General features: G+C 29.1%; 46 protein-coding genes, 1 tRNA gene, 2 rRNA genes and 1 other RNA gene (2 of these 50 only partly in view). 38 read left to right on the top strand and 12 right to left on the bottom strand.

The window, feature by feature from the left end; all coding sequences use genetic code 11:
- The 9 genes from tuf to rpoC form a co-directional block, all read left to right on the top strand.
- On the top strand, nucleotides 1–1,155 hold the 3' portion of the coding sequence (gene tuf / locus Bpudo544_RS02850) for an elongation factor Tu (protein WP_500825269.1). 30 nt of this gene lie to the left of the window's left edge; only the last 1,155 of its 1,185 coding nucleotides appear in the window; its start codon lies beyond the left edge, outside the window; the stop codon is at nucleotides 1,153–1,155.
- Between the two features lie 104 nt (nucleotides 1,156–1,259).
- The gene (gene secE / locus Bpudo544_RS02845) at nucleotides 1,260–1,631 is read left to right on the top strand and encodes a preprotein translocase subunit SecE (protein WP_500825268.1); all 372 of its coding nucleotides are present in this window, start codon (nucleotides 1,260–1,262) and stop codon (nucleotides 1,629–1,631) included.
- Nucleotides 1,631–2,185 (top strand): transcription termination/antitermination protein NusG, encoded by a 555-nt coding sequence (nusG, locus tag Bpudo544_RS02840; RefSeq protein ID WP_500825267.1) that lies wholly within the window; start codon nucleotides 1,631–1,633, stop codon nucleotides 2,183–2,185. Before secE ends, nusG begins: the two co-directional genes overlap by 1 nt.
- A gap of 136 nt (nucleotides 2,186–2,321) precedes the next feature.
- Nucleotides 2,322–2,768: a 50S ribosomal protein L11 gene (gene rplK, locus Bpudo544_RS02835; RefSeq protein WP_500825266.1), complete on the top strand. Its 447-nt coding sequence runs from the start codon at nucleotides 2,322–2,324 to the stop codon at nucleotides 2,766–2,768.
- A 5-nt stretch (nucleotides 2,769–2,773) separates the two neighbouring features.
- Entirely contained in the window at nucleotides 2,774–3,478 is a 705-nt protein-coding gene (gene rplA / locus Bpudo544_RS02830) for a 50S ribosomal protein L1 (protein ID WP_500825650.1), read from the top strand.
- Between the two features lie 228 nt (nucleotides 3,479–3,706).
- Nucleotides 3,707–4,213, top strand: a complete 507-nt coding sequence (gene rplJ, locus Bpudo544_RS02825) for a 50S ribosomal protein L10 (protein ID WP_500825265.1) — start codon at nucleotides 3,707–3,709, stop codon at nucleotides 4,211–4,213.
- A gap of 83 nt (nucleotides 4,214–4,296) precedes the next feature.
- Nucleotides 4,297–4,677, top strand: coding sequence for a 50S ribosomal protein L7/L12 (gene rplL / locus Bpudo544_RS02820; protein ID WP_500825264.1), 381 nt, complete (start codon nucleotides 4,297–4,299; stop codon nucleotides 4,675–4,677).
- Between the two features lie 214 nt (nucleotides 4,678–4,891).
- A complete protein-coding gene (gene rpoB / locus Bpudo544_RS02815; RefSeq protein ID WP_500825263.1) occupies nucleotides 4,892–8,923 on the top strand; it encodes a DNA-directed RNA polymerase subunit beta in 4,032 nt (1,343 codons plus the stop codon).
- 104 nt (nucleotides 8,924–9,027) lie between these two features.
- Entirely contained in the window at nucleotides 9,028–13,296 is a 4,269-nt protein-coding gene (gene rpoC, locus Bpudo544_RS02810; protein WP_500825262.1) for a DNA-directed RNA polymerase subunit beta', read from the top strand.
- Nucleotides 13,297–13,525: 229 nt separating this feature from the next.
- Here rpoC and purH read toward each other — a convergent pair whose 3' ends face one another.
- Nucleotides 13,526–15,208, bottom strand: a complete 1,683-nt coding sequence (gene purH, locus Bpudo544_RS02805) for a bifunctional phosphoribosylaminoimidazolecarboxamide formyltransferase/IMP cyclohydrolase (RefSeq protein WP_500825261.1) — start codon at nucleotides 15,206–15,208, stop codon at nucleotides 13,526–13,528.
- Nucleotides 15,209–15,709: 501 nt separating this feature from the next.
- On the opposite strand from purH, the gene Bpudo544_RS02800 reads away from it, so the two are divergent.
- The 3 genes from Bpudo544_RS02800 to Bpudo544_RS02790 all read left to right on the top strand — a co-directional run bounded on the left by Bpudo544_RS02800 (nucleotide 15,710) and on the right by Bpudo544_RS02790 (nucleotide 20,821).
- Nucleotides 15,710–17,331: ribosomal RNA gene (locus Bpudo544_RS02800) — 16S ribosomal RNA — on the top strand.
- Nucleotides 17,332–17,473: 142 nt separating this feature from the next.
- Nucleotides 17,474–17,546 (top strand) — tRNA-Glu (locus tag Bpudo544_RS02795).
- A gap of 256 nt (nucleotides 17,547–17,802) precedes the next feature.
- A 23S ribosomal RNA gene (locus Bpudo544_RS02790) occupies nucleotides 17,803–20,821 on the top strand.
- Together the 16S and 23S rRNA genes with 1 tRNA gene alongside form the textbook arrangement of a ribosomal RNA operon.
- A gap of 90 nt (nucleotides 20,822–20,911) precedes the next feature.
- Here Bpudo544_RS02790 and pssA read toward each other — a convergent pair.
- The 4 genes from pssA to smpB form a co-directional block, all read right to left on the bottom strand.
- Complete coding sequence (pssA, locus tag Bpudo544_RS02785; RefSeq protein ID WP_500825260.1) at nucleotides 20,912–22,291, bottom strand: CDP-diacylglycerol--serine O-phosphatidyltransferase; 1,380 nt, start codon at nucleotides 22,289–22,291, stop codon at nucleotides 20,912–20,914.
- 108 nt (nucleotides 22,292–22,399) lie between these two features.
- Nucleotides 22,400–22,729, bottom strand: a complete 330-nt coding sequence (locus Bpudo544_RS02780; RefSeq protein WP_500825259.1) for a DMT family transporter — start codon at nucleotides 22,727–22,729, stop codon at nucleotides 22,400–22,402.
- Between the two features lie 194 nt (nucleotides 22,730–22,923).
- Nucleotides 22,924–23,342: a transfer-messenger RNA gene (gene ssrA / locus Bpudo544_RS02775) on the bottom strand.
- Nucleotides 23,343–23,391: 49 nt separating this feature from the next.
- Nucleotides 23,392–23,850, bottom strand: coding sequence for an SsrA-binding protein SmpB (gene smpB, locus Bpudo544_RS02770; protein ID WP_500825258.1), 459 nt, complete (start codon nucleotides 23,848–23,850; stop codon nucleotides 23,392–23,394).
- 141 nt (nucleotides 23,851–23,991) lie between these two features.
- Between smpB and Bpudo544_RS02765 the strand changes: the two genes are divergently transcribed.
- Nucleotides 23,992–24,429, top strand: a complete 438-nt coding sequence (locus Bpudo544_RS02765; protein WP_500825257.1) for a type II toxin-antitoxin system RatA family toxin — start codon at nucleotides 23,992–23,994, stop codon at nucleotides 24,427–24,429.
- Between the two features lie 65 nt (nucleotides 24,430–24,494).
- On the opposite strand, the gene bamE is transcribed toward Bpudo544_RS02765, so the two are convergent.
- The gene (gene bamE / locus Bpudo544_RS02760; protein WP_500825256.1) at nucleotides 24,495–24,806 is read right to left on the bottom strand and encodes an outer membrane protein assembly factor BamE domain-containing protein; all 312 of its coding nucleotides are present in this window, start codon (nucleotides 24,804–24,806) and stop codon (nucleotides 24,495–24,497) included.
- Nucleotides 24,807–24,990: 184 nt separating this feature from the next.
- Nucleotides 24,991–25,866, bottom strand: a complete 876-nt coding sequence (nadK, locus tag Bpudo544_RS02755; RefSeq protein ID WP_500825255.1) for an NAD(+) kinase — start codon at nucleotides 25,864–25,866, stop codon at nucleotides 24,991–24,993.
- A 123-nt stretch (nucleotides 25,867–25,989) separates the two neighbouring features.
- On the opposite strand from nadK, the gene grpE reads away from it, so the two are divergent.
- On the top strand, nucleotides 25,990–26,580 hold the full coding sequence (grpE, locus tag Bpudo544_RS02750) for a nucleotide exchange factor GrpE (RefSeq protein WP_500825254.1): 591 nt from the start codon (nucleotides 25,990–25,992) through the stop codon (nucleotides 26,578–26,580).
- A 251-nt stretch (nucleotides 26,581–26,831) separates the two neighbouring features.
- Here the strand turns inward: grpE and ung are convergent, their stop codons facing one another.
- Complete coding sequence (gene ung / locus Bpudo544_RS02745) at nucleotides 26,832–27,500, bottom strand: uracil-DNA glycosylase (RefSeq protein ID WP_500825253.1); 669 nt, start codon at nucleotides 27,498–27,500, stop codon at nucleotides 26,832–26,834.
- Nucleotides 27,501–27,639: 139 nt separating this feature from the next.
- On the opposite strand from ung, the gene lepA reads away from it, so the two are divergent.
- The 7 genes from lepA (at nucleotide 27,640) to glyA (ending at nucleotide 34,642) form a co-directional block, all read left to right on the top strand.
- Nucleotides 27,640–29,430, top strand: coding sequence for a translation elongation factor 4 (lepA, locus tag Bpudo544_RS02740; protein WP_500825252.1), 1,791 nt, complete (start codon nucleotides 27,640–27,642; stop codon nucleotides 29,428–29,430).
- Nucleotides 29,431–29,468: 38 nt separating this feature from the next.
- Nucleotides 29,469–30,473, top strand: a complete 1,005-nt coding sequence (gene lepB / locus Bpudo544_RS02735) for a signal peptidase I (RefSeq protein ID WP_500825251.1) — start codon at nucleotides 29,469–29,471, stop codon at nucleotides 30,471–30,473.
- Between the two features lie 99 nt (nucleotides 30,474–30,572).
- Nucleotides 30,573–31,286, top strand: a complete 714-nt coding sequence (rnc, locus tag Bpudo544_RS02730; RefSeq protein WP_500825250.1) for a ribonuclease III — start codon at nucleotides 30,573–30,575, stop codon at nucleotides 31,284–31,286.
- 134 nt (nucleotides 31,287–31,420) lie between these two features.
- Nucleotides 31,421–32,206 (top strand): pyridoxine 5'-phosphate synthase, encoded by a 786-nt coding sequence (gene pdxJ / locus Bpudo544_RS02725; protein WP_500825249.1) that lies wholly within the window; start codon nucleotides 31,421–31,423, stop codon nucleotides 32,204–32,206.
- Nucleotides 32,163–32,543, top strand: coding sequence for a holo-ACP synthase (gene acpS, locus Bpudo544_RS02720; RefSeq protein ID WP_500825648.1), 381 nt, complete (start codon nucleotides 32,163–32,165; stop codon nucleotides 32,541–32,543). Before pdxJ ends, acpS begins: the two co-directional genes overlap by 44 nt.
- A 185-nt stretch (nucleotides 32,544–32,728) precedes the next feature.
- On the top strand, nucleotides 32,729–33,196 hold the full coding sequence (gene tadA / locus Bpudo544_RS02715; protein WP_500825248.1) for a tRNA adenosine(34) deaminase TadA: 468 nt from the start codon (nucleotides 32,729–32,731) through the stop codon (nucleotides 33,194–33,196).
- Nucleotides 33,197–33,355: 159 nt separating this feature from the next.
- Nucleotides 33,356–34,642: a serine hydroxymethyltransferase gene (gene glyA, locus Bpudo544_RS02710; RefSeq protein ID WP_500825247.1), complete on the top strand. Its 1,287-nt coding sequence runs from the start codon at nucleotides 33,356–33,358 to the stop codon at nucleotides 34,640–34,642.
- Nucleotides 34,643–34,654: 12 nt separating this feature from the next.
- Here glyA and Bpudo544_RS02705 read toward each other — a convergent pair whose 3' ends face one another.
- On the bottom strand, nucleotides 34,655–35,485 hold the full coding sequence (locus tag Bpudo544_RS02705) for an inositol monophosphatase family protein (protein ID WP_500825246.1): 831 nt from the start codon (nucleotides 35,483–35,485) through the stop codon (nucleotides 34,655–34,657).
- A gap of 348 nt (nucleotides 35,486–35,833) precedes the next feature.
- On the opposite strand from Bpudo544_RS02705, the gene Bpudo544_RS02700 reads away from it, so the two are divergent.
- The 6 genes from Bpudo544_RS02700 (at nucleotide 35,834) to der (ending at nucleotide 43,001) form a co-directional block, all read left to right on the top strand.
- A complete protein-coding gene (locus tag Bpudo544_RS02700) occupies nucleotides 35,834–37,030 on the top strand; it encodes an IscS subfamily cysteine desulfurase (RefSeq protein WP_500825245.1) in 1,197 nt (398 codons plus the stop codon).
- Between the two features lie 153 nt (nucleotides 37,031–37,183).
- Nucleotides 37,184–37,594, top strand: coding sequence for a nucleoside-diphosphate kinase (gene ndk / locus Bpudo544_RS02695; RefSeq protein ID WP_500825244.1), 411 nt, complete (start codon nucleotides 37,184–37,186; stop codon nucleotides 37,592–37,594).
- 92 nt (nucleotides 37,595–37,686) lie between these two features.
- Entirely contained in the window at nucleotides 37,687–38,781 is a 1,095-nt protein-coding gene (gene rlmN, locus Bpudo544_RS02690; RefSeq protein ID WP_500825243.1) for a dual-specificity RNA methyltransferase RlmN, read from the top strand.
- Nucleotides 38,782–39,051: 270 nt separating this feature from the next.
- Nucleotides 39,052–40,140 carry a flavodoxin-dependent (E)-4-hydroxy-3-methylbut-2-enyl-diphosphate synthase gene (gene ispG / locus Bpudo544_RS02685; protein ID WP_500825242.1) on the top strand — a complete coding sequence of 363 codons (1,089 nt, stop codon included), beginning with the start codon at nucleotides 39,052–39,054 and terminating at the stop codon, nucleotides 40,138–40,140.
- Nucleotides 40,141–40,217: 77 nt separating this feature from the next.
- Entirely contained in the window at nucleotides 40,218–41,504 is a 1,287-nt protein-coding gene (gene hisS, locus Bpudo544_RS02680; RefSeq protein WP_500825241.1) for a histidine--tRNA ligase, read from the top strand.
- A 63-nt stretch (nucleotides 41,505–41,567) separates the two neighbouring features.
- On the top strand, nucleotides 41,568–43,001 hold the full coding sequence (der, locus tag Bpudo544_RS02675) for a ribosome biogenesis GTPase Der (RefSeq protein ID WP_500825240.1): 1,434 nt from the start codon (nucleotides 41,568–41,570) through the stop codon (nucleotides 42,999–43,001).
- A 37-nt stretch (nucleotides 43,002–43,038) separates the two neighbouring features.
- Here der and mqo read toward each other — a convergent pair whose 3' ends face one another.
- The gene (mqo, locus tag Bpudo544_RS02670) at nucleotides 43,039–44,580 is read right to left on the bottom strand and encodes a malate dehydrogenase (quinone) (protein ID WP_500825239.1); all 1,542 of its coding nucleotides are present in this window, start codon (nucleotides 44,578–44,580) and stop codon (nucleotides 43,039–43,041) included.
- 370 nt (nucleotides 44,581–44,950) lie between these two features.
- On the opposite strand from mqo, the gene guaB reads away from it, so the two are divergent.
- The 8 genes from guaB (at nucleotide 44,951) to ureG (ending at nucleotide 53,288) form a co-directional block, all read left to right on the top strand.
- A complete protein-coding gene (gene guaB / locus Bpudo544_RS02665) occupies nucleotides 44,951–46,414 on the top strand; it encodes an IMP dehydrogenase (protein ID WP_500825238.1) in 1,464 nt (487 codons plus the stop codon).
- Between the two features lie 138 nt (nucleotides 46,415–46,552).
- Nucleotides 46,553–48,136, top strand: coding sequence for a glutamine-hydrolyzing GMP synthase (gene guaA, locus Bpudo544_RS02660; protein WP_500825237.1), 1,584 nt, complete (start codon nucleotides 46,553–46,555; stop codon nucleotides 48,134–48,136).
- 265 nt (nucleotides 48,137–48,401) lie between these two features.
- Nucleotides 48,402–49,256: an urease accessory protein UreD gene (locus tag Bpudo544_RS02655; protein WP_500825236.1), complete on the top strand. Its 855-nt coding sequence runs from the start codon at nucleotides 48,402–48,404 to the stop codon at nucleotides 49,254–49,256.
- Between the two features lie 25 nt (nucleotides 49,257–49,281).
- Nucleotides 49,282–49,584 (top strand): urease subunit gamma, encoded by a 303-nt coding sequence (locus tag Bpudo544_RS02650; RefSeq protein WP_500825234.1) that lies wholly within the window; start codon nucleotides 49,282–49,284, stop codon nucleotides 49,582–49,584.
- A 30-nt stretch (nucleotides 49,585–49,614) separates the two neighbouring features.
- Nucleotides 49,615–49,923: an urease subunit beta gene (locus tag Bpudo544_RS02645; RefSeq protein ID WP_500825232.1), complete on the top strand. Its 309-nt coding sequence runs from the start codon at nucleotides 49,615–49,617 to the stop codon at nucleotides 49,921–49,923.
- A 6-nt stretch (nucleotides 49,924–49,929) separates the two neighbouring features.
- Nucleotides 49,930–51,633 (top strand): urease subunit alpha, encoded by a 1,704-nt coding sequence (ureC, locus tag Bpudo544_RS02640; RefSeq protein ID WP_500825231.1) that lies wholly within the window; start codon nucleotides 49,930–49,932, stop codon nucleotides 51,631–51,633.
- A gap of 217 nt (nucleotides 51,634–51,850) precedes the next feature.
- Nucleotides 51,851–52,534 carry an urease accessory protein UreF gene (locus Bpudo544_RS02635; RefSeq protein ID WP_500825230.1) on the top strand — a complete coding sequence of 228 codons (684 nt, stop codon included), beginning with the start codon at nucleotides 51,851–51,853 and terminating at the stop codon, nucleotides 52,532–52,534.
- A 133-nt stretch (nucleotides 52,535–52,667) separates the two neighbouring features.
- Nucleotides 52,668–53,288 (top strand): urease accessory protein UreG, encoded by a 621-nt coding sequence (gene ureG / locus Bpudo544_RS02630; protein ID WP_500825646.1) that lies wholly within the window; start codon nucleotides 52,668–52,670, stop codon nucleotides 53,286–53,288.
- Nucleotides 53,289–53,411: 123 nt separating this feature from the next.
- Here ureG and Bpudo544_RS02625 read toward each other — a convergent pair whose 3' ends face one another.
- Nucleotides 53,412–53,585, bottom strand: coding sequence for a DUF2633 family protein (locus Bpudo544_RS02625; protein ID WP_500825229.1), 174 nt, complete (start codon nucleotides 53,583–53,585; stop codon nucleotides 53,412–53,414).
- 309 nt (nucleotides 53,586–53,894) lie between these two features.
- On the opposite strand from Bpudo544_RS02625, the gene upp reads away from it, so the two are divergent.
- From upp to Bpudo544_RS02610, 3 genes are all read left to right on the top strand, one after another.
- Nucleotides 53,895–54,521, top strand: coding sequence for a uracil phosphoribosyltransferase (gene upp / locus Bpudo544_RS02620; protein ID WP_500825228.1), 627 nt, complete (start codon nucleotides 53,895–53,897; stop codon nucleotides 54,519–54,521).
- A gap of 741 nt (nucleotides 54,522–55,262) precedes the next feature.
- Complete coding sequence (dapA, locus tag Bpudo544_RS02615; RefSeq protein WP_500825227.1) at nucleotides 55,263–56,141, top strand: 4-hydroxy-tetrahydrodipicolinate synthase; 879 nt, start codon at nucleotides 55,263–55,265, stop codon at nucleotides 56,139–56,141.
- A gap of 70 nt (nucleotides 56,142–56,211) precedes the next feature.
- Nucleotides 56,212–56,541: a hypothetical protein gene (locus Bpudo544_RS02610; RefSeq protein ID WP_500825226.1), complete on the top strand. Its 330-nt coding sequence runs from the start codon at nucleotides 56,212–56,214 to the stop codon at nucleotides 56,539–56,541.
- A gap of 114 nt (nucleotides 56,542–56,655) precedes the next feature.
- Here Bpudo544_RS02610 and dapE read toward each other — a convergent pair whose 3' ends face one another.
- Nucleotides 56,656–57,671: the 3' portion of a succinyl-diaminopimelate desuccinylase gene (gene dapE, locus Bpudo544_RS02605; RefSeq protein ID WP_500825225.1), read on the bottom strand. 151 nt of this gene lie beyond the right edge of the window; 1,016 of the gene's 1,167 nt are visible here — the last part of the coding sequence; the start codon falls outside the window, past its right edge; its stop codon occupies nucleotides 56,656–56,658.

Raw genomic sequence — 57,671 nt, 5'->3', positions numbered from 1 at the left:
CCTCATATAAATGTGGGTACTATTGGTCATGTTGATCATGGCAAAACTACTTTAACTGCTGCTATAACAACTGTTTTGTCTAAAAAATATGGAGGATGTGCTAGAGCTTTTGATCAAATAGATAATGCTCCTGAAGAGAAAGCTCGAGGTATTACTATTAATACATCTCATGTTGAATATGATACTGCTTTTCGACATTATGCTCATGTTGATTGTCCTGGTCATGCAGATTATGTAAAAAATATGATTACTGGAGCAGCACAAATGGATGGAGCTATTTTAGTTGTAGCTGCTACTGATGGACCTATGCCTCAAACTCGTGAACATATATTATTGGCACGTCAGGTTGGAGTGCCTCATATTGTAGTATTTTTAAACAAATGTGATATGGTAGATGATGAAGAATTATTAGAATTAGTTGAAATGGAAGTTAGAGAATTATTATCAAGATACGATTTTCCTGGAGATAGTGCGCCAATTATTCAAGGATCTGCTTTAAAAGCGCTAGAAGGTGAGGAAATATGGGCTAGTAAAATATTAGATTTATCTAATGCTCTTGATAATTATATTCCTGAACCTCAAAGGTTGATAGAGAAACCGTTTTTATTGCCAATAGAAGATGTATTTTCTATTTCTGGAAGAGGAACAGTTGTTACTGGTCGTGTTGAAAGTGGAATTATTCGAGTTGGAGAAGAAGTAGAAATAGTAGGAATAAAAGAAACTATTAAAACTACATGCACTGGAATAGAAATGTTTAGAAAATTGTTAGATGAAGGCCGAGCAGGAGAAAATGTTGGCGTTCTTTTACGTGGAACTAAACGAGATGAAGTAGAGAGAGGTCAAGTATTATCTAAGCCGGGTTGTATCAAGCCTCATTCTAATTTTGAATCAGAAGTATATATTCTTAATAAAGATGAGGGAGGAAGACATACTCCATTTTTTAAAGGATATAGACCTCAGTTTTATTTTCGTACTACTGATGTAACTGGAACTATTGAATTGCCAAAGGAAGTAGAAATGGTTATGCCTGGAGATAATGTGAAAATGACTGTACATTTAATTTCTCCTATAGCAATGGACGATGGTTTGCGTTTTGCAATTAGAGAAGGAGGTCGTACTGTAGGAGCAGGAATAGTATCTAAAGTGATAGGATGAGATAATTTAGTTCAATTAATATATATTTAGAGTAGTGTTATTATATAATATGAGTATATGTTGTGGTATAAAGGTATTAAGATTAGATAAGAATTAAAATAAAAATGAATATTAAGGAAATAAAAAAAGTAGAGTTTATAGAAATAATTAAATGGATTGGAGTTATTTCATTATTAGTTTTTTCTTGTATAGAAAGTTATTTGTTTCATGATTGTACTTTTTATATAAAAAGTGTAGGAATGTTTTTTTGTTTATCGATAGCGATTGGTATTTTTTTAACAACAAAGATAGGAAAAGTAGTGGTTATTTTTTTAAAAGAGTCTAGTGTTGAATTACAAAAAGTAGTTTGGCCGACTTGTCAGGATAGTTTAAATACTACTTTAGTTATTGTGATAGTTACTGTGATTGTATCTTTAGTATTATGGGGATTAGATACTGTTTTTTTATATTTAATATCTTTTGGATTGAAATTATAATGAATGATGTAACAAATACACTAAAGAAACGTTGGTACGTTATCCAAGTATTCTCTGGGTTTGAAAATAGTGTATCTCATTCATTAAATGAATATATTAAAATAAAAAACATGGATTCTATGTTTGGGGATATATTAATTCCTACAGAAGAAGTAGTTGAGATGCGAGCTGGTCAGAGAAGAAAAAGTGAGCGGAAATTTTTTCCTGGATATGTATTGATACAAATGATTATGAATGATGCTAGTTGGCATTTAGTAAGGAGTATTCCAAAAGTTATGGGGTTTGTTGGGGGTACATGCGATAAACCGGCTCCTGTTGGAGATAAGGAAGTTGAAAATATCATATATAGATTACAGCAAATAGGAGATAAACCACGTCCTAAGACTTTATTTGAACCTGGTGAATTAATTCGTGTTAGTGATGGTCCTTTTTCAGATTTTAACGCGGTAGTAGAGGAAGTAGATTATGAAAAAAATAGATTGAAAGTATCGGTATCTATTTTTGGCCGGTCTACTCCTGTGGATTTAGATTTTTCTCAAGTTGAAAAATCTTAATTTTTGAACGTAAGAAATTATATGTATTTTATGAAAGAGAAGTTAAGATTGGTTGATGTGTTTATAAAAGGGAGTTTTTTTTGGTTATCATGAAAAGAATATTGTTGATTATTTTGGTTTTAGCGATTTAAATATTATGATTATAAAAAAAATACAAGCCTGCGTTAAATTGCAAATTGTTGCTGGTTCAGCAAATCCTAGTCCTCCTGTTGGTCCGGCATTAGGTCAACATGGAGTAAACATTATGCAGTTTTGCAAGGAATTTAATTCTAGGACCGCTAGTTTTGAGTCTGGATTATTGGTTCCTGTAGTTATTACTATATATGTAGATCGATCTTTTTCGTTTATTATTAAAACGACTCCAGCTTCTTTTTTGTTAAAAAAAGCTGCTGGAATTCAGTCAGGCTCAGGAAAACCTAAAATTATAAATTCTGGAAAGATATCTCGAGTTCAAATTGATGATATTGCTAGAATTAAATCAGTTGATATGACAGGTGCAAATTTAGAAGAGATATCTAAATCTATTATAGGAACTGCTCGATCTATGGGATTAGAAATAGTTGAGGTAGAAAATAATTCATGAATAGAATGAAAAATAAAATGAAAAATACGGCATTATGTCATGAAGATAGACGATCGATTCAGTATAATGTTTTAGATGGATTTGAGTTATTAAAGAAAACTGCAAGGGCTAAGTTTGTAGAGAGTGTAGAAACTGCAATTAATTTAGATATTGATGCTCGTAAATCTGATCAAAATATACGTAATAGTGTTTTGATGCCACATGGAATTGGTAAAAAAGTTAGGATAGCTGTTTTTACTCAGGGAAACAATATAGAATTAGCTAAAAAATTAGGTGTAGAATTAGTAGGATTAGAAGATTTATGTGATAAAATCAAAAAGGATGGATGTGTAGGATTTGATGTAGTTCTTGCTTCTCCTGATGTTATGCATATAGTTAGTAAGTTAGGTTCTATTTTAGGGCCTAGGGGGTTAATGCCTAATCCGAAAATGGGAACCATATCTCAAAATATACAAGAATCTATTACAAATTTTAAATCTGGACAGATTCGGTATAAAAATGATAAAAATGGTATTGTTCATTCAATGATTGGAAAGATTAATTTTAGTGTTAAAGATTTGCAAGAAAATTTGGAAGCTTTAATTATTTCTATACAACAGGTTAAACCAATTCAGTTGAAAGGAACTTATATAAAAAAAATATTTATTTCTACTACTATGGGCAGATCTCTAATGTTAGATAAAAATAGTTTAAAAATATCCATATATTAGTTGTAATAGTAATTATGATACTATATTTTGTTATTGTTATGTGTATCGGTTGGTTATAGTTCTTTTTCAGAATAATTTAGGTCTTGAGTTCTGAATATGTTATTTAAGAAAAAATTTGTTAGTGTCTAAAATAATTAGAGGTATAATTAACATATTATGTGATTAATAAGTTATGTTATGGTAGCAAGGTTAGGATTATTCGTTAGAAATGAATGGGTGATATAGTAAATGATTTTAAGTATTAAAAAAAAAGAAGAAATTGTACACAGAATTAAAAAGGATTTTAAATATGCTTTATCTGTAGTTATGGCTTCTCTTAATGGAGTAACAGCGTGTATGATGAATACATTAAGAAAAGAATCTCGTGATTTGGGTGTTTCTATAAAGGTTATACCTAATTCTTTATTGAGTAAGGCTGTTCAAGGCACATCATATGAGTGTTTGTCTAAAGTTTTTTTTGGAAGCAATGTAGTGGCTTTTTCTGTTCATAATCCAAGAGATGCTGCTCGTATTTTAGTAAAATTTTCTAAAGATAATGAATATTTTCAGATAGTAGGTGCAGCTTTTGAAGGTAGTTTCATAAATGCGGAACAGATTAATTTGTTGTCTGAGTTGCCTAGTCATACAGAATCTTTGTTAAAATTGGTGTTAGTTTTAAAAATAATTAGTATAGGAAATTTAATTAATATATTGAAAATATTATCTGATCGAAAATTAAATCATAATTCAGTATGAATACGAATCATATGTAGATAGATAAGTAATATTTATTTACTTTATTTTGTATTTTTTTTTCATATTTTATATTAGGAATGTTTATGTCGCTTAAAAAAGAAGAAGTTTTAGAAGCTATTTCAGAAATGTCTGTTATGGATATAATGCAATTAGTTTCTATGATAGAAAAAAAATTTGGAGTAGTTGCAGAGCAGTTGATTGCTAATAGTGAAGATAAAACAATAAAATCTTCACACTCAGTGCAGCCAGAACAAACTGAATTTACTGTTATTTTAAGTGTTATTGGAGATAATAAGATTCCTGTTATTAAAATGGTACGTAGTGTTACTGGTTTGGGTTTAAAAGAAGCTAAGGAATTAGTAGAGTCTGCTCCAGTAACGTTAAAAGAATCAGTAAGTAAATCGGATGCAGAAGATTTAAAGAAAAAATTAGAAGAAGTTGGAGCAAAAATTGAAATTAAATAATTAACTGTATGATAGTTATATTTAATATTTATTAATTTGATTAATAATTGGATTATTTATAAACATAGTTAGCGTTGAATGTTTAAGTAATAATAAATGAAATTGATTATATTTTTATGTAATAAAAATAATGATTATTTTACATAAATTTAAATAAATTTTATTTTTAGATTTTTATATGTAGTTGATGGTAGTTTTTCAATCGAGGAAAAATGTGGTGTATTCTTATACCGAAAAAAAACGTGTTCGTAAGGATTTTGGAAAGAGACCTAAAGTTTTAGATATTCCGTATCTTCTTTCTATTCAATTAGATTCTTTTAAAAAATTTATTAAAAAAGATTTAAATGATCGACACGGATTGGATGCTGCTTTTAAGTCTGTTTTTCCTATTAAAAGTTATAATGGAAATTCTGAATTACAGTATATTGATTATAAATTAGAGGATCCGATATTTGATGTAAAAGAATGTCAAACTCGTGGCATTACTTTTTCTGCTCCATTACGAGTGAAACTATGTTTGATAATTTATGAACAAGATAATGAATGTAATGTAATAACTAAACAAATGCAATCACAGGAAGTGTACATGGGTGAAATTCCGCTTATGACTAATAATGGAACTTTTATTATTAATGGGATTGAAAGAGTTGTTGTATCTCAATTACATAGAAGTCCAGGTGTTTTTTTTGATAGTGATAAAGGTAAAACGCATTCATCTGGAAAAGTATTATATACTGCACGTATTATTCCATATAGGGGGTCTTGGTTAGATTTTGAATTTGATTTAAAGGATAATTTGTTTGTTAGAATTGATCGTAGGCGTAAATTGCCAGTGACTGTGTTGTTAAAAGCGTTAAATTATACTAATGATCAGATTTTAAAGATGTTTTTTGATGTAGTAGTTTATGAAGTTATTGATAATCAATGGTATATGCATTTAGTACCTGATAGGTTACGAGGTGAAACAGCATTATTTGAAATTAAAGTGAATAATATTGTATATGTAGAAAAAGGTCGTCGTATTACAACTAAACATATTAATAAATTAAAGTTAGATGATATTTCTAGAATTGAGGTCCCTATTGGATATTTATTAGGTAAAGTACTTATAAAAGATTATATAAATGAAAATACTGGAGAATTAGTAGTTTCTGCTAATACGGAAATTTCTTACGAAATATTGAATAATTTAATTAAATCAGGATTTAATGTAATTGAGGTTTTATTTAGTAACGATTTAGATTGTGGTAATTATATTTCTGAAACTTTGCGTATTGATACTACCATGACGAAATTTGATGCGTTAGTAGAAATTTATCGAGTTATGCGTCCAGGAGAACCACCTACTAAAGAAGCAGCTGAATATTTATTTTCTAGTTTATTTTTTTTAGAAGAGCGTTATGATTTGTCTGATGTAGGACGAATGAAATTTAATCGATCATTACAGCGTAAAAGTATTAAAGGAATAGGTATTTTAACAAACGATGATATTATTGATGTGATAAAAAAATTAATTGATATTAGAAATGGGAAAGGAGATATAGATGATATTGATCATTTAGGAAATAGAAGAATACGTTCTGTTGGAGAGATGGTAGAGAATCAGTTTAGAATTGGATTAATACGGGTAGAGCGCTCAGTGAAAGAACGGTTATCTTTAGGAGATATAAATGTATTAACACCTCAAGATTTAATTAATGCTAAACCAATTTCTGCGGCAGTTAGAGAGTTTTTTAATTCTAGTCAATTATCTCAATTTATGGATCAGAATAATCCATTATCTGAGATTACTCATAAACGTCGTATTTCTGCATTAGGACCAGGAGGATTAACTCGAGAGCGTGCTGGGTTTGAAGTACGTGATGTCCATCCTACTCATTATGGAAGAGTGTGTCCTATTGAAACTCCAGAAGGACCGAATATTGGGTTGATTAATTCTTTATCTGTATATGCTCGAGCTAATGAGTATGGGTTTTTAGAAACTCCTTATCGTAAAGTTAATAATGGAGTGGTCAGTAATAATATTCATTATTTATCTGCTATTGAAGAAGGGGATTTTATTATTGCTCAAGCTAATACTAATCTTAATTTACAAGGTCAATTTATTGATGATTTTATTATTTGTCGTAATAAAGGTGAATCTGGATTATTTAGAAAAGATCAAATTGATTATATGGATGTTTCTACACAGCAAATCGTGTCAGTTGCAGCATCATTAATTCCATTTCTTGAGCATGATGATGCAAATAGGGCTCTTATGGGAGCAAATATGCAACGTCAGGCTGTTCCATTAATACGAAGTGAAAAACCTTTAGTAGGAACCGGCATGGAGCGTGCTGTAGCAATAGATTCTGGAGTGACTGTAGTAGCTAATCGAGGAGGAGTAGTTAAATATGTAGATGCATCTAGAATTATAATACATGTTGATTTAAGCGAAGTGTATTCTGAAGAATCAGGAATTGATATTTATAATTTAACAAAATATATTCGATCTAACCAAAATACTTGTATTAATCAAAGGCCTTGTGTTTCTTTAGGAGAAGTAGTACATCGAGGAGATGTAATAGCGGATGGACCCTCTACTGATTTAGGTGAATTATCATTAGGTCAGAATATGCGTATAGCTTTTATGCCATGGAATGGATATAATTTTGAAGATTCTATGTTAGTTTCAGAGCGAGTTGTTCAAGAAGATAGGTTTACTAGTATACATATTCAAGAGTTAATTTGTATATCTAGAGATACTAAATTAGGTCCTGAAGAAATTACAGCGGATATTCCAAATGTTGGGGAATCAGCATTATCTAAATTGGATGAATCTGGCATTGTATATATAGGTGCAGAAGTGGTAGGAGGAGAGATTTTGGTAGGAAAAATTACTCCTAAAGGAGAAACTCAATTAACACCAGAAGAGAAATTATTGCGTGCTATTTTTGGTGAAAAAGCTTCTGATGTTAAAGATTCGTCTTTACGTGTACCTAATGGAGTGTGTGGAACCGTTATTGATGTACAAATGTTTATTAGAGATGGGGTTCATAAAGATAATCGTGCTTTGCAAATTGAATCAATGAAGTTAAATCAGATTAAGAAAGATCTATTAGAAGAATTAAGAATATTTGAGTCTGCGTTATTTTCGCGTGTTTATGAATTATTAATGTCTAGTGGGGAAGTAAAAGAAGAACAGTTATTACAAGCAAATCGTAAATCTTGGTTAAATATAAAATTAGATGATCCTATTAAATTAAATCAATTATCTCAATTATCTGATCAATATTTAGATTTACAAAATTTATTTGAAAAAAAAATTGAAACACAATATAAAAAAGTTACTCAAGGAGATGAGTTAGCTCCAGGAATATTAAAAGTAGTTAAGGTATATTTAGCAGTAAAACGTCATATACAGCCTGGAGATAAAATGGCAGGTCGACATGGAAATAAAGGAGTTATTTCAAAAATTAATCCTGTAGAAGATATGCCGTATGATGAATATGGAGTTCCTGTTGATATAGTATTAAATCCTCTTGGAGTTCCATCAAGGATGAATATTGGGCAAATTTTAGAAACTCATTTAGGAATGGCAGCAAAAGGTATAGGTGATCAAATTGATAATTTACTAAAACAACATAAAGAAATTAGTCAATTAAGACAGTTTATTCAAAGAGCTTATGATTTAGGAAAAGGGTTAAGACAACATGTAAATCTTGATAATTTTTCAGATTTAGAGATTTTAGAATTAGCTAAAAATTTGAAAAAAGGTATGCCTATTGCTACTCCAGTATTTGATGGAGCAACAGAACAGGAAATAAAAGATTTATTAGGATTATCTGGATTGCCAGAATCTGGTCAGATTACTTTATTTGATGGATGTACTGGAGAAGTATTTGAACGGAAGGTTACTGTAGGGTATATGTATATGTTAAAATTAAATCATTTAGTAGATGATAAGATGCATGCACGTTCTACTGGATCATATAGTTTAGTGACTCAACAACCGTTAGGTGGTAAAGCTCAATTTGGAGGTCAACGTTTTGGAGAAATGGAAGTTTGGGCATTAGAAGCATATGGAGCTTCGTATACTTTACAAGAAATGTTGACAGTAAAATCAGATGATGTTAATGGAAGAACAAAGATGTATAAAAATATTATAGATGGTAATCATGTGATGGAACCTGGCATGCCTGAATCCTTTAATGTTTTGTTGAAAGAAATTCGTTCTTTAGCAATTAATATTGAATTAGAAGAATGAGATATGAATAGGTATGGATGTATTTGTACTAGTACGCACATATAAATGAGTGAGATAATTAACGTATAATTGTGATGTAATATGATTATCAATAAGGGATAGTTGTGAAAGATTTATTTAGTTTTTTTAATAAGACACATAATACAAGCAAAATAGAGGGATTTAATGCGATTAAGATTGAACTCGCTTCTCCAGATATGATTAGATCATGGTCATTTGGAGAAGTGAGAAAACCAGAAACTATTAATTATAGAACTTTTAAACCTGAACGGGATGGTTTGTTTTGCGCTCGGATTTTTGGTCCTATTAAAGATTACGAATGTTTATGTGGTAAATATAAACGATTAAAACATAGAGGGGTAGTGTGTGAAAAATGTGGCGTTGAAGTAACTCAAAGTAAAGTTCGTCGAGAGCGCATGGGTCATATAGAATTAGCTTCACCCACAGCACACATTTGGTTTTTGAAATCATTGCCATCTCGTATTGGTTTGTTATTAGATATGCCATTACGAGATATTGAACGTGTTTTGTATTTTGAATCATATGTAGTGGTTGAAGGTGGGATGACTAGCTTAGAATGTCGTCAAATTTTGACAGAAGAAGAATATTTAGATGCTTTAGAAGAATTTGGTGATGAATTTGAAGCTAAAATGGGGGCAGAAGCAATTCAAATTTTGTTAAAGAATATAAATTTAAAAAATGAATGTGAGTATTTAAGAGAATTGTTAGAAGAGAATCATTCAGAAACCAAGCGTAAAAAAATATCTAAAAGGATAAAGTTAATTGAGTCGTTTTTATATTCTAATAATAAACCAGAATGGATGGTATTAAGTGTGTTACCAGTGCTTCCTCCTGATTTAAGACCATTAGTTCCATTAGATGGAGGTCGTTTTGCGACTTCTGATTTAAATGATTTATATCGCAGGGTGATTAATCGCAATAATAGGTTAAAACGTTTATTAGATTTATCTGCCCCAGAAATTATAGTACGTAATGAAAAAAGAATGTTACAAGAAGCAGTAGATGCTTTATTAGACAATGGACGTAGAGGAAGAGCGATTACTGGAGCTAATAAACGTCCTTTAAAATCTTTAGCAGATATGATTAAAGGAAAACAAGGTCGTTTTCGTCAAAATTTATTAGGAAAACGTGTGGATTATTCTGGAAGATCAGTAATTACTGTTGGTCCATATCTTAAATTACATCAATGTGGATTACCAAAAAAAATGGCTTTAGAGTTATTTAAGCCATTTATTTATGGGCAGTTGGAATTAAAGGGATTAGCTAGTACGATTAAAGCTGCAAAAAAAATGGTAGATAGGGAAGAATCAGTGGTGTGGGATATTCTTGAAGATGTGATTAAAGAGCATCCAATTATGTTGAATAGAGCTCCTACATTACATAGGTTAGGTATTCAAGCGTTTGAACCGATTTTGATAGAGGGTAAGGCCATTCAATTGCATCCATTAGTTTGTGCTGCTTATAATGCAGATTTTGATGGAGATCAGATGGCAGTACATGTGCCGTTGACTTTAGAGGCTCAGCTAGAAGCTAGAGCGTTAATGATGTCTACTAATAATATTTTATCTCCCGCTAATGGTGAGCCTATTATTGTACCATCTCAAGATGTAGTATTAGGTTTATATTATATGACCCGAGAACGTATTAATGCTAAAGGAGAGGGAATGGTATTATCTAGCGCAAAAGAGGCAGAGCGATTATATAGTTTAGGTATAGCAGAATTACATGCGAAAATTAGAATTCGTATAGTTGAGTATGATTTAAAAGAAAATGGCATGTGGGTAAGTAAGAAAAGTTTTGTTGATAGTACAATAGGTCGTGCAATTTTTTGGATGATAGTTCCAAAAGGGTTACCTTTTTCTTTAGTTAATCAAGTTTTAGGAAAAAAATCTATATCTGTCATGTTAAATTATTGTTATAGACTATTAGGTTTGAAATCTACTGTAATTTTTGCTGATCAAATTATGTATACTGGATTTTTATATGCTGCTCGTTCTGGGGCTTCTGTAGGAATTGATGATATGATTATTCCTGTTAAAAAAGTTGATATAATTAATGCGGCAGAATCTGAAGTATCAGAGATTCAAGAACAATTTCAAACAGGATTGGTAACTGCTGGAGAGCGTTATAATAAAGTTATTGATATTTGGGCTTCAGCTAATGAGCGAGTATCTAAAGCGATGATGGATAATTTAGCAACTGAAACCGTAATAAATAGCAGTGGAGAGAAAGAGATTCAAGCGTCTTTTAATAATATTTTTATGATGGCAGATTCTGGAGCCAGAGGATCAGCTGCTCAAATTAGACAACTTGCAGGAATGAGGGGTTTGATGGCTAAACCGGATGGGTCAATTATTGAGACTCCTATTACTGCGAATTTTAGAGAAGGATTAAATGTATTGCAGTATTTTATTTCTACACATGGAGCTCGAAAGGGATTAGCTGATACTGCTTTAAAAACTGCAAATTCTGGTTATTTGACTCGTCGTTTAGTAGATGTTGCTCAAGATTTAGTGGTTACTCAGGATGATTGTAATACTTTTTCTGGAATTACTATGAGCGCTATTATTGAGGGAGGTGATGTAAAAGAGTCTTTAAGGGAACGTGTGTTAGGCAGAGTATTGTTGGATGATGTATTTGAATCAACAAGTGATGGTGATAGAACTGGAATTTTAATTAAACGTAATACTTTGTTGGATGAATTTTGGTGTGATGTATTGGATAAGTATTCTGTGGATATAGTGAAAGTTCGATCTGTTGTGACATGTGATACAGATTTTGGGGTGTGCGCAAGATGTTACGGTCGTGATTTAGCTAGAGGACAATTAGTTAATAAAGGTGAAGCAATAGGGGTGATAGCCGCTCAATCTATAGGAGAGCCAGGTACTCAGTTGACGATGCGTACTTTTCATATTGGTGGGGCTGCTTCTCGTGTGGCATCAGAGTCTAGTATTCAAATTAAAAATAAAGGGACTATTCGTCTGAAGAATATTAAATTTGTTTTAAATAGTCAAGGAAAACTTGTTATTACTTCTAGGCATGCTGAATTAAAAATTGTAGATGATTTTGATAGAACTAAGGAAAGTTATAAAATACCGTATGGATCTACAGTAATAAAAAAAGATGGGGAATTAGCGATTAGCGGAGAAGTAGTAGCTTATTGGGATCCTCATACTATGCCAGTAATTTCAGAAGTAAGTGGGTTTGTTAAATTTGTTGATATGATAGATGGTCAAAGTGTTGTAAATCAAACTGATGAGTTAACTGGATTAACTTCTATTGTAGTATTGGATACTTCTGAACGGGTGAGTAGCGCTAAAGATTTAAGACCTGCTATAAAAATCGTAGATAGTGATGGCGATGATGTTCTTGTGATAAGTTCAGATATTTCAGCTCAATATTTTTTACCTGGAAGGAGTGTAGTGCAATTGGTTGACGGATCTAGAGTTGTATCTGGAGATGTATTAGCTAGATTACCTCATGAAACTAGTGGAACTAGAGATATTACTGGTGGATTACCTAGAGTTGCTGATTTGTTTGAAGCGCGTCGACCGAAAGAATCTGCGATTTTGGCAGAAGTTAGTGGAGTAATTTCTTTTGGCAAAGAAACTAAAGGAAAACGTCGATTAATGATTTCTTCTGTAGATGGTGAGAATGGAGACAGTTATGAAGAAATGATTCCTAAATGGCGTCATTTGAATGTTTTTGAAGGGGAATATGTAGATCGAGGAGATGTGATTTCTGATGGTCCGGAGTCTCCTCATGATATTTTAAGATTAAGAGGAATACATGCTGTTACTAGTTATATTGTAAATGAAGTTCAAGAAGTTTATCGATTACAGGGAGTAAAAATTAATGATAAGCATATAGAAGTCATTATTAAACAGATGTTAAGAAAAGCTATAATTACTCAATCTGGTAATTCAGATTTTTTAATAGGAGAACAAGTAGAGTATTCTCGTATTAAAATTGCTAATAGACGATTGGAAAGTGAAGGGAAATTAAAGGCTGAGTTTGTGCGTATTTTATTAGGTATCACTAAAGCATCATTAGCTACAGAATCATTTATATCTGCAGCATCTTTTCAAGAGACAACTCGTGTATTAACAGAATCTTCTGTGGCTGGAAAAAGAGATGATTTAAAAGGGCTGAAGGAAAATGTAATTGTTGGACGTTTAATTCCGGCTGGAACTGGGTATGCTTATCATCAGGAGCGTATATTAAAACGTTATCCTGTTAATAAAAAATATAATGAAGATATTATTAATACAAAGATGATTAAACCTGAGATTATTTCAGTAACAGCGGATGAAGCATCTGCAAATTTAACTGAATTGTTGAATGCTACGTAGTTAGTATACAGCTTAATATCAATAATGATTAATGGAAATTAATATAATATTCATTTTTAATATTTTATTTTAATTTTTTTTTAAGATTAATTTGTTGTTGTATTATGGAAAATAAATTGAATAGGCTATTAAAGTGTTTTTAGTAAATTAGATTTGTATTTATGTTATAATAATTTTAATAAATATTAAATTTTAAAAAAAGAAAAATTAAAAGATTTAGCATAAATATTTAATGTCTAAAATGTCTAATATGAGTGAAAATCATAGCAATGTTATGGTTATTAGCTGCTTTTATAATTGATTTATCTCGAATAGATCCTCCTGGCTGTATAATGCAACGGATTCCCATTTCAGCAGCTATGAGTATTCCATCTGGAAATGGGAAAAAAGCATCAGAAGCTAAAACAGATCCTTTTATATTGCTTGATATATGATGCTCTTTTAAAGAAGTTGCTATTTTTACAGAGAATGCTCTGTTCATTTGTCCTGTTCCTATTCCAGTGGTTTGATAATTTTTACCACACACTATAGCATTAGATTTAACAAATTTTACTATCGTCCAACAAAATAATAAGTCTTTCATTTCTTGATCAGTAGGATGAGAAGTAGTTACTACTTCTATTTTTTTTAAATCGTTTTTAATATTAAGATTATAATCTTGTATTAATAAACCTCCTGAAATTCGTTTAAAATCTATATTATTTGTTGTGTTTGTTGATGAAATGCTAGAATTTTTCCACATACCTGATTTTAATACTCTTATGTTTTTTTTTGTAGATAAAATTTGAAGACAATCTTGATCAATATCTGGAGCAATAATTGCTTCTACAAAGTGTTGTTGAACAATAGATTCTGCGGTTTTTTTATCTTTTAGAGATTGGTTAAAAGCAACGATTCCTCCAAATGCAGATATAGGATCTGCTTGATAAGCTTTATGGTAGGCAGTGTTAATATTGTCAGCTGTTGCAACACCACATGGATTTGTATGTTTAACGATTACGCAAGTTGGGTGACTAAACATTTTTACACATTCTAAAGCAGTATCCATGTCCATAATATTATTATAAGATAATGGTTTTCCTTGAAGTTGTTTTGCAGTAACTACAAAACCAGTTGTTTTTTGTTGAGAGTATTGTTCTTCTTGATATAATGCAGCACGTTGATGTGGATTTTCGCCATATCGCATATTTTGTTTTTTTATAAATTTTAAATTCATACAATTTATAATTTCAGGAAATTCTGGATGATTTAAAATTGGAATATTTTTATTAGTATTTTGAGAAATAGCTTTATTAAAGTTAAGGTATTTTTTTGATTTTTTGTTAAAGTAATCTAAGATTATGGAATCATATTTAGTTATGTATGTAAATGCTTTTTGAGCGAGTGTCAATCTAGTTTTTAAACTAATGGAACCATTATGTATAATCATTTCATTTAAGATCATTTTATAATCATGATGGCTTGTTATAACAACTGTGTTTTTATAATTTTTTGCAGCTGCTCTTACCATATGAGGTCCGCCAATATCTATGTATTCTAATATTTTATCTGAATCGCAATAGTGATCATTTTTTTTAAACATTTTATCAAAGGGGTAAAAGTTTACTATTACCATATCGATAGGACGTATATTATATTTGCGCATAGTAGCATCGTCTAATTCTTTTCTACTTAATATTCCAGCAGATATTTTGTGATGTAATGTTTTAACTCGTCCATTCATAATTTCAGGAAATTTAGTATAATTGGATATTTTGTATACTTTAAGTCCAGAATTTGTCAGCATGTGCGCTGTACCTTCAGTAGATAGTAATTGTATTCCTTGTTTGGATAAGAATCTTGAAAAATCTAGCAAACCAGATTTATCAAATACACTAATGAGTGCTTGATGGATAAGTAATAATGATGACATGGTAATTGTCTTCCTATTTATTAAGTTATTGTTAATAATATATATTATTGAGTATTAATATGCGTTTATAATCATTATTGTAAAGTATTTAAAATTATTAATTTTTATAAGAAAAGAAGTATAGTACTATGAAATTAATAGATAGGTTAAATTAAAAATAATTTATTATCTTATTGTAAACTTGTAATTTATTAATTTTTTTTTAAAGATAAAGAAGTTATATAAATATTGTTGACAGTATTAATGAAGTGTGTTAATAATGAAAAACTCTATATTGTTTAATAATAATTGAAATTTGTGATGAATGTTTTATGATATGGAGAAGGTAATTTAAGAAGTTTTTGGAAGAAAAGAAGTTTTTTATTTTGAAAGCAGGATAGAATAGGAAAGCGGTTTGTGTAGACACTTGAACGTATGCATTTGAATAAATTGCAAAATAAAGTGAATGGGTTTTATAATTGCCATTCTGTAATTAATTAAGGAATGGTGTGTTAGTTTTTAAAATTGAAGAGTTTGATCATGGCTCAGATTGAACGCTGACGGTAAGCTTAACACATGCAAGTCGAGCGGCAAACGGGAGATGCATGTTTTGTTGTAAATGATAAAATATGTATTTTGTCTGGCGAGCGGCGAACGGGTGAGTAAAATCTGGGGATCTACCTAATGGAGGGGGATAACTGTTGGAAACAATAGCTAATACCGCGTAAAGTCGATGAGACCAAAGTAGGGGACTTGTTTTTTATTATTTTGTATCATTTTATGATATAAGGGAATGAATCGAAATAGGCCTTATGCCGTTGGATGAACCCAGACAGGATTAGCTAGTAGGTGAGGTAATGGCTTACCTAGGCGACGATCCTTAGTTGGTTTGAGAGAACGACCAGCCACACTGGAACTGAGATACGGTCCAGACTCCTACGGGAGGCAGCAGTGGGGAATATTGCACAATGGGGGAAACCCTGATGCAGCTATACCGTGTGTGTGAAGAAGGCCTTAGGGTTGTAAAGCACTTTCAATAGGGAAGAATTTAGTTTTGTTAATACCAAAATTAATTGACGTTACCTATATAAGAAGCACCGGCTAACTCCGTGCCAGCAGCCGCGGTAATACGGAGGGTGCAAGCGTTAATCGGAATTACTGGGCGTAAAGAGTACGTAGGTGGTTTATTTAGTCAGATGTGAAATCCCTGAGCTTAACTTAGGAACTGCATTTGAAACTGATAGACTAGAGTTTCGTAGAGGGGGGTAGAATTCCAGGTGTAGCGGTGAAATGCGTAGAGATCTGGAGGAATACCAGTGGCGAAGGCGGCCCCCTGGGCGAAAACTGACACTCAGGTACGAAAGCATGGGGAGCAAACAGGATTAGATACCCTGGTAGTCCATGCTGTAAACGATGTCGATTTGAAGGTTGTGACTTTGAGTTATGGCTTTCGGAGCTAACGCGTTAAATCGACCGCCTGGGGAGTACGACCGCAAGGTTAAAACTCAAATGAATTGACGGGGGCCCGCACAAGCGGTGGAGCATGTGGTTTAATTCGATGCAACACGAAGAACCTTACCTACTCTTGACATCCAAAGAACCATATAGAGATATATGGGTGCCTTCGGGAACTTTGAGACAGGTGCTGCATGGCTGTCGTCAGCTCGTGTTGTGAAATGTTGGGTTAAGTCCCGCAACGAGCGCAACCCTTATCCTTTGTTGCCATCGAGTAAAGTCGGGAACTCAAAGGAGACTGCCGGTGATAAACCGGAGGAAGGTGAGGATGACGTCAAGTCATCATGGCCCTTATGAGTAGGGCTACAAACGTGCTACAATGGCGCATACAAAGAGAAGCGATCTTGCGAAAGTTAGCAAACCTCATAAAGTGCGTCTTAGTCCGGATTGGAGTCTGCAACTCGACTCCATGAAGTCGGAATCGCTAGTAATCGTGGATCAGAATGTCACGGTGAATACGTTCCCGGGCCTTGTACACACCGCCCGTCACACCATGGAAGTGGGTTGCAAAAGAAGTGAGTTGTTTAACCCTTGAAAAAGGGAGGACGTTTACCACTTTGTGATTCATGACTGGGGTGAAGTCGTAACAAGGTAACCGTAGGGGAACCTGCGGTTGGATCACCTCCTTACTTTAAGATAATGTGTGTAAGTAGAGTGTCTACAAATACAAATGAATTAATAGTCCTTTTTATAAAGGAAGTAATTATAGTTTATAATTTTTTATTGCATGAAAAAAGGGTTGTTGCGTATTAATTAATCTAGATATAGAAGGTCCCCTTCGTCTAGAGGTTTAGGACACTGCCCTTTCACGGCGGCAACAGGGGTTCGAAGCCCCTAGGGGACATTAGTACAACTAATTAAATAGTAGGAATAATTTAGAATAGAGAAAAGCGGTATTTATTAGTTTTTTTGTTTTATATTATTTTTTTGTTCTTTAACAAATTGGATACGTAAATTTTTTTATCTAATGTATAGATATGATATATTTTTGTATTATGTAAAATGCAAAGTAAAGAAATTTGTTTTATTTTAATAAATAAAATAAGCGATACTATATATAATTTTATTATAGTATAGATAGAGATTTCAAGTATTGCGAAGTTAAGTGATGTAAGCGTATACGGTGGATGCCTTGGCAGTCAAAGGCGAAGAAGGACGTGCAGATCTGCGAAAAGTATCGGTGAGCTGATTTGGAGCGTTATTAACCGATAATGTCCGAATGGGGAAACCTAATGCAATTTAAATAGTGCATTATCATTTAGTGAATTCATAGCTAAATGAGGAAAACCAGAGGAACTGAAACATCTTAGTACTCTGAGGAAAAGAAATCAATTGAGATTCCCGTAGTAGTGGCGAGCGAACCGGGATTAGCCCAGAGCGTGTAGTATTACGATTTATATATTAAGAGAATGATTTGGAAAAATCAGCAATATAGGGTGATAGTCCCGTATCTGAAAATGTTTAAATTTGTAAGCTCGATGAGTAGGACGGGACACGTGGTATCTTGTCTGAAGATGGGGGGACCATCCTCCAAGGCTAAATACTCTTGACTGACCGATAGTGAACTAGTACCGTGAGGGAAAGGCGAAAAGAACCCCGGTTAGGGGAGTGAAATAGAACCTGAAACCGTATATGTACAAGCAGTAGGAGCAAATTTAATTATTAATGTTGTTATTTGTTAATAAATAAATTGCAACTGCGTACCTTTTGTATAATGGGTCAGCGACTTATATTCTGTAGCAAGGTTAACTGATTAAGGGAGCCGTAGGGAAACCGAGTCTTAACTGGGCGTTGTAAGTTGCAGGATATAGACCCGAAACCCGGTGATCTAACTATGAACAGGTTGAAGGTTAGGTAATGCTAACTGGAGGACCGAACCGACTAATGTTGAAAAATTAGCGGATGATTTGTGGTTAGGGGTGAAAGGCCAATCAAACCGGGAGATAGCTGGTTCTCCCCGAAAGCTATTTAGGTAGCGCCTCGTAAATTCATCTTTGGGGGTAGAGCTCTGTTTCGATTAGGGGTTCAAACCGAGCTACCAACTCGATGCAAACTGCGAATACCAAAGAATGTTATTACGGGAGACACACAGCGGGTGCTAACATTCGTTGTGGAAAGGGAAACAACCCAGATCGCTAGCTAAGGTCCCTAAGTCATGATTAAGTGGAAAACGATGTGAGAAGGCTTAGACAGCCAGGATGTTGGCTTAGAAGCAGCCATCATTTAAAGAAAGCGTAATAGCTCACTGGTCGAGTCGGCTTGCGCGGAAGATGTAACGGGGCTAAATCATGTACCGAAGCTGCGACAGTAGTATGCTTATTGAATTTTTGTATAAATTTTTAAAGTATATTGTATTGTTTGTATAAGTATATTATTGGGTAGGGGAGCGTTCTGTAAGCCTGAGAAGGTGTGTTGTAAAGCATGCTGGAGGTATCAGAAGTGCGAATGCTGACATAAGTAACGATAAAGCAGGTGAAAAACCTGCTCGCCGAAAAACTAAGGGTTCCTGTCCAACGTTAATCGGGGCAGGGTAAGTCGACCCCTAAGGTGAGGCCGACAGGCGTAATCGATGGGGAACAGGTTAATATTCCTGTACTAGATATAATTGCGATGGGGTAACGGAGAAAGCTAGGTTCGCCGAGGATCGGTAGTCTCGGTTTAAGCAAGTAGATGGAAGAATTAGGAAAATCCAATCTTTATACATTGAGATGTGATGACTAGCCATTTAGTTGGTGAAGGAATTGATGCTATGCTTCCAAGAAAAACCTCTAAGCTTCAGGTTATATCTAATCGTACCATAAACCGACACAGGTGGTTAGGTAGAGAATACTAAGGCGATTGAGAGAACTCGGGTGAAGGAACTAGGCAAAATAGTGCCGTAACTTTGGGAGAAGGCACACTAATATGTAAGTAAAGGAATATATTTAATATATACTTCTGGAGCTGAAGTTAGTCGAAGATACCAGCTGGCTGCAACTGTTTATTAAAAACACAGCACTGTGCAAACACGAAAGTGGAAGTATACGGTGTGACGCCTGCCCGGTGCCGGAAGGTTAATTGAGAGGGTTATTTTTTGATAAAAAAAAGAAGCTCTTGATCGAAGCCTCGGTAAACGGCGGCCGTAACTATAACGGTCCTAAGGTAGCGAAATTCCTTGTCGGGTAAGTTCCGACCTGCACGAATGGCGTAATGATGGTCAGACTGTCTCCACCCGAGACTCAGTGAAATTGAATTCGCCGTGAAGATGCGGCGTACCCGCGGCAAGACGGAAAGACCCCGTGAACCTTTACTATAGCTTGATACTGAATTTTGAATTTTGATGTGTAGGATAGGTGGGAGGCTAAGAAGTAAAGACGCTAGTTTTTATGGAGCCATCCTTGAAATACCACCCTTTAATATTTGATATTCTAACTTTGATCCGTTATCCGGATTAAGGACAGTGTCTGGTGGGTAGTTTGACTGGGGCGGTCTCCTCCTAAAGAGTAACGGAGGAGCACAAAGGTTAGCTAATCACGGTTGGAAATCGTGAGGTTAGTGCAAAGGCATAAGCTAGCTTAACTGCGAGAATGACGGTTCGAGCAGATGCGAAAGCAGGTCTTAGTGATCCGGTGGTTCTGTATGGAAAGGCCATCGCTCAACGGATAAAAGGTACTCCGGGGATAACAGGCTAATACCGCCCAAGAGTTCATATCGACGGCGGTGTTTGGCACCTCGATGTCGGCTCATCACATCCTGGGGCTGCAGCAGGTCCCAAGGGTATGGCTGTTCGCCATTTAAAGTGGTACGCGAGCTGGGTTTAGAACGTCGTGAGACAGTTCGGTCCCTATCTGCCGTGGGCGTTGGAAGATTGAGAGGGGCTGCTCCTAGTACGAGAGGACCGGAGTGGACGCACCTCTGGTGTTCGGGTTGTCATGCCAATGGCATTGCCCGGTAGCTATGTGCGGAAAAGATAACCGCTGAAAGCATCTAAGCGGGAAACTTGCCTCAAGATGAGTCTTCCCTGAGGATTTATTTATCCTCCTGAAGGGACGTTAAAGACGATGACGTTGATAGGTCGGGTGTGTAAGCGTTGTGAAGCGTTGAGCTAACCGATACTAATGACCCGTGAGAACTTAACTTCGCAATACTTGAAATTTTTATGTTGATAATAAGCATTTAAACAATAAAGATATGTATAAATATATAAATTGTGTTGTATTATGAGTGATTCTATAATAAATTTTTAATTAATTTATCAAATCTAATTTTATGTATTCTTAGTATGAGTCGTTTAATTTTTACGGGGTAATCGGATATTTCTTGTAAAGATGTATAATGGTTGATAAGATATGTGTAAGATTTTATTCTGTTTAATTCTTGTTTTTTTTGATTCGTTAATTCATGTAGTGGATCATGAATTAATAAGGCATTTTCTAAATCAAATCTTAAAGCTCTAGGATTTAGATTACTCCCAGTGATTAATTGCCACTCATTGTCAACCCATATTCCTTTAATGTGATATCCGTTATTACCTTCTTTCCATAATCGAATAATTAGTTGTTTATTATCAATGAAGTTTTGTAGTTTTTTTAAAAAAAAACGTAAATTGACTTCATATAAATACGGTAGAGCACTAATAAACTTAAATGGTTTGTGTTCTTGATTAGGGTTATAAAAGTCGTTTGAAATTTTATCACCTACGATAATTTCTATAATTTTGTTTTGATATAATAAAGTATATATAATACGCATTAATATATTAGGTATATTGAAATAAGGGGTACATAATATTATTTTATATTTTACCGAAGATATTAAATGATATATTGTTTGATTAAGTATGCTATTTTTTCCTAGACCGACTAAAGGTGAAATCGATAATTCATTAAAATCAGCATTATTTTGATATGTATAGGAAGATTTTTTTAATTTTTTTCTAAATGTAAAAATATGATTTTTACTTAATTTATTTGAAAGATTCTTTCGATTAAAATTTTTAGCAACTTTTGAGTTTAATAATATATTATCAATATATTCTAACATAATGTTAGCTAATTGTTTATTTTTTATTACATGATATCGATCATGTCTATATTTATTATATATATGTAAATATTCGTTGTTTATATTAGCTCCGCTATATACTATTTTGTCATCAATAATAAAACCTTTTAAATGTAATACTCCTAATGCTTCATTAATATTTATTGGAATCCCAAATATTGAAATTTCAATATTTGGATTTTTTTGAAGTATATCATTATACCAATATGCATTAGTGTAATACGTAGATTCTCCAAATCTAGATCTTTGAGCTCTGTACCAATCAACTATAATTTTAATTTTTATTGTTGGTCGAATTTTTTTGATATGTAATACAGCATTAATAATATTTTGACCTCCTTGATCATTTTCTAAATATAAAGAAACAAGACAAATATGTTGACAAGCTTGAGAAATAGAATTTAATAATTCAGAATGAAACTCTTTGGGATTATATAAAATTTTAAAATGCTTAGATTCTTGAGTAATTTTTGGTAATTCTATTAAAAACTGATCGTGTTTACTACACTCAAATTGATTTTTATTTTTTTTTACATTATAAAGCACGAAACATACCTATCTATAAAAATATATCATAATCAACAGATAGTACTATATGTATTTTTTTTTATCAAAAGATAAATATTATTTTATAATAAATATTTTTTAATATCATTAATGTTGTATTGTTTTAGAGAAGATATTAATTAAAATGATGCCAATAATTATTAGAATAATACCAATAATAGAATAAACATCCATTTTTTGATTATAAAAAAAATATCCTACAAAAGTAATGAATATTATGCCTAATCCAGCCCAATAAGAATAAGCAATGCCCATTGGTATAGTACGTAATACTAATGATAATAGTATAAAAGATAAAGAGTAACCTATTATTACAATAACGGCAGGATAAAATTTACTTAATCCTTCAGAAGCTTTTAATGAAGTTGTAGCAATTACTTCTGAAATAATAGCAACAAATAAATATAAATAATCCATATAATTTTTTGATTTTTTTTATTATTAATTATCGAAAGTAAGTTCTATTCATTTCCTACAACATGATATCTTTATAAAGATATCATGTTGTAGGAAATGAATAGAACAAAAAATGATTTGAGATTAATTGATTTCAAAAAATGCATAATTACTTTTGTATTCAAAAAAATTAATTAAGTCATTAAATAGAATAATGGTGGAGCTGGCGGGATTCGAACCCGCGTCCAGAATTCTTTTAACTTATAGTTACTACATGTTTAGATCTTATAAAATACATTCATTGAAAATGAAACTAAGATCAGTTATCAATTTCCAATTAGCTTTAATTATTTCTTAACGTAGTGTGAAAAGCTACACATTTACGAGCACCCTTATTATTATGACCTTTTTATACACATATTATATATTAATTAATGTGTGTACACTTAAAATCAAGAGTAATTTGAAGTGTAAAAAGGGAATCTCCAATGGTTTAGTTTGGTTAAGCTGCTAATGCAACAGATTCAGTATATTTATTATTTGCAATTATTTTTTGAGATTTTTTTTCGAGGCCTATCTCCCCTCGACATGCACTATAAACTTTGGATATCCCGTCGAATCCAAAATCAGCCCCATTATCACAATAGAATCATTCTATCATTAATATTATATAAATACAAACACTATTTGATGTATTTAATATAGTTACGTTTTTCAGTATTCCATTGATTTTTATTTACAATATGTCTTTTATCATAACTTTTTTTACCTTTAGCTAATCCAATATTAGCTTTAATCCAAGAATTTTTCCAAAATAAATTTAAAATAACTATAGTATATTTGTAACGTTTAGTTTGTTCTTTTAAAAATAGTAATTCTTTTTTTTTTAATAATAATTTTCGGGTACGATTGGTTTCATAAGTGGAAGTACTATTAGTATTTTTTTGAAAAAAAGAATTATACATATACGCTTCTTGGTTTTGAAAAGACACATAACTATTATCAATAATTACTTGTTTAAATCGTATTGATTTAACTTCCCATCCTAATAATACTAATCCAGATTCTATTGTTTTTTCAATAGAATATTTATAGTATACACTTTTATTATGTATAATTTTATCAGAGTTCGATTGGTTCATTTTTTATCTTAATAAATAAAAACATCAATTTTTATATTATAATATGGAGCGTATAGCTATGTAAATGTTGTCGTGTTTTGTTTATTGTAAAATACTATTATTGAATAATAAATTGTATATAAACATAAAAATAAGGTGAACATGTGTTATATAAAATGTTTATCTGTTGTGCCTTACAGTGTAGAACAAATGTTTAATTTAGTAAATGATGTTAGTTCTTATACTGAATTTATTCCAGGCTGCAGAGAGGTAGATATTATACAACAAAATAGTACTGAATTAATTGCTGAAGTTCATTTAATTTCTGGAGGAATAGCGCAATCTATAATTACTCATAATTTTTTTGTAAAAAATAAAAGCATTTTAATTGTTTTAGTAAATAGTCCATTTAAATCATTTTATGGATGCTGGAAATTTATTCCCGTAACTAATGTTGTTTGCAATATAGAATATATTTCTTGTTATGAATTTAAATCTATTTTAAATAAAAAACTTTTTAATTGCTCTTTTCAGAAATTATACAAAAATATAATTAAAATATTTGTTTTAAGAGCTGAAAATATATATGGTTGTTATTAATAAATAATTTTAATTTTTAATAGTATATACAAATTTAAATGAATAAATATAATGGTCTTATTAATTCATTTTTTTATATTACTTAATACATTTAAATTAGTTAATATATCTTTTTGATCGAATGTTAAAATTGCAGTTTGATATTGCAACGTACCATTAGTATTTTGATTATAGTATACATAATACCATATGTTTGATCCAAAACAGTTTTGTAATGTAGGTGTGATATTTATATTTAAAAGAATTTCAGATTTTGTCATACCGATATGAATTTTTTGGATATCTTGTGTTGTAAGATATGATCCTTGTTCTGTATGTAAATTATTTAAGTAATTAAATTGATGAATACAACTACAATTAATACTAAATACTATCATCCATACATAATAATATGTATGGATGATAGTATTTAGTTTTTTTATTTTTTTTATAAGTTCAATATATATTATTTTAATCAATTTTTTTTGAATTTTTAATTACATATAACAATATTGTAAGATTTATTATTTATCTATAATGATAAATAAGTAGTGTTTAGTCAAATTAAATTGTATTATTTAATTATTTTTTTGACCAACCCAGTTTAAAAGTTAGATTTTTGAAATAGTTATAAGTATTTGGATGAATTAAATCAAGAAAATAATTGCTTTGTTGCACTACAATTTCTTTTTTTCCGCAAATATCAATAGGTGTTTGATTATCACATCCTAATTTTATTTTAGATATAGTTTTAGAGAATTTTAAAGAAATTGTACTTTTATTATCAACTATAATTGGACGTGATGATAAAGTATGCGGACATATTGGAACTAAAACAATAGCATTTGTTGTAGGAGTCAAAATTGGACCTCCGGCAGAAAGAGAATATGCTGTAGATCCGGTTGGTGTAGCAATAATCAAGCCATCTGATCTAGAAGAGAAGGCAAATTTATTATTAATATATAACTTAAATGCAATTATATGCTTAATTGTGTTAGTATGCAAAATCACTTCATTAACAGCAGTACCTAATTTAAATAAAGTATTATTTTTTTTTAATTTTATATCTAATAAAAATCGTTTTTCATTAATAAAATATCCTGAAAGTATTTTTGATAATTCTGTTAATGCTGATTTAGGATTTAAATCAGCAAGAAATCCTAAAGTTCCTAGATTGATTCCAATAATTTTAATATTATGTCGAACAAGAATATTTGCAGCTCTTAATATATTGCCATCTCCGCCAATAATGATTGCTAAATCAGCAAGATTTCCTATATCTTCTAAATTTCCTATAATTGCTTTCCGTATATGCAATAAATTGGAAATATGTTGTTCTATTATTACTTTTATACCTTGATTATATAACCATTGGTATAAAGTATAATATATATTAATTGCTTGAGGGTAATGAACATTCCCTATAAGACCAATAGTATGGAAAATAGAAATAGTCATGCTGTTGAATCCTTTCTGTATAAATGATAATTTTTATTCATTGTAAATGAGTATTGAATACCTGCTATTCATCCTTATAATAATTGCATTATAAAATATATAAATAAGAAACGGAGAAAATTCATGACAGATAATAATAAAGATAATCTTGATGATAGTATTTCTTGTATTAATACAATAAATTCAAAAGAAGAATCATCAGAATCTACCTCCAATATGGATAATATTATTGATTTAAAAAATGATCAAATTATTAAATTGGAAATGAAATTAGCTCAGCTTAAAGAAAGTGAAAGAGATACTGTTTTACGTCTTAAAGCTGAAATAGAAAATATTCGTCGACGAAATATACAAGAAATAGAAAAGACACATAAATTTGCTTTAGAAAGATTTATTCTGGAATTATTACCAGTGATTGATAATTTAGAACGTACATTAAGTATCATTGATCGAACAGATAATAATTTATCTGTGATCTCGGAAGGTGTTGATTTGACTTTAAAATCATTTTTAGATACAATGCGTAAGTTTGGAGTAGAGTCTATACATGAAGTTCATGTTGAATTTAATCCTGCAGTACATCAAGCAATTTCTGCAGTAGAATCAAAGGAATATAAATCTAATCAAGTATTAACGATTATTCAGAAAGGATATTTGCTTAATGGTAGATTGATTCGTCCAGCTATGGTTACAGTATCTAAATCTGAATGTTAAGATGAAGAGTATTAGACAGAATTTATTATTAAATATAATTAATGATTATTATTTTATTTGTAAAAGTACTTAATTTTTGATGGGATAATTAACTTTTATTTTTAAAGTAATGAATTGTTAGTATTTTGTTTTAAGGTAGCTTTGTGTTTTGAACATAAAGGCAGGTTTTGTATTGACTATTTATTATTAGGATTAGTAATAAGTATGCATTATCAATGGATGTTATTTGTGCTAAACACATAAATATGCTTTTATAACTTCCAATTAATAATTTTTTTATTATGTTTTAGTAAAAATATATTGGTTTTAGAGAAGTGTTTGCATCCTAAGAATCCATAATGAGCCGATAAAGGAGAAGGATGAGAAGAATTAAGAATATAATGTTTTTGATGATCTATAATTTGTCCTTTTTTTTTAGCATAATTGCCCCACAGTAAAAATACAATATTTTTTCGATATATATTAAGTATCTGTATTATTTTATCGGTAAATTTTTCCCAACCAATATTTGCATGAGAACAACTTTTTCCTGCTTCAACAGTTAAAATGCTATTTAGTAATAACACTCCTTCTTGAGTCCAAGATTGTAGGCAACCGTGTTTTGGTGGAATAAATCCATTGATATCAGTTGATAATTCTTTATAAATATTTTTTAATGAAGGAGGTGGAGTAATTCCAGGAGAAACAGAAAACGCAAGTCCATGAGCTTGATTAGGTTGGTGGTAAGGATCTTGTCCTAATATTACGACTTTTACAGATTTAAATGCAGTAAAACGAAATGCATTAAAAATATCATTTTTTTTGGGATAAATAGTAATCCCTAATTTACTTTTTTGGTTTAAAATATTTAAGATATTTTTAAAATAAGGAAGTTTTTTTTCTTTTGATAAAAAGAGCTCCCAAGTTAATTTTTGATTCATAAAAAATAATTTTATATAATAAAATTTATTAGTATAGTATTTATTTTAAATTAATAATAACTTATTACAATTAATATTATTATTTATAATTATTAATATAATCATTTTTAATTGGCATTGGAAATATAAAAATATTAACATGAAATATATACGTAATTTTTCTATTATTGCTCATATTAATCACGGTAAATCAACATTATCTGATCGATTCATTCAAATTTGTGGAGGGTTAAATGAACGTGAAATGAAATCTCAAGTTTTAGATTCTATGGAATTAGAACGAGAACGTGGTATTACTATTAAATCCCAAAATGTGACTTTAAATTATTTATCTAAGAACGGTAAAAGATATCAATTTAATTTAATTGATACTCCTGGACATGTTGATTTCACGTATGAGGTATCTCGTTCTTTAGCAGCATGTGAAGGTGCTTTATTAGTAGTGGATGCATCTCAGGGAATTGAAGCACAGACTATAGCTAATTATCAAATTGCTATAAAAATGAATTTAAAAACTATTGTTGTTTTAAATAAAATAGATTTATCAACAGCAGATGTTAATCAAATATCTAGCAACATACAAAATGTTGTTGGTATTGATGTAAAAGATATAATTTTATGTTCTGCAAAAACTGGATTTGGTGTATCTAATATATTGGAACGTTTAATTTGTGATATTCCTTCTCCTCAAGGAAATCCTGATGCTCCTTTACAAATATTAATTATTGATTCATGGTTTAATAATTATTTGGGTATTGTATTGTTAATATGTGTTAAAAATGGCGTAATACGTAAAGGTAATATTTTAAAATCTATGAGTACAGGTAAAATTTATGTTGTAGATCAAATAGGAATATTCACTCCAAAACAGATAAAACTTGAGTTATTAAATTGCGGAGAAGTAGGTTGGTTAGTATGTTCTTCTAAGCATTTTACAGGAGCTGAAGTAGGAGATACTTTAACTTTGTTAGAAAATCCATCAAAAACTCCATTGCCTAAATTTAAAAAAATTCAGCACTTTGTATATGCAGGATTATTTCCTATTGGAACCACGACTCAAAAGATATTTTCTGATGCTTTATATAAATTAGGTTTAAATGATGCATCTTTACATTATGAACCAAATAGATCTGCATATCTTGGTTTAGGTTTTCGTTGTGGATTTTTAGGTTTATTACATATGGATATTATACAAGAAAGGTTGAAAAGAGAATATTCCGTGGATTTTATTATCACTGCTCCGGAAGTAATTTATGAAATTTTAACTATTGATAATGTAGTAATATCTGTAGATAATCCATCAAAGTTTTTATCCATAACTAATATTAAAGAGATACGTGAGCCTATCGCATTATGTAGTTTTGTGTTTCCAAAAATATATCTTGGAGGGATTATTGAATTATGTGTTGGAATACGAGGTGTTCAAATATCTTTAAACTATAAAGGGGATCAAGTAATTTTAGTTTATGAGTTACCTATGTCAGAAATAATATTAAATTTTTTTGATCGAGTGAAATCAATATCTAAGGGATATGCTTCTTTTGAATATAAGTTCGATCGATTTCAAGTATCTGATATAGTATGTTTAGAAATACTAATTAATGGACAACGTATTAATGAATTAGCTTTAATTACACATCGAATGACAGCTGCAAAACGGGGTCGTGTACTAATAGATAAGTTGCAATCATTAATATCAAGACAGCAGTTTGATATTTCAATTCAAGCAGCTATTGGAAGTCGTGTTATATGTCGAAATACTGTAAAACAGTTAAGAAAACATGTTACATATAAATGTTATGGAGGGGATATAACTAGAAAAAAAAAATTATTGTATAATCAAAAAATAGGAAAAAAAAGAATGAAAAAATTAGGTAATGTGAGTTTAACGCATGGGATTTTTTTGTCTCTTTTAAGCAAAAATAATTGATATAGGCATTACATGTTTATTTTTATTGTGAGTTACATATGATTAATATATTTTCTTTTATTTTAATGTTGATTACAGCGGTTTCAGGGGTTTTTTGGATACTAAGAAAATTAAATATGCTAATAAATAAACGAAATAAATTTAAAAAAATAAATTTAACAGAAATAGGAAATTATTTTTGGAATTCAAATGGTATTTTTAGTATATTTTTATTGTTTTTTTTTAAATTATATGAATTCATATCTTCTATGTTTCCGGTATTGTTAACAATTTTTATATTTCGATCATTCGTTTTTGAACCATTTCAAATACCATCTGGATCTATGATGCCTACTTTGTTAATAGGAGATTTAATTTTAGTGAATAAATTTGTATATGGAATTAAAGATCCTATTAGCCATAAAACTTTAATTGATTTTAATAACAATCCAAAGCGCGGAGATTTAGTTGTATTTAAATATCCTAAAGATCCAAAATTGAATTATATTAAAAGAGTGATAGGAGAGCCTGGAGATAAAATAATTTATAATATAATAAGCAAGAAGTTAACAATATTTCCTATAGGAAAGAATGGTGTTTATAATAAAGAATTATCAATTACTTATAGTGATATCAAATTAAGTGATTTTATTCAGATTTTTCATAAATCTAAAACTGGAACAATAAGTACAGATTTTATAAAAATTAAGGATTCAAATTCAACAAAAGATTATTCTTCCGGAATTAGATTAATTAAAACTACAGAGTCACTAAATGGATTAAATCATAGTATTTTAACTATGATTTCTCCTGGAGATATTAGATTTATGGATATGTATGATCAATATTCCAGTCATTTAATATCTGAATGGCTTGTTCCTGAAAATGAATATTTTGTAATGGGCGATAATAGAGATAATAGTTCAGATAGTCGTTATTGGGGATGTGTTCCTACTGGAAATATCATCGGAAAAGCTGTGATAGTTTGGATGAGCTTTAAAAAACAAGAAGGACAATGGCCTACTGGTATACAATTTGATAGAATAGGAAACATAATACAATAAAAATATCTGAAAATTAAATAAGATAATAAATGATTATTAATATTTAAAATGATAAATTATATAAATTTATGAGACATATAAATTTTAAGTGTTTTTTATATGAGTTTTGTAGATTTTAATGTCCTTCAAGGAAAATTAGGATATTTTTTTAGTAAGTTAGACTTATTAATATTAGCTTTAACTCATAGAAGTTTTAGTAAACAACATAATGAGAGGTTAGAATTTTTAGGCGATTCTATATTGAATTATGTGATTGCTAGTGTATTGTATCATAGATATAATCATATTAGTGAAGGAGATATGAGCAGGATACGTGCTAATTTAGTATGTTCTGGAACTTTAATGATGTTAGCTAAAGAATTTAATTTGGGAGAGTATTTAAAATTAGGGCAGGGTGAATTAAAAAGCGGAGGTTTTCAACGCAAATCTATTTTAGCTAATACCGTGGAAGCTATAATAGGAGGGATTTTTTTAGATAGTAATATAAAAATTGTTGAAGTATTAATTAAAAATTGGTATCGACTGCATTTAAATGTAATTAGTTTTGAAAGTAATCAGAAAGATCCTAAAACTCGTTTGCAGGAATATTTGCAACGACGTCGGTTGCCTTTACCCATATATTATGTAAATCAAGTTCAAGGTCAAGCGCATAATCAAGTATTTACTATATTTTGTCGGGTTAGTCAATTGCCAGATCCAGCAATAGGTTGTGGATCTAGTATACGAAAAGCAGAACAATTAGCAGCGGAAAATGCATTAAAAATATTAATATCGCATGATAATACGGATAATTTAAGTTTTAAAAATTATTAATTTATATATAGGATATAATAATAAATAATAGATATTATTTATTATTAATTGAGTATTGGTATTTTTGAATTATTTTGGTTTGTTTAAATTAAAATCTAAATTTTATTATATAAAAATTTAAGTGGAATAAAGTTATGTCTGATTTATTATTAGCTTTAAATATTGATCATGTAGCTACTATAAGAAATTCTCGAGGCACTCAATATCCTGATCCTGTCCATGCTGCGTTTATAGCAGAACAGTCAGGGATAGATGGTATTACTGTACATTTAAGAGAAGATCGAAGACATATTACTGATCGAGATGTAAAATTACTTCGAGAAACTATACAGACTACTATGAATTTAGAGACATCAGTAGCAGATGAAATGATCGATATTGTGTGTGAGATAAAGCCAAATTATTGTTGTTTAGTTCCTGAAAAACGGCAAGAATTAACTACTGAGGGTGGTTTAAATTTAATTAATCAAATAAATAAATTAAAAGATATAGTGTCTAAGCTACAAGACATTGGAATTAGAGTTTCATTGTTTATAGATCCTGATGAAAAACAAATAGATGCAGCGTATGTTATTGGAGCTTCGTGCGTTGAATTACATACAGGATCATATGCTGAATCTGTAAATCAGAATAATATTAAAATTGCTGATATAGAGTATAAACGTATAGAAACAGGCGTAAAATATGCTAATAGTTGTGGGCTTATAGTAAATGCTGGGCACGGACTTAATTATAATAATGTTCAGGATATTGCAATGTTGACTAAAATAAAAGAATTAAATATAGGACATTCCATTATAAGTAGAGCTATGTTTGATGGATTATCTAAAGCAATTCTAGATATGAAAAGATTATTAATAGAATCGAGGAGAATGAATAGTGATTCGAGGAATAGGAATAGATATAGTAGAGATAAATAGGATAAAAAAAATAGTAGTGTGTAGTGGAGATAAATTAGCTAAGCGTATTCTTAGAAAATCAGAATTAGAAATATATTATAATAAAAATAATTCTATTCATTTTTTGTCTAAAAGATTCGCTGCAAAAGAAGCAGCATCAAAAGCATTTGGAACAGGTATGACTCATGGAGTGACTTTTAATCAATTTGAAATATTTAATGATGACTATGGAAAACCAGTATTGCGTTTATTTTCTTGTGCTGCGCAGTTAGCTAAGTCTTTATCTTTAAAAAAGACATATGTCACTTTAACTGATACTCATATGTATGCTTGTGCGGTAGTAATTTTAGAATGTTAACGTATTATTTTTGTATATTTATTTTTAAAATGGATATATATTTGTGTATTTATTATAATTAAAATTATAATAAAGATAGGTAAAATAGATGTATTAGATAAGGCATTAATAAAATAATTCTGATAAATCATTTTATTAATGTAATGATGGTATGTATTATTATTACTAATAAAAATGTATATAATATGTTTTATTTATTAGATATGGATATCGTATGGATGCGTTATGCTATAATTTTAGCTAGTCTTGCTAATTTTTATGGAGATATTACAATAGGGTCGGTATTAATTTATAACGGAAGACTTATAGGATATGGATATAACTCTTCAGTCATATACCATGATCCTAGTGCTCATGCAGAAATTATAGCGTTGCGTGTTGGTGGAAAATTTTTAGGTAATTATCGTTTATTAAACACCACTTTATATGTAACAATGGAGCCATGCATGATGTGCATTGGAGCAATGATTCATGCACGTATTTTTAGATTAGTGTGTGGAGCAAGAGATAATAAAATAAGGTGGGTAGATTTATTATGGAATAATTATTTAATAGATAGTTCTATGATTAATCATCGGTTTGCTATTACGACAGGAGTATTGAATAAAATTTGCTCTAAACAAATAAAAAGATTTTTTGAAAATAAACGTTAATTAAATGTACAAGGATAATAAATTATCCTGTAAAGTGCATAGGAAAATTCTTATGTGTTGTTTGTTATGTAAATTGTTATATAGATTAATGATATTGATTTACATGTTACTGTGTGTTAGCTTATGTAAGCAATGGGTATAATTTAATAGAGTAATAATATGATATATCATGATGTTGAAGTATGGGATATAATAAAAAAAGAAATTCTTAGACAAGAACAACATATAGAATTAATTGCGTCTGAAAATTATATTAGCATTTCAGCTATGAAAGCTCAAGGGTCTTCTTTTACTAATAAGTATGCAGAAGGATATCCTGGTAATCGTTATTATGGCGGGTGTAAGTATGTTGATTTAATTGAACAATTGGCTATAGATAGAGCTAAAAAATTGTTTTCTGCTAAATATGCAAATGTACAGCCTCATTCAGGTTCTCAAGCAAATTTTTCTGTTTATAATGCTTTATTAAATCCTGGAGATACTATTATAGGTATGAATTTACAGCATGGAGGTCATTTAACTCATGGATCAAAAGTAAATTTTTCTGGAAAATTGTATAATACTGTATTTTATGGCTTAGACGAATCTGGAGATATTGATTATTCACAATTATTACATTTGTCTGAAATATATAAACCAAAGATGATAATAGGTGGTTTTTCTTCATATTCTGGTATTGTAAATTGGAGAAAAATGCGAGAAATTGCTGATTCTGTTAAAGCGTATTTGTTTGTAGATATGGCCCATATTGCAGGTTTAGTCGCTGCAGGGATATATCCCAGTCCTCTTCCATATGCTCATATTGTTACTGCTACTACACATAAAACTTTATCTGGACCAAGAGGAGGGTTAATATTATCAAATGGAAATAATTTCTGCAATAATAAGGATAGCAGTAGTAGTGATTTGGAATTTTATAAAAAAATAGATGCTTCTGTCTTTCCTGGTTCTCAAGGTGGTCCTTTAGTTCATGTTATTGCAGCTAAAGCTATAGCTTTTAAAGAAGCTATGACTGTACATTTTAAAGAGTACCAAAAGAAAGTTGTGAAAAATGCTCAGATAATGGCAAAAGAATTTTTGATAAATGGTTTTAAAATTATTTCTGGTATGCCAAAAAATCATTTATTTGTATTAGATTTAACAAATCATAACATTACTGGAAAAGATGCTAGTTTAGCTTTAGAACGAGCTAATATTATTGTAAATAAAAATTGTATACCTAATGATAATAAAAGCCCATTTTTAACTTCTGGGATACGTATTGGTACCGCTGCCGTTACTAGACGTTGTTTTAGTAACGATGATATTTTAGAGTTATCTGAATGGATAATTGATATATTAACTCAAATAAATAATAAAAAAAATATTTTAGCTATAAAGAATAAGGTTTTAAAAAAGTGTAATTTACACCCAGTATATTCAGATATAAATTTGGTATTTAAATGAAAAGTGTATTAACTAAAGTAGTTTTTTTGTGAAAGGTATTATTTTTTTTATTAATTTTGAGTGTCCGACTATTACGTTGCCTTGAAATAAGTAATCATTGATTATATTTCCATTAAAATCTATAATCATTCCCCCTGATTCTTTAATTATCAAAAAACTACTAGCTAATTCAATATTTTTATTTAAAGATATTAAAAAACATCCATCTAATCGGCCCATTGCAACATAGATTAAATCTAAATTTATAGATCCAGTACATCTAAAATCTATAATAATATGATTTAAATCATTTAATTTATTTAATAGATTTATAATATTATTATGGTCTATATAATCAGTGTTACATGATGTTATTGTGAATATAAGTTTATTTGGTATTTTTAAAGAATTTTTATAATGATGGTGTAGTCGAATACGATAATAATTGTTAAACTGAGCTCCTTTCCCTCGACATGCACTAAATAATTCATTATGTATTGGATCATATATTACACCTATTTCAATTTTTTTTTTTTGTTGCACAGCAATAGACAAAGTGAAAAATGGAAATTGTTTAATAAAATTAGTATTGGTATCTATAGAATTTATGATCCAGTATGTCGTGTTGTCATCTTGAATAGTTATAGCATGTTGATCATAAGTATTAATAATTACATGTGAAGGGTAGAATTTTTTTATAATTGTTGAAATAATTTGATTGGATTCATTATGTATTTTGTTTAAAAAATTTTGTACGCAATTTGTTGATTTTGTGTTATTTTTGTCAATTAACTCATATCGTTTAATGATAAAGTTCCCAGCTTTTCTTATTGCTTGTGTAGCAATATTTAGTATTGGATGCATGTATTTTGTTTATATATCAAATTTCATATATATATGAATTATAATATAATTTATATACAAAGATTTGAATAATATTATTAAATAGAAATAATTATATAATCATGTTGAATATATACAAATTTACTTATTAAGTACTAATTATTTATTGGAGATAAATAATGTCAAGTATTATGTATGTCATTTTAAATAAATAATTTAATTTTATATTATGTACAAATTTTCATATATATGAATGATTGGTTTAAAATAAAATAAATTGTAATGAATGATTATATACTTTATATTTATAAAGTATATATTTTTTGTTTGAATTAAAGTAATTTTTTTATTTTTTGGAGTAAATATATAATGAAATTGCCAATATATTTTGATTATGCTGCCACATCTCCAGTAGATTTAAGAGTTGCAGATAAGATGTATCAATATTTAACTATAGACGGTATATTTGGCAATTCATCATCTCGATCCCATTATTATGGGTGGAAAGCAGAAGAAGCAGTAGAGTTGTCTCGTAAACAAATTGCGTCGTTAATTGGAGCTAAATCTGATGAAATTATTTTTACTTCAGGGACTACTGAATCAATAAATTTAGCTATTAAAGGTATAGCGTATTCTTATTATAAGAAGGGCAAGCATATTGTTACTAGTGCAACTGAACATAAAGCTGTACTTGATACTTGTCAGAATCTTGTACATCAAGGATTTGAAATTACTAAAATAATTCCTCAAAGTAATGGATTGATTCATGTAGATCAAATTCATCAAGCATTTCGTGATGATACGATTTTGTTATCTATTATGCATGTAAATAATGAAATAGGTATTATTCAAGATATTGAACAGTTTGGTAAATTATGTCGCTCAAATAATGTGATATTTCATGTAGATGCGGCGCAAAGTGTTGGAAAGTTACATATTGATTTATCTGTTCTGCCAATAGATTTAATGTCTTTTAGCGCTCATAAATTGTATGGACCAAAAGGTATCGGAGGATTATATGTGCGTAAATACGATAATAATACAAATAAAACAACGATACTACAACCTAAAATTAATATTTTACCTCAGATACATGGAGGGGGACATGAATATGGTTTAAGATCTGGAACTTTGCCAGTACATTTAATTGTTGGTATGGCTGAAGCATATCGGATAGCAAAAAAAGAAATGGAAATAGAAATGAGTTTTTTAAAAAAAATGAGAAATCGTTTATGGAAAGGATTGCAACAGATTGAAGGAATTACAATAAATGGTGATTTAAATCATTGTATTGGGACATTGTTGAATGTTAGTTTTATTAATATTGATGGAGAAACACTAATGATAGCATTAAAAGATTTTGCTTTGTCTTCTGGATCAGCGTGTACCTCTGAAACAATGAGTGTATCGCATGTTTTGACGGCTTTAGGAGTAAACCCTACACTTTCATATAATTCAATTAGATTTTCTTTAGGAAGGTTTACAACAGAAGAAGAAATAGATTATGCTATTCATCAAATTGTTGCTACAGTTATGAAGTTAAATGAAATGATACATTTATTATAAATGAGATTATTAATAAAAATTAATGCGATAATTATTAATATATATTCAAATGATTGTTTAATTTATAAATGATTTTTTTTGATTATTCATTAATAGTCTTATTGATAATGTTTGTTTAAAATAAAATAATGCGTATGTTTATAGGGAATAAAAATGGTAAAAGAGCGTACATTATCAATTATTAAACCTGATGCAGTATTTAAAAATGTGATTGGTTCTATAATTAGTCGATTTGAAATTTCTAGATTGATTATAGTATCAGCCAAAATGTTACAGCTTACACGGGCAGAAGCTTCAGAATTTTATTCTGAACATAAAAACAAATTATTTTTTAATGATTTAATTGAATTTATGATTTCTGGTATGATATTTATTCAAATTTTAGAAGGTGATTATGCTATACGACGAAATCGTGAAATTATAGGATCTACTAATCCAAATAATGCACTAGCTGGAACTATTAGAGCTGATTATGGAGAGAGTTGTACTAAAAATGCTATTCATGGATCAGATTCTAAAAGTTCTGCTGAGTTTGAAATATCGTATTTTTTTAATACAAAATAAAAAAATAAATATATAGTAAATACGAATATAAATGAATTCAACATGTGTTAATAAATTACTAGATAATTTAATTATTCAATAAAAAGTATTTTATGCTATTAAAAAAAAATAATTTACTTGATATGTCTCCTGAAGAATTGTTAGTTTTTTTCAATGAATTAGGGGAATGTTCTTTTCGTTGTAATCAGATAATGGATTGGATTTATAAAAAGTATTGCGATGATTTTAGTAAAATGACTAATTTAAATAAAGATTTAAGATTAAAATTAAATCAAATAGCGGAAATTAGTGCTCCCATTATTGTACATGAACACAAATCTAATGATGGAACAAGAAAATGGATGATGAAGATTGATAATAATAAATATATTGAAACAGTTTATATTCCTGATGATAAAAGAGCAACTTTATGTGTATCTTCACAATGCGGATGTGCTTTAGGATGTAGTTTTTGTGGTACAGCGAAGTTAGGATTTGTTAAAAATTTAAAAACATCAGAAATTGTTGGTCAAATATGGAGAATAGCAAAATTTATTTTTTATAATAATGCACATTTAAAAAATAATAATAAAATTATTCCTATTACTCATGTAGTGTTTATGGGAATGGGGGAGCCTTTATTAAATTTAATAAATGTTGTATCATCTATTAAGATTATATTAAGTAATTTTGGTTTTAATTTATCTAAACGTCATGTAACAGTGTCTACATCTGGAATTGTTCCAGGTATAGATAAATTAAAAGATATGATTGATATATCGTTAGCTGTATCCTTACATGCTCCTAATGATGCAATTAGAAATGAAATTATGCCAATTAATCGAAAATATAATATTGATTGTTTATTAAAATCAATTCGTTATTATTTACAACAAAAAAACTTTCGTAGTAGAAAGGTAACAATTGAATATATATTGTTAAATCGTATTAATGATGAGGTAGAACATGCACATGAATTAGCGAAAAAACTTATTACTTTTTCATGTAAAGTTAATTTAATGTTTTGGAATCCTATCGAGAATACTGAAAATCTAAACAGTGCTTCTTATAAAAGAATGAATAAATTTTATAAAATTTTAAAAAGTTATGGTATTGTAACGACAATTAGAAGAGTAAGAGGATTAGATATAAATGCTGCATGTGGACAATTAATAGGAAATTTTATTAATAATAAGATACATGACTAACAGGATCTATTAAATCATATGATATATGATGTGGTGGATTTATTATTTACAATAATTAATGTAAGTGCAGGAATACACATCAATATGTCAGTGTATTGTATATAATATAGATTTTATATTTAAAAATTTTTATTTATTTGTTATAACTTAAATAAGTTAGATTAATTATTCTTTTTTTGTTTTTTAATAACATTAATTATAGAGAATAAGGAATTTTTATTGATAGTGTAAGAATGTATGTATCTATAATATAAAAATCGAGGTAGTAATATGAATGATTTAATTAATATTATTCGTCGAAAGTCTACTCGTATATATGTTGGCGATGTTCCTATAGGGGATGGCGCTCCGATTGCAGTGCAATCTATGGTTAATACTCGTACTACAGATATTGTAGGGACAATCAATCAAATTAATGCTTTAAAAAAAGTAGGAGTCGATATTGTACGAATATCGATTCCTACTATGGATGCAGCTGAAGCGTTTAAACAAATTAAATTAAAAATTGTTGATATTCCATTGATAGCTGATATTCACTTTGATTATCGTATTGCGTTAAAAGCTGCAGAATATGGAGCAGATTGTTTAAGGATTAACCCTGGAAATATTGGGAATAGTAATCGTATTAGGTCTGTAGTGGATTGTGCTCGAGATAAAAATATTGCGATTAGAATTGGGGTAAATTCTGGATCTTTAGAACGTGATTTAGTAGATAAATATAAAGAAAGTTCTGTGGAACATATTTTATTAGAATCTGCGCTGCGTCATATAAATATTTTAGATAAATTTAATTTTCATCAGTTTAAGGTAAGTGTTAAATCTTCAGATGTATTTACTACTTTACGTGCATATCGAAAGATATCATCTAAAATCGATCAACCACTACATGTAGGATTAACTGAGGCTGGCTTGTTACGTAATGGAACGGTTAAATCTGCAATAGCTTTAGGTTTTTTATTGATGGAAGGAATTGGGGATACTATACGTATTTCTTTAGCTGCAGATCCTGTAGAAGAGGTAAAAGTAGCATTTGATATTTTAAGAGCTTTAAAAATACGAACTAGAGGAGTAAATTTTATAGCTTGTCCAGGATGCGCAAGACAAGAATTTGATGTTATTAGTGTAGTAAATTCTTTAGAGAAGAAAGTATGTGATATAGATACATCTATGGATGTATCTATTATTGGATGTGTAGTTAATGGACCGGGAGAATCATTATCATCAACTATAGGAGTAGCAGGAGCTAAAAATAAAAGCGGAATATATGAAGATGGAGTGAGACAAAAGGAACGTTGCGATAATAAATCAATAGTCAAAGAATTAGAACGTCGAATTCGTGCTAGATCTGTAATTAAATAATTAAATAATTATACTACTTATTTGAAGTAAATATAATTAATATGTTCAATATAATAAAATGTGTATGTCTATAGTATATGAAAAAAATTCAATCTGTTAGAGGGATGTACGATTGTTTACCTAAAGATACTTTTTTATGGCAAAAAATAGAAAATGTGCTCAAGGTTATATTGAGTAGTTATGGATATAATGAAATCAGATTTCCTATTGTAGAATTTACAGATTTATTTAAAAGAGCAATTGGAAAAGTAACAGATGTTGTTGAAAAAGAAATGTATAATTTTGATGATAAGAATGGAGATAATTTAACATTAAGACCAGAAGGAACAGCTGGGTGTGTTCGTGCTGGAATTGAACATTCTTTATTTTATCATCAAGAACAGAGGTTATGGTATATAGGGCCAATGTTTAGAAGAGAACGGCCTCAAAAAGGTCGATATAGACAATTTCATCAGTTTAGTGCAGAAGCTTTTGGTCAAATTGGTCCAGATATAGATGTTGAATTGATTTTAATTGCTGTGCGTTGTTGGAAAGAATTAGGAATTAGTGAATATGTAACATTAGAATTAAATTCTATAGGGTTGTTGTCATCTAGAGAATTATATCGAGAAAAATTAATAAATTTTTTAGAAAAGAATAGAGATAGTTTAAAGAGCGATATGATTCGGCGTTTATATTCTAATCCGATGCGTATTTTAGATACAAAAGATGATGAGTTAAAAAAAATATTGGTAAAAGCTCCTATTTTGTATGATTATTTAGATGAAGATTCTAAGAATCATTTTAATAAATTATGTAAATTGTTAGATATTCTTGGAGTATCTTATATTGTGAATCCGTATTTAGTACGTGGATTAGATTATTATAATCGCACAGTTTTTGAATGGGTGACAGAAAAATTAGGCGCTAAAAATACTATTTGTGCAGGTGGTCGTTATGATAATTTATCAAAACAGTTAGGAGGACAATCGGTGCCTGCTGTAGGATTATCTATTGGGTTAGAACGTGTATTATTGCTAATAAAGAGTATTAGTAATAATAGCATTATTACGCGTAATTTTATGCATGTAGATGTTTATATCATAAATTTAAGTAATTGTTCTCAACAATACTTATTTAATTTATCAGAAAATATTAGAAGTGAATTGCCGTTGTTACGTTTAATGGTAAATCATGGAGGAGGGAATTTTAAGAAGCAGTTTGATCAAGCTATTAAAAATAATGCTCGATTTGTTTTAATTATAACAGATCAAAATGTTTATGAAAAAACAGTTGTTTTGAAAGATATAAGATCTAAAAATCAAAATATTTTTACATATAATGAAATTATTAAAGAATTGAAAAATTTTTCATTTAAAGATTAAAAATAGCTATTTAGTTTAACATAAAAATAGTTGTTTTAATTTATTGAATTGGTTTTATTTGGAATGGATAAGAAAAAATTACCTATTGTTGCATTAATTGGAAAAAGAAATGTAGGAAAATCTACTTTATTTAATAAGTTAACACAAAATCGTTATGCATTAACAACAAATTGCTCTGGTTTTACTAGAGATAGGCAATATGGGTGCATTCAATATAAGAATAATAGATGTATTATTACAGATACAGGTGGAATTGATGAAAATTTTCATTCATTTCTTCAAAACTCTATTAATTGTCAAGCGAATTTAGCCATTAAAGAGGCTGATATTGTATTATTTGTAGTAAGTGGACATTCTTTAGAATCATCAACGGATTATAATATCGTTAAAAATTTACGTAAATTAGGAAAAAAAAATATATTTGTTGTAGTTAATAAAATCGATAATTTTAAGTCTAAGAATTTAGAAACTGGATATAATTATTATTCTTTTGGAATTGAAGAATTTATAACTGTTTCTGCAATTCATGGATATGGTATTGATATTTTGTTAGATAAGATATTTTTTAAAATAACACAAGAAATATTTGTGAGTGGTACAAGACAATCCTATCTTGTAAGTAAAGAAAGTAAAAATAGAGAATTTATAGCATTAGAAGATAATTCTATTAAACTGGCTGTAGTAGGTCGTCCAAATTCTGGAAAATCTACTTTTATAAATTATATATTACAAGAAAATCGTGTGATTACCTCTAGAATTCCAGGTACTACTAGAGATTCTATATATATCCCGGTTGTTTATTTTGATCAAAAATACATATTAATTGATACAGCAGGAATTCGAAGAAATAGAAAATATATTAATAATAATAATTTTTCATCGGAACAAATAGCTGTGTTTAAAACTTTACGAATTATTAAAAATGCTCATGTAACTTTATTAATGATTGATGTTCAAGAAGGTATTGTAGATCAGGATTTATCTTTATTGAATTTTATTATGAATAATGGTAAATCATTGGTAATAGCATTAAATAAATGGGATATTTTTCCATTTAAAAATGAAAAAAGATCCAAAGAAATTATTATTAAATTTTTAATGAATAGAATAAGATTTATGGGTTTTTCAACAATTAAAATTCATTTTATTTCTTCATTACATGGGGATGGAATGAAAGTATTATTTAAATCAATATCAAAAATGTATCATGATTCTTTAAAAGTTATTAGTACAACTGTTTTAACTCGTATCATGAATAAAGCTCTTATTGAACATAACCCTCCATTTTCTTCAAAAATGAAAGGTGTAGCACCTAAACCTAAATATGTACACATTGGAGGGTATAATCCAATAACCATTGTTATTCACGGGACTAGAGTTAATCAGTTATCTGTTGGATATAAAAAATATTTAAAAAAATATTTTTGTCGTGCTTTAAATTTAAACGGTATTTTTTTTCATATAAAATTTAAGGACACTATTAATCCTTTTGTATGAAAGAAACTATAAAGAATAAATTATTTATCATTTAATTTTATTCTATAAAAATTAAATGTAGAGTGTTTCTAGTGTTTTTTCTAAGTTGATTGGTTATTGTTATATTATTGTTATTAATGTATTGCAAATATGATGGTACTATTTCTTGAAGTTTAGATTTCCAGGAATTTCTGTACATTTGTTTATTAAACATAATGTATAACAATTTTATTGCTATTGCTACAGAAATTGATGCTCCTGGAGATGCGCCGAGTAGTGCTGATAATGTCCCGTTTGATGAATTTACTATTTCTGTTCCAAATTGTAAAGTACCTTTATTTTTTTGGTTTTTTTTAATAATTTGCACTCGTTGACCTGCTTGTATTAATGACCAATCTTTTGAATTAGCTTCCGGATAAAAATTTTTAAGAGAATGAATCCGATCTTTATGAGACATAGTTAATTGCTGAATTAAATATTTAATTAAAGATATATTATCTAGCCCAGCTTGAATCATTGGAAAAAAATTATTTTTATTTAAAGAGTAAAATAAATCTAACCAAGATCCGTATTTTAAAAATTTTCCAGTAAAAGTAGCAAATGGTCCAAATAATAAAACTTTATTTCCATTCAGTATACGAGTATCCAAATGAGGAATGGACATAGGAGGCATATGAATTGTAGAGTTACTATATACCTTTGCTGAATGTTGTGATACTATTTCTGGGTTTTGTGTAATAAGAAATTGACCTCCTACCGGAAAACCGGCATATCCTTGAATTTCTTTAATTTTAGAAGTTTGCAATAGATTAAGAGATCCTCCTCCTCCTCCAATAAATATATTTTTGGCATGAATATTCTTTTTGTTTTTATGTTGTGTATTGTTTATAGATATACTCCAGATATTATTATAAGATTGTATACACGTTACGTCATGTTGAAAATATATATTAAAATTAGGATTTTTCTTTAATTGATTTAATAATTGCTGTGTAATTTCTTCAAAATTAATGTCTGTTCCCATTGACATATAGGTGGCAGCTACTTTTTGAGATTTATTTCGTCCTTTCATAATTAGAGGAATCCATGATTCAATTTCTTCAGGATTCTCAGAATAGATCATTCCATTAAAAAATATATTTTTTTTTAATTCTTGAAATCGTGTTTTTAAAAAAGCAATGTTGTTTTCATTATGTACAAAACTTATATGAGGAATATTACGAATAAAAGATCCTGGATTTTTAAGAATATTTTCTTTAGTTAAGTATGCCCAAAATTGTAGTGATAATTCAAATGCGGTATTTATTGTAAGTGCTTTTTTAATGTCAACGGAATTGTTTATATTGTTATATTCTGTGTAATTTAATTCACAAAATGCAGCATGTCCTGTACCTGCGTTGTTCCAGTCATTAGAACTCTCTTGAGCTGGCTTATTTAAACGTTCATACATGTTTATTTTCCAGGATGGTTCTAACATTGTTAGAACCATCCCTAATGTTGTACTCATAATACCAGCTCCAATTAATGCAACATCAATAGGAGAATTTATTTTTATATTTGATTGTGAGAACAATTTTTGATTAGTAAAATTGTTGTTCATTTGAATATGTAATTGACTTTTAATAGGTTTAAATAACAATCTAACAAATAAACAAACATAATAATTTTATAAAATATTTAACATTTTATCTATACTATATTTTTCTAAAAAAATATACAATACTTTTAAGAAAAGATATTATTAATTGTTTTAATAAAATGATTTATGTATAAAGATTTAATTATTTTGATGATATAAAGATATATTATTTTTATCTGTGATAAAATAGTAAACATGTTTATCAGAATAGATCTTTTGATTATTAAAGTGTATTTGTATGAGTAGATTGCTATGATATAAATATATGTATGTATTATTTTATAATTTTGTATAGTATTTTTATTAAATTATATAAGACTGTGTATGTGCTATGTTTTTTTTAAAAGAATCTTTGACTTTTGATGATGTGTCTCTTATTCCAGAGAGATCGTCTGTGTTGCCTGCAGAAGTAACTTTAAAAACTCGAGTAACTGATTCTATTATTTTAAATATTCCTGTTGTTTCTGCAGCTATGGACACGGTGACAGAGTCTAGTTTGGCTATTGCTATAGCTCAAGAAGGAGGAGTAGGTTTTATACATAAAAATATGTCTTTAACAAAGCAAATTGATGAAGTAAGTCGGGTTAAACGTTATGAAAGTGGTGTTGTAACTAATCCTCAGTGTGTTTCTCCTAATACTACATTATTGGAAGTAAAAGAAAGAACCTTTCGAAATGGATTTGCTGGTTATCCGGTAGTAATAAATAAGAATGAATTAGTAGGAATTGTAACTAGCCGAGATGTACGTTTTATAAATAATTTAAAAACGTTAGTTTCTGATGTTATGACTCCTAAGGATCGATTAATAACAGTATGTGAGAAAAAAGATCGCAAAACAGTACTTACTAAGATGCATGAAAAAAGAGTAGAAAAAATATTGTTAGTAGATTCTTTATTTCATTTGAAAGGTATGATTACTGCAAAAGATTTTGAAAAATCAGAACGTAAGCCTAATGCATGTAAAGATAGTGATGGTCGATTAAGAGTTGGAGCAGCAATTGGTGTTAACACAGATTATAAAAATAGAATTGATGGATTGGTTAATGCTGGTATAGATATTTTATTAGTTGATTCATCTCATGGTCATTCGGAAAGTGTATTGAATTGCATTGCAGATATTCGAAGAATGTATCCTAATTTGCCTATTATAGGAGGAAATGTTGTTACTAAAGAAGGAGCTTTAGCGCTAAAAGCAGCTGGAGTTGATGCAATAAAAGTTGGAATAGGACCAGGTTCTATATGTACAACAAGGATTATAACTGGTGTAGGAATCCCTCAAATTACTGCTATATATGATGTATCGCAAGCATTAAAAAATACTAATATACCTATTATTGCTGATGGAGGTATTAGATTTTCTGGAGATATAGCTAAAGCTATAGCAGCGGGAGCACATTGTGTTATGGTTGGTTCTTTATTAGCAGGCACTGAGGAATCTCCAGGAGATATAGAGTTTTATCAAGGAAGATCGTTTAAGAGTTATAGAGGAATGGGTTCTTTAGGAGCTATGAATCGTGGTTCATCTGATCGATATTTTCAACAAGATGAAAATATCTCTGGAAAATTGGTTCCTGAAGGAATTGAAGGTCGGGTTATTTATAAAGGAAAATTGAAAATGATTATACATCAGTTAATGGGTGGATTGCGTTCTTGTATGGGATTGACAGGATGTTCAACTATTGATGATTTGAGAACAAAAACAAAATTTGTACGAGTTAGTTATTCTGGCATGCGAGAAGGTCATGTACATGATGTAACAATTACAAAAGAAGCTCCAAATTATCGATTAAAATAGAAAAAAAAGAATTACAAAGATCACATATACTTTGTATACTTCATGGTTTATATGCATATAAATATAAGAAGGATTTCAGCATATAGTATTTAATATTTTAAATTATTTTGAGATTATCAACAGGATTGAATGTAATATATGAAGTGTGCTAAATATCGGATTTTGGTTATAGATTTTGGCTCTCAGTATACTCAATTAGTTTTAAAAAGAATTCGGGAATTAGGAGTATATTCTATTTCGTGTCATTGGAATTTTAATATATCTCAATTTAATAAGTTAAATCCTAATGGAATTATTCTTTCTGGTGGACCTTGTAGTGCATATACAAATGATAAACCATGTGTTCCTGATTTTATTTTTGAATTAGATATTCCAATATTGGGGATATGTTACGGTATGCAAATTATGGTTAATCAATTAGGTGGCATAGTGCAATATGCTTGTGATCAAGGGGAATTTGGGTCTGCTCAAGTCAAAATCGTTACTCAAAATGTGTTAGTAAATGATATTTATGATTTCATTAATAATGAAGGTAGTGCAATATTGGAAGTTTGGATGAGTCATAGAGATTTAGTTACTGCTGTTCCTAATAGTTTTAATATTATCGGTTTAACTCAATATAATAAAATCGCTATTATAGCTCATGAAAAATATTATTGGTATGGTATACAGTTTCATCCAGAAGTGACTCACACTAGAAAGGGTTTTAATATTTTAAAAAGATTTGTTATAGATATTTGTAAATGTAAATCTTCATGGAGGTCAAGAAATATCATTAAAGATATTACTGAAAATGTAAAAAAAGTAGTAGGTCGAGATGAGGTGGTACTTGCTTTTTCTGGTGGTGTTGATTCTTGTGTTACTGCTTTATTATTACAAGGAGCAATTGATAATAGATTTATTTGTGTATTTGTCAATAATGGGTTGTTATGTTATAATGAAATTGAGAGATTCAATAATTTTTGTAAAAAATATCAAAATTTGAATATTGTGTGTTTGTCGGAAGAAAAGAGATTTTTAAATGCTTTAGTTGGTATTGTAGATCCAGAAGAAAAAAGAAAAATAATAGGCAAGACATTTATAGAGGTATTTGAATCATACGTAAGTGAAAGGAAAAATATTAAGTGGCTTGTTCAAGGTACTATATATTCAGATATAATCGAATCTGGGGTATCATCAGATAATAGCAATTCAGTGATTCATTTAATTAAATCCCATCATAATGTAGGAGGTCTTCCAGGTGTTCTAAATCTAAAATTATTAGAACCTATAAAGAAATTGTTTAAAGATGAAGTGCGTAGTATTGGATTGAGTTTAGGATTATCTCATGAAATAGTGTATAGGCATCCTTCTCCTGGACCGGGAATAGCGGTAAGAATATTAGGAGAAGTGAAGGAAGAATATTGCAATATACTTAGACAAGCTGATCGAATTTTTATTGAAGAATTGTACAATGAAAATTTATATGACAAAATAAATCAGGCGTTTGCAGTGTTTTTACCTATACATTCAGTAGGAGTACAAGGAGATAATCGAAAATATAAGTGGGTGATAGCATTGCGTGCTATAGAAACAGTAGATTTTATGACAGCTAGATGGGTAAATTTACCTTATAAATTTTTAGATAAAGTATCTAATCGTGTTGTTAATGAAATTAAAGATGTATCTCGTGTTGTATATGATGTTTCTAGTAAACCTCCTGCTACCATTGAATGGGAATAGTTAATTACATTAATTTTTTGATGAGAATAGAGTAAGATAGGAATAGTTGTTTTTATAATAAAGAATTATAACTAGTTGGATTTTTGTTCAAAAAAAAAAGATAGACAATCGTTAATTATATTGTAGTTATTAGGTATAATAAATTTATATTATTATATTAGTTTTTTATACTGATGAGAAATATATTGAATTAAAGTAATTTAAATTAATTTAAATATATTAAATTGATGAGTAGTTACATTATAACAAATTAAGTTTAATTATTGTGATAGAAAAGAAGTTATTATATAACAACCCTGATGGTTGGTTAGGAAAGTTAGAGTTAAATTTTTCTTTAGTAAAAGGACGTAGTGTGTTGGTAAAAAATCGTCATTTTGGTCCATTTTTAGTACAAAAAAGTTTTTATCCAGAAAAAGATGGAAGTACTCCTCATGTATATTTATTACATCCTTCTGGTGGAATGGTAGGAGGAGATCGATTAGAATTGTCGGTAAATTTAGAATCTGAAAGTCGGGCATTGTTAACTACGCCAAGTTCTGGTAAATTTTATAAAACTAATGGAAAATTGGCATTGCAAAAATATTTTTTTAAGATACAAAATGATGCTGCTTTAGAATGGATTCCTCAAGGTAGTATTTTTTTTCCTAAATCAAAAGTTCAAATGCATACAACCTTTCAGTTAGAAAAAGGAGCTAGAATGATTTCATTTGAAATTTTATGTTTTGGGAATACTAATCTTATGGGGATATATAAAGCTCCAAAAGAAATAGATATTTCTTTAAATATATATGCATTTGGATTTGTAGGATTAAGAGATCGGTTGAAAATTAGCACACAACAAGAAAATTGCATTAATAGTAAATTAGGAGGTTTTAAAATAAGTGCCACTTTATTTGCAATTCCATCGAATGCAATTATATTAAAACAAGTACGAAAATTAGTTCAATCTGTTGTAGGAGTTCAAATAGGTGGAGTAACATTATTGGATGAATTACTTATAGTAAGATTATTAGGGAATGATAGTCAAAAGTTAAAGAAATTGTTGTTGTGTATTTGGAGTACAATACGTCCTGTTATAATTGGAAAGGAAGCTGTGATTCCACGTATTTGGTTTACATAAAAAATCGAGATTATTGTTTATTATTATGAAATTATTACCAAGAGAAAAAGATAAGCTGTTAGTATTTATGGCTGCTTTAGTAGCACAAAAAAGACGTGATAAAGGGTTAAAATTGAATTATCCTGAGTCTATCGCTTTGATAAGTTCTGTGATTTTAGAAGGTGCTCGAGAAGGGAAAAGTGTGTCAGAATTAATGGAATTAGGAAGATCTATATTGAGTAGAGATGATGTAATGTTGGGAGTTCCTGAAATGATTGATAATATTCAAGTTGAAGCTACTTTTCCTGATGGAACTAAATTAATAACCGTACATGATCCAATAATTTAAAGTTTTGTATGATATTTTAAGGTAAAAATCATGATTCCAGGTGAATTTTACATAACAGATGGTGTAATAGAATTAAATTCTGATCGAAAATGTGTGATTGTTATTGTTACAAATCATGGAGATAGACCAATCCAAGTTGGGTCTCATTTTCATTTTTATGAAGTAAATACTATGTTAAAATTTAATAGAAAGATATCTATTGGTTTTCGATTAAATATTCCTTCTGGAACATCAATAAGATTTGAACCAGGTCAAATTAGAACAGTAGAGTTAGTACAATATTCGGGAAAACTTCAAGTTTTTGGATTTCGAAAGAAAATTATGGGGAGATTAAATTAATAATTTATGTATAGATTAAGTAGAAAAACATATTCTGAAATATATGGTCCAACTTTTGGTGATTCTGTACGGTTGGCGGATACTGATTTATGGGCTAAAATAGAAAAAGATTTTACTATATATGGAGAAGAAGTAAAATTTGGAGGAGGAAAGGTTATACGAGATGGTATGGGACAGAGCCAATTGAGTAGTAAAAATTGTGTTGATTTAGTATTAACTAATGCAGTAATTATAGATCATTGGGGTATTATTAAAGCTGATATTGGGATAGTTAATGGACGTATTGTTGGTATTGGAAAATCAGGTAATCCAGATGTTCAGCCTGGAATTACTATTTGTATTGGTCCTGGAACAGAGGTGATATCAGCAGAAGGTAAAATTGTTACTGCTGGCGGAGTTGATACGCATGTTCATTTTATTTGTCCTCAGCAAATAGAAGAAGCGTTATATTCTGGAATTACTACATTAATTGGTGGAGGTACGGGTCCGTCTACTGGAACTAATGCAACGACTTGTACTCCTGGACCATGGTTTATATCTAGAATGTTACAAGCATCCGATTCATTACCTGTTAATATTGGTTTTACTGGAAAGGGTAGTGCTTCATTACCAGAATCGTTGATAGAGCAAATAGAGTCTGGAGCAGTTGGATTAAAAATACATGAAGATTGGGGTGCAACTCCTTCTGTTATTGATTGCTGTTTAAATGTAGCAGATCAATTTGATATTCAAGTGTCTATCCATACAGATACTTTAAATGAGTCTGGATTTGTAGAAGATACAATATCTGCTATAAATAATAGAACAATACACACTTATCATACTGAAGGAGCAGGTGGAGGACATTCTCCAGATATTATACGAATGTGTGAATTTAGTAATGTTTTACCATCATCTACTAATCCTACGATGCCATATACTACTAATACTATTGACGAACATTTAGATATGATGATGGTTTGTCATAATTTAAATTTTAATCTTCCTGAAGATATAGCTTTTGCAGAATCTAGAATTCGTAGAGAGACAATTGCTGCAGAAGATATTTTGCATGATTTAGGAGCTTTATCCATGATATCTTCTGATTCACAAGCTATGGGTAGGATTGGGGAAACAATTTTAAGAACTTGGCAAACTGCTCATAAGATGAAATTACAACGTGGATCATTAAAAGAAGATTGTAAATATAATGATAATATTCGTATAAAACGATATATTGCTAAATATACAATTAATCCTGCTATAACTCATGGTATTTCTCATGAAGTTGGTTCTGTTGAATTGGGAAAATTAGCTGATTTAGTATTATGGAATCCTTCTTTTTTTGGTGTTAAGCCAGATTTAGTGATAAAAGGAGGAATGATTATATCTGCAATTATGGGAGATCCTAATGCTTCTATACCTACTCCTCAACCAGTACGTTATAGATTAATGTTTGGAAGATTTGGTCATGCTAGACATTCTGTTCGAATGACTTTTGTATCTGAAATAAGTTATAATTTAGATATAATCGATCGTTTAAAATTGGTTAGTTTAATTGGAAAAATTAAAAAATGTAGAAGTATTCAAAAAAAGGATATGATTAATAATGCGTGGCAACCTGTTATTGAAGTAGATCCTCAGACGTATGAGGTTAGAGCAGATGGAAAATTGTTAACTTGCGAACCTGTTTCTGAGCTTCCAATGGCGCAGCGTTATTTTTTGTTTTAATTAATGTATATATAAAAGAAATATATTAATATATGTGGAAGTGTATTTTGTATTTGTGAATTAAAAATATTTTGTGTACAATATTTAAAATATATGTTTATTATAATTTATTATTGAAATAGTATAGTGCAGATTGAAGAGTTTTTTATTTTTATAACAGTATCGTTGTATAAGATTATTTTTCATTAAATATATATTATATATTTTTAATTATATAATGGACATCTATCATAGCGATAAGGCATTATTATCTCTTATACAATTGATTAGTTCTAATTTGCCAATAGGAGGATTTAGTTATTCTAAGGGATTAGAATCAGCAATAGAATTAGGATGGGTAAAATCTATTGAAAATTTTGTAGATTGGCAAAAACAATGGATTCATGGTCAACTCATGTATCAAGATTGGCCTATGTTGAAACGTTGTTATTATTATTCTAAAATTAATGATTCTGTGAAATTTGAAGAATGCGCTTTAAGGATTTTATCATATTGTGATACTTATGAATTAAGAATGGAAGAGCAACAGCGCGGAAAAGCGATATCTAAGTTAATTTTACAATGGTATTCTCCGATTGATGAAATTTGGATATCAGGGTTTCAATATAGTGGATTAGCGGCAATAGCATGGTTAGGTTGTTTTTGGAATATTCCTATTAAAAACTTAGCATTAGGATATGCTTATAATATATTGGAATCTTCTATCATTATAGGGATAAAATTGATACCTTTTGGTCAAAATAAAGCACAACAATTGATAAGATATTTATCAAGTTTTTTCCCGAAAGTTTGGGATAAAGCAAAAATTGTAACAGATTGTGAATTAGGAAGTAATTTTTTGCTTCAATCCATAGCCTCCTCGTGCCATGAAGTTCAGTATTCTAGATTATTTCGCTCTTAATTATGATTTAATTGTGTATTAATATGTATTATTATTTTTTCGAATATCTATTATATACACCTTTATAAATATATATTATATAATTTAAAAATATTTAATCAATAAAAATGGTATTTTGTTAATGATAAAAAATATTAATATAATAAAACCTCTTAAAGTAGGGGTAGGTGGTCCTGTAGGTTCTGGAAAAACTTTGTTAATTGAGATGTTATGTAAAAAAATGAAACAAAATTATCAATTAGCAGTAGTAACGAATGATATCTATACTACAGAAGATAAGCGTATTTTAGTAGATGCAGGCGCATTAGAATCTGATCGTATTATTGGAGTTGAAACGGGTGGATGTCCTCATACTGCTATTAGAGAAGATGCGTCTATGAATTTACTGGCTATTGAAGAATTGATGAACAGATTTAAAGATTTAGATATTATTTTTATAGAAAGTGGTGGAGATAATTTAAGTGCTACATTTAGTCCTGAATTAACAAATTTAAATTTTTACGTTATTGATGTTGCAGCAGGAGATAAAATACCTCGTAAAGGAGGTCCAGGTATTACTAAGTCTGATTTATTAATAATTAATAAAATTGATTTAGCTGTATATGTTGAAGCATCATTAGAAGTAATGAATAGGGATATTAGTCGAATTCGTAAAAAGAACTCATGGGTTTTTACTAATTTAAAAGTGGGTAATGGAATACAGCATATTGTTGATTTTATATTAAAACAAGAAATTTTTCCTATGAAATATTAGATTTATTTTTATTAATGTATTGTTTTTGTTTAGAAAGATGAAAGTTAAAAAATAAACATTTTAAAAGTAAATAATAATGAAAATGTGACTTCATTACAATGAAGTGAGTATTAGTTAAAAAAATTAAGCATTTATTCTTGAATTACTTGTAATATGATACGAAGAAGAATGGAGATTATTTGTTTTATAGTAATTCCAAGAATTAATTAAAGAAAAAATTAATCGAATTATTAATACAATAAAACTGATTAAAAAAACTCCTTTTGCAATTCTAATTTTTGTTTTCTTTTTTTTCATTGGTCATAATGATATATGATATTACAAATATATCAATGAAATTATGAAATAAAATAGAATTTTTAATATCAAAAAACAACATCATAGATTATTTTTAAAATTTTATTAAAAATATATAAAGAATTTTTTTTTATTAAATATATGATTAAAATATATTTAATATTGAAGTAATGAAACAATATATATTGTATATGATTGTTTTTTTAGTTATTATCATTTTTTGTTACTTATGTTGTAGTGAATTATAATCATAAAATATAGTATTGTATTAGAATAGTATGATAGTGTATTCAATAGGAATATAATCGTATGAAAGTAATTGAAGTTCACCACCCTTTAGTACAACATAAGTTAGGATTAATGCGTATTTGTGATATTAGTACTAAACGTTTTCGTGAGTTATCTTCAGAATTAGGAAGTTTATTAACTTATGTAGCTACTGATAATTTAGAAATAGAAACAGTAGTGATTGAAGGATGGAATGGATTAGTAAAAATTGCGCGTATAAAAGGGAAAAAAATAACGGTTGTGCCTATTTTAAGAGCTGGGTTAGGTATGATGGATGGTGTTTTAGAGCATATTCCTAGTGCTCGTATTAGTATGATAGGAGTGTATAGACATGAAGTTACTTTGGAACCAATACCTTATTTTCATAAATTAGTATCTAAAATTAATAAACGTATGGCAATGGTATTAGATCCTATGATAGCTACTGGTGGCACTATAATTGCTGCTATTAATTTGTTAAAAGAATCAGGATGTCATAATATAAAAATTTTATCCTTGGTAGCTGCACCAGAAGGTATTGCGGCTTTGGAAAAAAAACATCCAGATGTTGAGTTATATTTAGCATCTATTGATCAACAGCTCAATACACATGGTTATATTATTCCTGGACTTGGGGATGCTGGAGATAAAATTTTTGGAACAAAATAATAATTAAATGATTATTTTATTAGTATTTTAATAAAATTTTTAAGTATAGTCAGAGTAATATGGCGATTTAATTATAGATATTTAAGATATCTAATATTTAATATTAATATTCAAAATTGATTTATATATTTAAATAATTTAATATAATTTTTTGTATGGTTTAAAATTTTTGAATACTTTTGCTTGTAGCAGTTATTCTTTGTTTGTTTATTAAAAATAAACGATTCTATAAATTTTGTTATATTTTTATTTATGATTTTACTGTATATTAAATTTTTAATAAATTTAGTGTATAAGTTAAATATACAGTGAAGTATAGAATTTTGTAGAAAATTACTATTTTCTGATTCATTTAAATCAATATTAATTTTATTTTCAATCTTATTATATGTAGATTTTAAAATAACATTATTAATAATATTTATTGATAATAAAAATTATAATAAACAAATATTATTTATTTTTTAAGTATGAAGAACAATAAATTGATGTATACTGATATTAGTTATTAGATTTAATAGTTACATCCTATAATATAGGATGTAACTATTATTAAAGTACAAATTAATTTTTTATTAATAGAAATTAAATTATATGTCAAGTATAATTTTCTATTAATTTTTATTAAATTTCTTACAATAGTTTATATAATAATAAATATTATAATATATTATTATTGTTTTAATTTTTGTATTTTTGATATATAGGTTTTATGTTATGTTTTTGGAGAGAGGGTGATTCATGTTTACTGGTAGTATAGTTGCATTGGTTACACCGATGGATTTGAGAGGAGATATAGATCGAAAAAGTTTAAAAAAATTGGTAGAGTATCATATAACTAGTGGGACTTCTGCTATTGTTTCTGTAGGAACTACAGGAGAAATGTCTGGTCTTACGCATGCAGAGCATGTTAATGTAGTGATGTGGACTTTAGAATTTTGTGATGGAAGATTACCTGTCATAGCTGGAACTGGGTCTAATTCTACTGCTGAAGCTATTTTGTTAACTAAGCAATTTAATAATAGTGATATAGCTGCATGTTTAAGTGTTACTCCTTATTATAATCGTCCGAATCAAGAAGGTTTATTTACACATTTTCAAGCGATTTCAGAAAATACAGAATTATTACAAATATTATATAATGTGCCTGCTAGAACTGGATGTGATTTATTGCCAGAAACAGTAGGTCGTTTGTCAAAAATTAAAAATATAATAGGGATTAAGGAAGCTACAGGAAATTTAAATCGAGTAAATCAAATTAAGCGATTGGTTGATGAAGATTTTATTTTGCTTAGTGGAGATGATTTAAGTGCATTAGATTTTATGAGATTAGGAGGAGATGGAGTAATTTCTGTAACAGCAAATATAGCTGCAAAAGAAATGTCAATGCTTTGTGATTTAGCTAAGCAGAATAATTTTAAACATGCTCAATATGTGAATAATTGTTTAATACCAGTACATCAAGCTTTATTTTTTGATTCTAACCCTATTCCAGTAAAATGGGCTTGCAAGGAATTAGGTTTAATACCTTATGATACTCTTAGACTTCCCATGACTTCATTATCAGAAAAAAATATAAGTTTAGTGAGAAAATCTTTAATAAATGCTAATTTGTTATAGTAATTATTAACGAAATATTTCATATAGGTGGTGTTTATTGTACAAAATTAAAAGAAGTAATTGTATATATATGCGGTTATTGATTTTACAATTTTTTTGTATATTTTTGTTATCAGGATGTTTTTTTGTGAGAAAAATAAATAGAAATGTTTATTATTGTTCACTAAATTCAGATGACAATTTACAATATGACAGTTATTGTAAAGATGATTATTATTTATATAAACTAAAAATCCCAAAGAATTTGGATATTATTTTACCTGTTCCATGTACTGATTATAGTATACCTAATACAACGAACGTTATTGAAATGAAAAAAATAAATGAAAATTATGCAAACAGTAGTAACATTAGTATATGTCCTCCTGTTATATTAGAAAAGGAGAATATATTAAATTGAATTATAATATATACACATGCTTTTTTAGTTGTTCTAATTATTGTATTATTAGATTTAAGTTAAATAACTGTAATTTTTTTAATAAATAATTTATATATGAAATTATAGAGGAATTTATAATAATATTTCTTCCATGATTTTAAAATAAAAATAACTTAATAATTGTAAATCTGTTAGTTTAATACATTCATTAAGTTTATGAATAGTGCTATTAAGAGCTCCTAATTCCAAAACTTCTGCTCCCATTTTAACGATAAATCTTCCGTCAGAAATACCTCCTGTTGTTTCTAATTGAGGAGTGATATTATGATTATAGTATGTTTCAATAATATTAATAACAGTATTGGTAAGTTTTCCCGGTTTACTAAAATAAGGTTTTGATATTGACTCCCAATTAATACAATAGTGTAAATGATGAGTTGATAAAATTTCATTAATTCGATTTTGAATGCTTTTAATAGAAGATTGTTCACTAAAGCGTAGATTAAAATTTAATATTAATTGATTAGGTGTAGTGTTATTTGTTATATAGTTAGGAATACTGTGAATGTTAGTTATTTGCATGGAAGTTGTAGGAAATATTACGCTATCTTTTTGATCCCATTTAGTGTGTATTAACTCGGATAACATAGGAATTGTTAAATGTATTGGATTTCTTAAGAGTTTAGGATAAGCTACATGTCCTGATAAACCGTGTATAGTTAATTTACAAGTACAGGATCCTCGTCGTCCATTTTTAATGATATCTCCTATTTTATTTTGGCTAGATGGTTCGCCTACTATACAGTATTCTATTTGTTCATTTCGATTAATTAATTTTTGTATTACTTTTTTTGTTCCGTATTCCCCAGAGCCTTCTTCATCAGAAGTCAAAAGAAATGCTATTCTTTCTTTATGATAAGGGTGTTGTTTAATAAAATAATAAGTAGCTATCAGCATTGCTGCTAAGGCTCCTTTCATATCTGATGCACCTCTACCATATAATATTCCATTATTTATTATCCCTGAAAAAGGTGGATATTTCCAATTTTGAACATTACCAGGAGATACTACGTCTGTGTGACCTAAAAATAATAATGTATACTGTTTCTTTTGTTTTTGTTTGTTTTGTCCGTCTCGATAAGCCCAAA

It is taken from the genome of Blochmannia endosymbiont of Camponotus pudorosus (genome assembly GCF_059934925.1).
The sequence above is the reverse complement of the archived record's forward strand: the minus strand, read 5'-3'. Positions and strand labels throughout refer to the sequence as shown.

Bases quoted from the DNA above. Each gene is read 5' to 3' on its own strand.
- upp (WP_500825228.1), top strand. From the start codon at position 53,895: ATGAAAGTAATTGAAGTTCACCACCCTTTAGTACAACATAAGTTAGGA.
- secE (WP_500825268.1), top strand. From the start codon at position 1,260: ATGAATATTAAGGAAATAAAAAAAGTAGAGTTTATAGAAATAATTAAA.
- hisS (WP_500825241.1), top strand. From the start codon at position 40,218: ATGAAAAAAATTCAATCTGTTAGAGGGATGTACGATTGTTTACCTAAA.
- nadK (WP_500825255.1), bottom strand. From the start codon at position 25,866: ATGACTATTTCTATTTTCCATACTATTGGTCTTATAGGGAATGTTCAT.
- der (WP_500825240.1), top strand. From the start codon at position 41,568: ATGGATAAGAAAAAATTACCTATTGTTGCATTAATTGGAAAAAGAAAT.
- Bpudo544_RS02610 (WP_500825226.1), top strand. From the start codon at position 56,212: ATGCGGTTATTGATTTTACAATTTTTTTGTATATTTTTGTTATCAGGA.
- Bpudo544_RS02645 (WP_500825232.1), top strand. From the start codon at position 49,615: ATGATTCCAGGTGAATTTTACATAACAGATGGTGTAATAGAATTAAAT.
- Bpudo544_RS02650 (WP_500825234.1), top strand. From the start codon at position 49,282: ATGAAATTATTACCAAGAGAAAAAGATAAGCTGTTAGTATTTATGGCT.
- rnc (WP_500825250.1), top strand. From the start codon at position 30,573: ATGAGTTTTGTAGATTTTAATGTCCTTCAAGGAAAATTAGGATATTTT.
- Bpudo544_RS02765 (WP_500825257.1), top strand. From the start codon at position 23,992: ATGTGTTATATAAAATGTTTATCTGTTGTGCCTTACAGTGTAGAACAA.
- ndk (WP_500825244.1), top strand. From the start codon at position 37,184: ATGGTAAAAGAGCGTACATTATCAATTATTAAACCTGATGCAGTATTT.
- rplK (WP_500825266.1), top strand. From the start codon at position 2,322: ATGATTATAAAAAAAATACAAGCCTGCGTTAAATTGCAAATTGTTGCT.
- smpB (WP_500825258.1), bottom strand. From the start codon at position 23,850: ATGAACCAATCGAACTCTGATAAAATTATACATAATAAAAGTGTATAC.
- purH (WP_500825261.1), bottom strand. From the start codon at position 15,208: ATGTCATCATTATTACTTATCCATCAAGCACTCATTAGTGTATTTGAT.
- rlmN (WP_500825243.1), top strand. From the start codon at position 37,687: ATGCTATTAAAAAAAAATAATTTACTTGATATGTCTCCTGAAGAATTG.
- guaA (WP_500825237.1), top strand. From the start codon at position 46,553: ATGAAGTGTGCTAAATATCGGATTTTGGTTATAGATTTTGGCTCTCAG.
- rplL (WP_500825264.1), top strand. From the start codon at position 4,297: ATGTCGCTTAAAAAAGAAGAAGTTTTAGAAGCTATTTCAGAAATGTCT.
- Bpudo544_RS02700 (WP_500825245.1), top strand. From the start codon at position 35,834: ATGAAATTGCCAATATATTTTGATTATGCTGCCACATCTCCAGTAGAT.
- bamE (WP_500825256.1), bottom strand. From the start codon at position 24,806: ATGATAGTATTTAGTATTAATTGTAGTTGTATTCATCAATTTAATTAC.
- rplA (WP_500825650.1), top strand. From the start codon at position 2,774: ATGAAAAATAAAATGAAAAATACGGCATTATGTCATGAAGATAGACGA.
- lepB (WP_500825251.1), top strand. From the start codon at position 29,469: ATGATTAATATATTTTCTTTTATTTTAATGTTGATTACAGCGGTTTCA.
- rplJ (WP_500825265.1), top strand. From the start codon at position 3,707: ATGATTTTAAGTATTAAAAAAAAAGAAGAAATTGTACACAGAATTAAA.
- mqo (WP_500825239.1), bottom strand. From the start codon at position 44,580: ATGAACAACAATTTTACTAATCAAAAATTGTTCTCACAATCAAATATA.
- ureC (WP_500825231.1), top strand. From the start codon at position 49,930: ATGTATAGATTAAGTAGAAAAACATATTCTGAAATATATGGTCCAACT.
- pdxJ (WP_500825249.1), top strand. From the start codon at position 31,421: ATGTCTGATTTATTATTAGCTTTAAATATTGATCATGTAGCTACTATA.
- guaB (WP_500825238.1), top strand. From the start codon at position 44,951: ATGTTTTTTTTAAAAGAATCTTTGACTTTTGATGATGTGTCTCTTATT.
- ispG (WP_500825242.1), top strand. From the start codon at position 39,052: ATGAATGATTTAATTAATATTATTCGTCGAAAGTCTACTCGTATATAT.
- dapA (WP_500825227.1), top strand. From the start codon at position 55,263: ATGTTTACTGGTAGTATAGTTGCATTGGTTACACCGATGGATTTGAGA.
- nusG (WP_500825267.1), top strand. From the start codon at position 1,631: ATGAATGATGTAACAAATACACTAAAGAAACGTTGGTACGTTATCCAA.
- Bpudo544_RS02780 (WP_500825259.1), bottom strand. From the start codon at position 22,729: ATGGATTATTTATATTTATTTGTTGCTATTATTTCAGAAGTAATTGCT.
- Bpudo544_RS02635 (WP_500825230.1), top strand. From the start codon at position 51,851: ATGGACATCTATCATAGCGATAAGGCATTATTATCTCTTATACAATTG.
- tadA (WP_500825248.1), top strand. From the start codon at position 32,729: ATGTTTTATTTATTAGATATGGATATCGTATGGATGCGTTATGCTATA.
- Bpudo544_RS02705 (WP_500825246.1), bottom strand. From the start codon at position 35,485: ATGCATCCAATACTAAATATTGCTACACAAGCAATAAGAAAAGCTGGG.
- grpE (WP_500825254.1), top strand. From the start codon at position 25,990: ATGACAGATAATAATAAAGATAATCTTGATGATAGTATTTCTTGTATT.
- Bpudo544_RS02625 (WP_500825229.1), bottom strand. From the start codon at position 53,585: ATGAAAAAAAAGAAAACAAAAATTAGAATTGCAAAAGGAGTTTTTTTA.
- ung (WP_500825253.1), bottom strand. From the start codon at position 27,500: ATGAATCAAAAATTAACTTGGGAGCTCTTTTTATCAAAAGAAAAAAAA.
- glyA (WP_500825247.1), top strand. From the start codon at position 33,356: ATGATATATCATGATGTTGAAGTATGGGATATAATAAAAAAAGAAATT.
- lepA (WP_500825252.1), top strand. From the start codon at position 27,640: ATGAAATATATACGTAATTTTTCTATTATTGCTCATATTAATCACGGT.